The sequence below is a fragment of the Mesorhizobium sp. M0904 genome, assembly GCF_040319475.1.
Lineage (GTDB): Bacteria > Pseudomonadota > Alphaproteobacteria > Rhizobiales > Rhizobiaceae > Mesorhizobium.
Map to the genome: position 1 here is coordinate 1 of NZ_JAMYOC010000005.1, position 57,671 is coordinate 57,671.

The following is a 57,671-nucleotide window of genomic DNA, read 5'->3' on the forward strand; positions in this document are numbered from 1 at the left end:
ATACGACCGATGTGCTCACACCTTCCTGTCGGCGATCGCCTTCGCTGCAGCCTTCATCTTCTGGATCAATGAGTCCTGACCCTAGCCAAAGTTTCGTGCGGCGGCTCTTGACTGGGAGCGCGGGCGGAATACGGTGAGGACAAATACCGGCTCTGGCCGCCGGGCGGCAAGAATGCCTCGTATGCCTCGCCTTGCGGCGGTGGCTGCGGGGCATTGTCATTTTGAGGCTTTGCTTGAAACGGCATATCGAGATCGGCATTCTCTATTCGCGGTCCGGCAACTACCGGCTGGTGTCCGAATCCTGCCGCGCGGGCGCGGTGAACGCCATCGCGGACGTCAATGCCGATCCCGCTGTCCCCTTCGAATTCGTCCCGGTCGAGCGCGACCCGCAGGGCAACATCGATCGGTATGCAAGCGGCTGCGCCGACATTCTCGCCAACAGTGGCGCGCGTCACATCATTGGCTGCGTCACCTCGTGGAGCCGCAAGGAGGTCATTCCAATCCTGGAAAGGGCAGGCGGCACGCTGTGGTACGCCTGCCCGTACGAAGGCTTCGAAGCCAACGAGCACGTCGTCTATACGCACGCCTGCCCCAATCAGCATCTCGTGCCGCTGCTTGCCTATGTCGTGCCTCGTTTCGGCGCCGACGGCTTCCTGCTCGGTTCCAACTACATCTGGGGTTGGGAGACCAACCGTGTGGCGCGCGACCTGATTGCGGACGCCGGCGGCAAGGTGCTGGGCGAACGCTATCTGCCGCTCGGCGAGGTCGACGTTGCGCGGCTGATCGCGGAGGTACAGGCGACGAGACCTGATTTCATTCTGAACAATCTCATCGGCCCTTCGTCCTATGCCTTTATCGCCGCCTATGCCGAGCTTGGCCGGCGCGACCCGCATTTCAGGCCGGAGCGTTGCCCGATCCTGTCCTGCAATCTCACGGAATGCGAATTGCCGGCGCTCAACGGGGCAGGCGATGGCCATCTTTCCGTTGGGCCCTATTTTCACGACATCTCGGGTGCGGATCGCGGAGCGGCTTCAGTGTCTTCCGTTATGCCTGCCTCATCCTTCGAGGCGGCGGCTTATGCCTCGGTGCGCACGCTCGCAGAGATACTCACCCGCAACCCCGGTGCACAATGGATGGACCTTCCCAAGGTCTTTGCCGGAACATCATTTCGAACGCCGCTGGGCGACATCGCCATCGACCCGCAAACCCAGCATGCTACGTTGCCGGTGCAGATCGGACGTATCGATGGAACATCGTTCAAAACGGTCACGCTGGCGAAGGGCGTGGCACCCGATCCCTACCTTTCCCGATATGACCGGACGGAGACGTTCGGGCGGCCACGCCTGCGGGTGGTATCATGAGCAAGATGGCGCGTATCCCGAACCTTGGAGGCGCCAGGGCTTTTGTCCTGCATCGTCCACATCCGACCGTGCAGGCGATCACAAGGCAATTGTCGGCCATCGGGCTTGAGGCGATTGGCTTCTGGCCGGAACTGCCGGCCGAAGCCTTGGCGGCGGACTTCGTCTTCTTCGACGTCGACCTCGGCTTTGACGAGCAATTTCCGTGGAAGCCGGGCGAGGCCCCGATGCCGCTTATAGCGCTGATCGGCTCCGAGGCGCCGGGGCGTGTCGAATGGGCACTGTCGCACAAGGCCGATGCCCAATTGCTGAAACCGGTCGGCAATGCCGGCGTCTATAGCGCGCTTTTGATCGCAAGGCAGAGTTTCGAGGCGCGCAAGCTTCTGGCCGGCGAGATCGCCTCGCTTCGTCAGCGGGTCGCGGAGCGCCAGACCATCGTACGCGCGGTGGAGGCCTTGTCGAAGGGTGCCGAGGACGGCCGTGCCTATGCGCAGCTCCGCTCGCTGGCGATGAGCTGGCAAATCAGCGTTGAGGAAGCCGCGCGCAGGATCGTGGCGATGACACAAGAAGAAGGCGACGATGACCAATCCGATCGCGCCTGAGCTTTCAGCCGCCGGGCGTATGCCAGCCAAGCCTCGCGCCGGCCTCTGGCGACGTCTGCTAAAACGGCCTCTCGCTTTGCTCGGCCTCGGGATTATTGCCCTTGTCTTGGCCGGCGCCATTCTTGCACCGTGGCTGACAGGCTACGATCCGAACGAGCAGATGTTCGACGGGCTCACGCTTGAAGGCGCGCCACTGCCGCCGGGAGCCCAGTTCTGGCTAGGCACCGACCTGCTTGGCCGCGACCTGCTGACCCGTCTCCTATTCGGCGCGCGCACGTCGCTGATCATCGGCATCGTCGCCAATGGCGTGGCGCTTCTGATCGGCACGCTGGTCGGCATCACCGCCGGCTATTTCCGCGGCTGGATCGGAAGCGCGCTTATGCGCTTCACTGATTTGATGATGGCTTTCCCGGCGCTGCTGCTCGCCATCTGCCTGGCGGCGGTGCTCCAGCCGAGCCTGTGGATCGTCGCCATGGTGATCGCATTGGTGAACTGGGTGCAGACCGCCCGCGTCATCTATACCGAGACAAGTTCGCTCTCCGAGCGCGAGTTCATCGATGCCGAGCGCACCATCGGCGCAAGCGCTCCACGTATCCTGTTTCGCCATATCCTGCCCCACCTTTTGCCGACGATCATCGTCTGGGGCACGCTCGGCATCTCGACGACGGTGCTTCTGGAAGCGACGCTCAGCTATCTCGGCATCGGCGTGCAACCGCCGACTGCTTCCTGGGGCAACATCATCTTCGAAAATCAAACCTATTTTCAGGCAGCGCCCTGGCTGGTTTTCTTTCCGGGTGCGGCGATCCTGGCGCTGGCGCTAGCCTTTAACCTGGTCGGCGATGCGCTGCGCGACATCCTCGATCCGACGCAAAGGGGGCGGGCATGATCGCCTATCTCGGCCGCCGCGTTGTCCAGTCGGTTCTCATCTTGCTCGGCGTCTCCCTGATCACCTTTGCGCTGCTCTATCTGCTGCCCGCCGATCCTGTCCGCCAGATCGCTGGCCGCAGCGCAACGCCCGAGACGGTCGAGAGCATCCGCCGGCAGCTCGGTCTCGACCAGCCCTTTGTCGTCCAGTACTGGCACTACCTGACCAGCCTTCTCAGCGGTGATCTGGGGCGCTCCTACATTCAGCGCTCGGAGGTCACGGAGCTTATCGTCTCGCGGCTGCCGGCAAGCCTGCTGCTGATGGTTGGTGCCATTGCTTGCGAAGTCATGATCGGGCTGACGATGGGCCTCATCGCCGCCATCAAGCGTGGCACCGCCACCGACCAGTCGCTGATGGTCGCCTCCTTCGTCGGCGTCTCGGCACCGCAGTTCGTCGTCGGCCTGCTGCTGCTTTATGTATTCGCGGTGCGGCTCGGCTGGTTCCCGATCGGCGGTTACGGCACCTGGCGTCATCTGGTGCTGCCGTCGCTGACCATGGGAATTCTTGGCGCCGGATGGTACGCCCGCATGATGCGCTCGTCGATGATCGACGTGCTGCGCCAGGATTACGTGCGTACCGCGCGTGCCAAGGGTCTTGCACGCAGCGCCATTATCTTCCGGCACGCGCTGCCCAACGCCATCCTGCCGGTCATCGCCATGATCGGCATCGACATCGGCATCTTCATGGGCGGCATCGTGGTTGTCGAAAGCGTGTTCGGCTGGCCAGGCATCGGCCAGCTAGCCTGGCAGGCCATTCAGCGCATCGACATTCCGATCATCATGGGAGTCACCCTGGTTTCGGCCTTTGCCATCGTGCTCGGCAATCTCCTGGCCGACACTGTCGCACCGTTCATCGATCCGCGCATCAAGCTCAGATGAAAACCAAAAAATCAGAGAAAGGGAACATGACATGAGAAAATATCTGATATCCACCGTGGCAGCATCGGCGCTTGCGCTGGTGCTTGGCATGACGAGCGTACGCGCCGAAGACATTGTCGATCCGAATGCCAAGCAGGGCGGCGCGATCACCATCACCTACAAGGACGACGTCGCCACGCTCGATCCGGCCATCGGCTATGACTGGCAGAACTGGTCGATGATCAAGAGCCTGTTCGACGGGCTGATGGACTACGAGCCGGGCACCACCAACCTGCGGCCCGACCTTGCCGAGAGCTACGAGATTGCGCCTGATGGCAAGACCTTCGCCTTCAAGCTGCGCCATGGAGTGAAATTCCACAACGGCCGCGAGATGACCGCCGACGACGTGAAATATTCGCTCGACCGGGTCACCAATCCAAAGACACAGAGCCCGGGTGCCGGCTTCTTCGGCTCGATCAAAGGCTATGACGATGTCGCTGCCGGCAAGGCGGAAAGCCTGGCCGGCATAACCGTCGTCGATCCCTACACGATCAAGTTCGAGCTGACCCGGCCCGACGCCACCTTCCTGCATGTCATGGCGATCAACTTCTCGCACGTCGTGCCGAAGGAAGAGGTCGAAAAATACGGCGCGGATTTCGGCAAGCATCCGGTCGGAACCGGCGCCTTCAAGCTCGCCGAATGGACGCTCGGCCAGCGCGTGGTCTTCGAGCGCAACCCGGATTACTGGCACAAGGGTGTGCCGCATCTCGACAAGATCACCTTTGAGATCGGCCAGGAGCCGATCGTGGCGCTGCTGCGGCTGCAGAAAGGCGAGATCGACGTTCCCGGCGACGGCATTCCCCCGGCGAAATTCCAGGAGGTGATGGCCGATCCCGAGCAGAAGGCCCGTGTCGTCGAGGGCGGCCAGTTGCACACCGGCTATATCACCATGAATACCACCATGGCGCCCTTCGACAATGTGAAGGTACGGCAGGCGGTCAACATGGCGATCAACAAGGACCGCATCGTCCAGCTGATCAACAACCGTGCGGTGCCGGCCAATCAGCCGTTGCCGCCGTCGATGCCTGGCTACGACAAGGAATTCAAGGGCTATCCCTATGACGTGAGCAAGGCCAAGGCTTTGCTTGCCGAGGCCGGGCATCCCGACGGATTTGACACGCAGTTGTTTGCCATGAACACCGATCCCAACCCGCGCATCGCGCAGGCCATTCAGCAGGATCTGGCGGCGGTCGGCATCAAGGCCAGTATCCAGTCGCTCGCGCAGGCCAACGTCATCGCCGCCGGCGGCGACAAGGCCGGTGCGCCGATGATCTGGTCCGGCGGCATGGCCTGGATCGCCGACTTCCCCGATCCGTCGAACTTCTACGGACCGATCCTCGGCTGCGCTGGTGCCGTCCCGGGCGGCTGGAACTGGTCGTGGTATTGCAACAAGGAGCTCGACGCCAAAGCAGCCGAAGCCGACTCCATCGTTGACCCGGCCAAGGCTGGCGAGCGCGCCAAGATGTGGAGTGAGATCTACGGCAAGATCATGGAAGACGCGCCTTGGGCACCGGTGTTCAACGAGCAGCGTTTCACCATGAAATCAGCCCGCATGGGTGGCGCCGACAACCTCTATGTCGACCCGGTCCACATCCCGATCAACTACGACAATGTGTATGTGACCGATGTGCAATAACTGCGACTACACCATCCACGGGCGCCACCATCATTTCGGCTGGGACAATTCCTTTGTCCCGGCCGAACGAGTGGCGCCAGGGTCGACGATCGAGTTCCAGTGCCTGGACTCGTCCGGCGGGCAGCTGACGATGGAGAGCACCGTCGACGACGTTGCTGTGCTCGATTTTGCCAAGGTGAACCCGGTCACTGGGCCGATCTATGTCGACGGGGCGGAGCCGGGCGACGCCCTGAAAATCACTATCGAGGCGTTCAAGCCGTCCGGCTTCGGGTGGACGGCAAATATCCCGGGATTCGGTCTGTTGGCGGATGACTTCACTCAACCGGCACTGAATATCTGGAAGTACGACGCCGCCTCGCTCGAGCCGGCGCTGTTCGGCAAGAGCGGCCGGGTGCCGCTCAAGCCCTTCGCCGGCACCATCGGCAATGCCCCGGCTGAGCCGGGTCTGCATTCGGTGGTCCCGCCGCGGCGCGTGGGCGGCAATCTGGACATACGCGATCTCGCTGCCGGCACGGTGCTCTACCTGCCCGTAGAGGTCGCGGGAGCGTTGTTCTCGGTCGGCGACACGCACGCCGCGCAAGGCGACGGCGAGGTCTGCGGCACGGCAATCGAGAGCCCCATGAATGCCGTGCTGACGCTCGATCTGGTCAAGGATGCCCGGCTGCGGACGCCGCGTTTCACAACGCCCGGTCCGGTGTCGCGGCATCTCGACGCCAAGGGCTATGAGGTGACAACCGGTATCGGGCCGGATCTGATGGATGGCGCCAGGAGCGCCGTCTCCCACATGATCGACCTGCTCTCCGGCCGCTACGGCATGGATCCGGTAGATGCCTATATGCTCGTCTCGGTTTGCGGTGACCTGCGCATCAGCGAGATCGTCGACATGCCCAACTGGGTGGTTTCGTTCTACTTCCCCCGCTGCGTCTTTGAATGAACGTGGAGGACATCAAACGATCCGGGCAGGCCGCCGCAAAGAGTGGCTCCATTAGGCCGGTACTCAGCGTCTCAGGTCTGAGCGTCGCCGTGCGTGGCGAGGAGGGCGAGCGCGACGTCGTTTCCGACCTGACATTCGGCCTGATGCGCGGCGAAACGCTTTGCATCGCCGGCGAGTCCGGTTCCGGCAAGTCGATGACGGCGCTGGCCATCATGGGCTTGCTGCCGCAGCCGGCGGCACGCATCAGATCAGGCTCCATCCGGCTCGGCGATCAGGATCTCGCGGCTCTCAGCGAGAGCGGCATGCGCCGCATCCGCGGCAACCGTATTGCAATGATCTTTCAGGAACCGATGACATCGCTCAATCCGGTTCTGTCCATCGGCCGTCAGCTCACGGAGGCGATCGAGGCACACACCTCGCTGCCGCGCTCCGACTCGCGGCTGAGGGCGCTCGAGGCGCTGAAGGCAGTCCGAATTCCGGATGCCGGACGGCGGCTCGAGCACTATCCGCACGAACTCTCAGGCGGCATGCGTCAGCGCGTGATGATTGCCATGGCTCTGGCCCTGAACCCGGATGTGCTGATCGCCGATGAGCCGACGACCGCCCTCGACGTCACGGTTCAGGGCGAGGTGCTGGAGCTGCTGCGCGACCTGCAGCGCGAGCACGGCACCAGTGTTATCCTGATCACGCACGACATGGGCGTCGTCGCCGAGATGGCGGACCGCGTCATTGTCATGCGCGACGGCCGGATGGTCGAGCAGGGCAGGGCGGCTGACATCTACAATCGCCCGCAGGCCGACTATACGCGCGAGCTTCTGGCCGCCGTGCCGCGTATCGGCGGCGGACGGATGGCCGAAGACCGACAAGATGCCGCCAACATGCCGGCCGAGCTTGTACATGTCGGCGATCTTCACGTCCGCTTCGACCTGCGTGGCGGCTTCTTCGGCCGCGTTGACCGCAGGGTGCACGCGGTCGAAGGCGTCAGTTTCTCGATCGCGCCGCACGAAACCCTGTCGCTGGTCGGCGAATCGGGCTGCGGCAAGTCGACGACGGCCAAGGCGATCGCCGGGCTGGTGCCCTACATCGGCAGCATTTCAATCGGCGGCCAGGACTTGTCGGCACTCAGCCGAAAGGAGCGCAAGGCTGTCCGCCGCAATGTGCAGATGATCTTTCAGGATCCCTTCGCGTCCCTCGACCCGCGTATGCGAGTAGGCGATCTCGTCGCCGAGCCTCTGCTGATCCACGGCCTTGGCGACAGAGAGCAACGGCGTGCCCAGATCGCCGCCCTATTCGAACGCGTCGGCCTCTCCGCTGACCAGATGGAGCGCTATCCCCACGAATTCTCCGGCGGGCAGCGCCAGCGAATCTGTATTGCAAGGGCGCTGGCGCTGCGACCGAAGCTGATCATTGCCGACGAGAGCGTCTCTGCTCTCGACGTGTCGGTGCAAGCGCGCGTGTTAAGATTGCTGAAGGAACTGCAGCGCGAATTTGGCGTCGCATATCTCTTCATCTCGCACGACATGGCGGTGGTAGAAAACATCTCGGATCGCGTGGCGGTAATGTATCTGGGGCAGATCGTCGAGATGGGCACCCGCGACCAGATCTTCTCCAACCCGTGCCATCCTTACACAAAGCGGCTGATCGAAGCCGTTCCGGTTCCCGATCCAGGCCGCCGGCGCGCCCGGTTCGCCCGCTTGGACAGCGAAATTCCAAGCGCTGTGCGGCGCATCGGTGACGAGCCCCGGAAGCTCAAGCTTGAAGATGTTGGCGACGGCCACCTCGTCGCCACTTGAGCGAGCTTAGGCTACCTCGTCCAGCCAATCCGCAGAGGCTCGGGGACAGCAGCCTATGTGATGCTCAGACGCGGGAAATGATCGGCGATGGCGCTGCCGCGGCAGCGCCAGTCGGCGATGCCGATCGCCAGTTTACATCTGACATGTTAGTGTGCTAACACTACGTGCACATTGATTTCAACGGAGTTCGTATTGGCTTTCCGCTTTGGTCTTTCGGTTGCCCTAACCACACCCTTCGACCCGTCGGGGCAGATAGCGCTCGCGCCGATGATCGCGCATGCCCGAGCCTGCCTTGGCGCCGGCTGCAGCAGTGTGACGCTGTTCGGCACCACCGGCGAAGGTGCCTCGGTCGGCACCGACGAGCGGCGGATCGTGATCGAGGCCATGCTGGCGGCCGGTATTCCGGCACATCAGCTCGTTACCGGCGTGCTGGTCGATGCAGCCGAAGATGCCGCCGATCAGGCCCGGCACGCTTTGCAGCGCGGCGTTCGCAACATTCTGCTGGCTCCGCCGAGCTACTTCAAGAATGTCGGCGAGGACGGGCTGTTCGGATGGTTTTCCGCCGTCTTCGCCGCACTCGGTCCGCTGGCGCGCGACGTGCTCCTCTATAACATCCCCTCAGTCACCATGGTGCCGCTCCCGCTTGGGCTGATCGGCCGGCTGCGCACCGCTTTTCCCGCCGCGGTGGCCGGGGTGAAGGATTCCGGTGGGGACTGGAGCTACAGTGAGGCGCTGCTTGAAGCGCACGGCGATCTGGTGATCCTCATCGGCGACGAACGGCATCTGGCGAGAAGCGTGCGCCGCGGCGGACAGGGCGCGATTTCCGGCATGGCTAATTTTGTTACCGGCGAAATCCGGGCAATGGTCGAAAACGGGGGCGACGACCCACGCGTCGAAGACTTCGTGCTCGAATTGCTCAAATACCCGGTCACGCCGGCGGTGAAGGTCATGGTCGCGCGCAAGACCGGCGACGAGCGCTGGCTGGCGGTCCGCCCGCCCCTAGAGGCGATCGATCCGCAGGGACAGCGGCAGCTTGCCGCTGCCTACGACCGGCTGTTTGCGACAGAGGCGGCCTGACCGACAAGGCCGGGCTGACCGACAAGGAAGCGAGCTGAAGTGGAAGACGGCAGCGAACCGATCACTCTCCGGGAGAAGGCCTATGCCAGCTTCACGCGGCATTTGCTGGCCCGCGATCTGCGGCCGGGGCAGTTCGTGTCACAGCGCGAACTGGTCGCTTTCACCGGGCTGCCGCTGGGTGCCATTCGCGAGATCGTCCCGCGTCTCGAGGCCGAGGGACTGCTGACCACCATCCCGCAGCGCGGCATGCAGATCGCGCATATCGATATCAATCTGATCCGCGAGGCGTTTCAGTTTCGGTTGTTCATGGAACGCGAGGCAGTGGCGCTATTCACGACCAGCGCTTCTGATGCCGAACTTGCCCGCATGCGGCGCGAACATGAAGAGATGCTGGCTCAAGCTCTCGGGCAGGCGCCGACGCCGGAAATGGAAGGCAAGGCCCAGAACATCGACTGGGCGATGCACGACACCTTCATCAATGCGCTCGGCAACGAGATTATCGCCAAGGCCTATCTGGTCAACTCGGTGAAAATCCGGCTGATCCACCAGGAGCGTTTCCGCATCGACGGTCGTGTGGTGCCGGTGATGCGCGAACATTTGGCGGTCATCGAAGCCATGGAGAGCCGCAATCCGCAAAAAGCGGTTGAAGCGATCAGTCTGCATATCGACAATGCGCGCCGGCTGGCGCTCCAGATCTGAGGAAATATAGCCGCGCCGCGGTTCGCGGCGCATCCACAACGACAGTAACCGGGAGGAAGAAATGTCGTCCAATCTGTTCAACCCAACCAGGAGGCAACTCCTTGCCGGAACCGCGGCGCTAACCGCGGCCGGTCTTGTGGGGCTTCGCCCCGGCTTTGCCGCAGGCGTTGACTGGAAACGCTTTGCCGGGACGACGCTTGACGTCAATCTGGTGAAAAGCCCGCGCAGCGACACCATCCTGAAATATCTCGCCGAGTTCGAGGAACTGACCGGCATCAAGGTCAATGCCGAGGCAACGCCCGAGCAGCAGCAGCGCCAGAAGACGGTGATCGAGTTGAGCTCGGGCAAGCCGAGCTTCGACGTCGTGCATCTGAGCTACCACGTGCAGAAGCGCCAGTTCGAGAAGGGTGGCTGGCTGGCCGATATCGCCGGCTATCTCGCCGATCCGTCGCTCACCGACCCGGCGCTGGTCGAAAGCGACTTCGCCGAAGCCGGCATGCTGTTTGCCAAGGACGGCCAGGGCGTGCTGCGCTCGCTACCGTTCTCGGTGGACTACTGGATCCTGTATTGGAACAAGGAGCTGTTCGAGGCCAAGGGCCTCAAATACCCAGAGACCTTCGAGCAACTGGTGGCAGCCGCCGAAGCGCTGACCGACCCCTCGACCAATACATACGGCTTCGTCGCCCGCGGGCTCAAGAACGCAAACACGCCGGTGTGGACGTCGCTGATGCTCGGCTACGACATGACGCCGCTAGATGACAAGGGCAAGCTGCGCACCGAGGCTCCCGAGGCGATCGAGGCTGCCGCGCTCTATCAAAGATTGATGACCAAGTCCGCCCCTCCGGGCGTTACCGGGTTCAACTGGGCCGAAGCACAGTCGGCCTTCCTGCAGGGCAAGATCGGCATGTGGCTCGACGGCGTGGGTTTTGCCCCGCCGATGGAAAATCCGGAAAAATCGAGGGTGGTCGGCAAGGTCGGTTATGGCGTGATGCCCAAGGGTCCCAAGGCGCATGCCTCGGGCACCTTCGGCGACGGGATTGGCGTTGCCGCCGCCAGCGAGAAGAAGGAGGCTGCCTATCTGTTCTGCCAGTGGGCGGTATCGCCAACCATGGGTGCACGGCTGTTGCAGGCCGGCGCCGGCGTTCCGTTCCGCAAATCCGTGCTGGAGGATCCCAAGGTGCGCGAAGGCGTTACCATGCCGGCAAGCTGGCTTGATGCCGTGGTCGGCTCGGGCAATATCAGTCGGCTGGCACTGCCGGTCATCATCCCGGTCACGGAATTCCGCGACATCTATGGCGTGGCGCTGACCAACATGATTGCCGGCGCCGATCCCGCCGCGGAGCTGAAGAAGGCCACCGAACAGTTCCAGCCGGTTCTCGACAGGAGCGAGCAGGGCTGATGTCGGCCGCCACCCCAGAACAGACCGGGGTGACGATGCCGGTTATCGACGGGAGCCAGACGATCCGGCTGGCTCCCAACTACTGGCCTTTCGTTGTCCCCGCACTTGTCGTCGTCGGCGCCGTCATCGTTTTCCCCTGGGCTTTCACCCTGTGGATGAGCGTCAATCGCTGGACGCTCGGCCAGTCGCGGAGCTTTGCCGGGATGGAAAACTATCTCCGCCTGGCCAGCGACCCACGTTTCTGGGAATCCCTTGTTCATACGTTGACCTACACCTTCCTCTCGGTTGCAGCGCCGATGCTGCTGGGCACTCTGGCCGCCCTGATCTTCGATGCCCGGTTTCCGCTGCGCGGCTTGCTGCGCGGCGTCTTCGTCATGCCGATGATGGCGACACCCGTTGCCGTCGCACTGGTTTGGACAATGATGTTCCATCCTCAGCTTGGCGTGCTCAACTACCTGCTGTCGCTGGTCGGCATCCCGGCTCAGGAATGGATATTCAACGCCAACACGGTCATCCCGTCGCTGGTTGCGGTCGAGACCTGGCAGTGGACGCCGCTGGTCATGCTGATCGTGCTTGGCGGGCTGGCCTCGGTGCCGCGCGAGCCCTTCGAAAGCGCCGAGATCGACGGCGCCAATGCCTGGCAGCAATTCCGCTATCTCACTCTGCCGATGATCGCGCCGTTCCTGATGATCGCGGTCATCATCCGCACCATCGATGCGCTGAAGAGCTTCGACATCATCTACGCGATGACCCAGGGCGGGCCGGGAACGGCGTCGGAGACCATCAACATCTATCTCTACAACACCGCCTTCTCCTACTACGATATCGGCTACGGCTCGGCCATGGCCGTGGTGTTCTTCATTGTCATCGTGGCCCTGTCGTTTGTCCTGCTGATGCTGCGCCAACGCTCGCAGTGGATCGATACGGAGGGCAAATAGATGAGTTCACGGCTGCTCAACCAGATCGGTCTGTTTTTCGCTGCCCTGGTTTTCGTCTCGCCGGCGATCCTGTTCTTCCTCTGGATGATCTCGCTGTCGCTGAAATTCGAGATCGACAACGGTGCCTATCCGCCGATCCTGATCCCCGAACGCTTCGCCTGGTCGAACTATGTAAAGGTGTTCGAGGAGAACAATTTCCTGCTCTATCTCTGGAATTCGGTTCTGGTGACCGGCACGGCGACCTTGCTGGCGCTGCTGATCGGCGTACCGGCCGGCTATGGCATCGCACGGCTCAAGGCTGAACGATCGGCGGTCGTCATCATGATCGCCCGCATGACGCCTGGGCTATCCTATCTCATCCCGCTGTTTCTGCTGTTCCAATGGATCGGGATACTCGGCACGCTGTGGCCGCAGATCATCATCCATCTGGTGGTGACGGTGCCGATCGTGGTGTGGGTGATGATCGGCTATTTCGAGACCACGCCGATGGAACTGGAAGAGGCGGCCAACATCGACGGCGCCAGCTCCTGGCAGGTTTTCCGGCTGGTTGCCCTGCCCATCGCCAAGCCGGGCATCGTCGTCGCCTTCATCCTGTCCGTGATCTTCTCGTGGAACAATTTCGTCTTCGGCGTGGTGCTCGCCAGCCGTGAGACGCGCACACTCCCGGTCGCCGTCTACAACATGCTGTCCTACGAGCAGGTCAGCTGGGGGCCGCTCGCCGCGGCGGCGCTGGTGGTGACGTTGCCGGTGCTGATCCTGACCATGTTCGCGCAAAGGCAGATCGTCGCGGGGCTGACCGCCGGCGCCGTCAAGGGTGGCTGAGGGGCGCCCAGACATCACTCTTTTTCCAGGAAATTTCCAATGGCATCGGTAACGATCAACAACGTGCAGAAGGCCTTCGGGGCCACCAAGATCATTCACGACGTCAGCGTCGATATCGCCGACGGCGAATTCGTCATCCTGGTCGGCCCGTCGGGATGCGGAAAATCGACGCTGCTGCGCATGATCGCAGGCCTTGAAACGATCTCCGGCGGGAAGATCGCCATCGGCGAGCGTATGGTCAACAATCTGCGGGCACGGGACAGGAACATCGCCATGGTGTTCCAGAATTATGCGCTCTATCCGCATATGACTGTGGCCGACAATATGGGCTTTGCCCTCAAGATCAAGAGAGCCGATCCGGCCGACACCGCTGGCCGGGTCCGGAAGGCAGCCGGCATTCTTGGCCTGGAAAAGTTGCTTGACCGCTATCCGCGCCAGCTTTCTGGCGGCCAGCGCCAGCGCGTCGCCATGGGCCGCGCGATCGTACGCGACCCACAGGTCTTCCTGTTCGACGAGCCGCTCTCCAACCTCGATGCCAAATTGCGCGTCCAGATGCGCGGCGAAATCAAGGCCCTGCACCAGCGGCTGGGTACCACGACGATCTATGTCACGCACGACCAGATCGAGGCCATGACGATGGCCGACAAGATCGTCGTGCTGCATGACGGCCTGGTCGAGCAGATCGGCGCGCCGCTGGACCTCTACGACCATCCGGCCAACCTCTTCGTTGCCGGTTTCATCGGCTCGCCCGCCATGAACTTCATCGCCGGCCGCATCGAGGAGGGCGTGTTCCGCAGCGCCGGCGGGTTGGTCCTGCCGTTGCCGGAAGGCGCCCAGCCGGCGGATGCCGCAGGACGCGAACTCGTCTACGGCATTCGTCCGGAACATATCCGGGCGACGGGGCAAGGCGTGCCGGGCACGATCACGCTTCTCGAGGCGACAGGCTCGGAAATCTTCACCAGGGTCGACTGCTCCGGTGAAGAAATCTCCTGCCTGTTCCGAGAAAGGCTTGCGCTCAAGCAAGGCGAAGGAGTGCGGATCGAGATTGACCGCGCATGTGCGCATCTGTTCGACGCAGCAACCGGTCGGCGCATCTGACCCGATGGTCTGGTGAATGCGTGGTCGGCCTTAGGTCGGCAACGCGAATTCACCGGCGAGTTCGATGGTGCGGCCTTCGCGGGCCGATCGCTGGGCGGCGAGACCCATGACGACGGCCCACCAACCGTCTTGCAAGGTCACTTCCACTTTGCCTTGTTCGCGCACCGCAGCGGTGAAGCGGGCGTGCTCGAAATAGGTCGAACCGTTATGGTCGCCTGCCTCGAGCAGCCGGGGGTCGACGGGAATCTCCAGCAGTCGTGGTCCAGGCGGATTGCGCGGACTAACGATCAACTGGGGCACTGGCGCAGGGCCAAGGTGGGTCGGCCAGAAACGGCCTGGTCCGGGCACCAGACATTCGATCTTTCCGTCGCCGCCGACAGCGCAGAGTTCCTCCTGGTAGCGGCTGCCCTCGGCAAACATGCACAGTTCCAGCATGGCGCGCGCGCCGCTCGCGAAATCAACCAGCACATAGCCATGGTCAAGGATATCCGGCCTCTCACCGCCATAGCGTTCGTCGAGATGGTTTACGGCCTGTCCAGCGCTCGCCATCACGCGGACGGGGTCCGATCCGAGGATCAGCCGCATCAGGTCGAAGAAGTGGCAGCACTTCTCGACGAACGTGCCGCCGGTGTTGCGGTTGAAGCGGTTCCAGTCGCCGACCTTGGCCAGAAACGGGAAGCGATGCTCGCGGATCGTCAGCATGCGGATGCCGCCGGTGGCGTGGCGCGCCTGCTCGACGAATACGGCGACGGGGGGCATATAGCGATATTCCATGGCCACCCAGACGAGCGGAAGCCGAGCTTTCAACGCCGCGATCCGCCCCTCGTCGGCGCCCTCGGTGAAGAGCGGCTTTTCCACCAGTACCGGCAGTGGTCGAAGTGCGGCGATCTGCTCCATCTGACCGAGGTGCTGGTGGTTGGGGCTGGCAATCAAGACGCAGTCCACCTCATCCATGGCCAGCAGTTCGGCGATCGATGCCGCCGATCGCGCGCCCGACGCCGTCGCCAGCGACGCCGCCAACATGCCGGGGTCCGGCTCGACGATCGCGGCCACATGCGCGTCGGGCAACAGAGTGATGTTGCGGATATGCTCGCGGCCCATCATGCCGCAGCCGATGATGCCGTAGCCGATCGATGATCTGGTCACGCTGCGTCTTCCTCCGGCCTATCTGAAACGCGTGACGTACCGCGCCGCGCCCGGATCGAACCAGCTGCGGGAATATTCCGCGCTGGCGCCGTCGCCAGCCCAGGCGATACGTTCTATGAACCCCACGACCGTCCCCGGCGGAGGCCTGAACTCGAGCGGGACCCAGTCCGGCGCAGGCGCGACGGCGACATGGTCTTCGGCGCGAACGATCGAAAAGCCGAGCGCGAGCCGGTAGTGGAGATAGAGGGATTCCGACAAATCCTCGCGCTTGAGCCGCTCGGCGCGGCTGACGTCCAGCCAGATCTCCTCGACCGCGGCCGGCTCGCCGTCGAGCCGCCGCAGCCGGCATATACGGTGGGCTTCGCCGGCGCTGCCGAATTGCGGCAGGTCGGCGGGCTTGGGCAGTCGCTCGACGGACAGCACGTCGGCGCTCGGCAGGCCGCCACCGCCGATGCGCTCCAGGCGAAAAAAGGCATAGACCCCGAGCAAGTCGCCGCGCGCCCGCACATAGTTACCCGAGCCCTGGATGCGGTCGAGAAGGCCCTTTTCGGTCAAATCTGCCAGCGCCCTCCTGAGCGTGCCGACGGCAATCCCAAGGCTCGCGGCCATCTCGCGCTCGGGCGGCAACCGCGCCCCGTCGGCCAGCCGTCCGGCCGCGATTTCGCGGATCAGCATTTCGCTGGTCTGCAAGTGCACAGGCAAGGGCCCACGCATCTGGCTGGATCGGTGGCCGGGGTCCGCCCTTGTCAAATGCATCCGGTGTCCAATCACATCCCGGTTTCGGGTTTGGCTCAAATTGATACAGTATTGATCTACACCAAAACGAATGCTACGCAAGCCCTATTCGCAGCTCCGGACCTCTTTGAAGAATGGCCCGGGCTTCTTTTTTGAAGAGTGGCAATGAGCATCGTCCCAATCACCTCGCCGGATCTCGATGCAGCCGAAGTCTCGTGGTTCGCCGCACTCTGCTCGGACGACCATCGCTATCTCGGTGTGCCGAACGGCGCGTTGCGCTCGAGCTGGGCGCATTGCTCCGAGATCGTGAAGACGTCCGAGGAACTAGGTTTCCGCAACATCTTGTGTCCGTCGTCCTATCAGGTCGGCCAGGACACGCTGAGCTTCGTAGCCGGCTGCGCGCCGATCACCTCGAAGATCAATCTGCTCGCCGCTGTGCGCTGCGGCGAGATGCAGCCGATTATGCTGGCGCGCACGATTGCGACGCTGGATCACATGCTGGAAGGCCGGCTGACGGTGAACATCATTTCGTCGGACTTTCCGGGCGAGACAGCCGACAGCGCCTACCGTTATCAGCGTTCGCGCGAGGTTGTGCAGATCCTGCGCCAGGCCTGGACCAGGGACAGCATCGATTTTGAGGGCGAGGTCTATCGCTATAAAGGACTCTCGACGGCGCCAGCGAAGCCCTATCAGCAAAATGGCGGCCCGCTGCTCTATTTCGGCGGTTATTCGCCCGACGCGCTCGAGCTTTGCGCCGAACAGTGCGATGTCTACCTGATGTGGCCGGAAACCAGGGAGGAACTTGCCGGCCGCATGAAGGCCGTCCACGAACGCGCCGAGCGCCATGGGCGGACGCTCGACTACGGCCTGCGCGTCCACATGATCGTGCGCGATACCGAGGCCGAGGCAAAGGAATATGCCCGGGAGCTGGTTTCGAAGCTGGACGACGAGCAGGGCAGGGCGATCCGCGAGCGCGCGCTCGACGCCCGATCGCTCGGCGTATCGCACCAAGCCAGGAACCGCCAGATCGCCGATGCCGAAGGCTATGTCGAGCCGCATCTGTGGACGGGCGTCGGGCGGGCGCGCTCTGGTTGCGGCGCGGCGCTCGTGGGCTCGGCCGATCAGGTTCTGTCGGAAATCGAAGCGTATATGAAGTTGGGGATCCGCGCCTTCATCTTTTCCGGCTACCCGCATCTCGACGAGGCGCGTCATTTCGGCACCAAGGTGCTGCCCCAGCTCAAGACATGCTCGCTCCCGCACGCCTATGGCCGGGTGCCGGAACGGATCCCGGCGACACCATTGGGAGCGGGGGAGCGCCGCTGATGGAGCATGTCGTGTGCGATCCACGCCTTTTGCGCAATGCCTTCGGGCGCTTCGCCACCGGCGTCACGGTCGTCACCACCGGCACGGCCGACGGCCCGGTCGCAATCACTGCCAACAGCTTCTCATCCGTGTCGCTCGATCCGCCGCTGGTGCTCTGGTCTATCGGCCGCCACTCGCGCCGGTTCGAAGCGTTCGCCAATTCCGCGCACTACGCCATTCACGTGCTGGCGGAAGATCAAATCGATCTGTGCTGGCGTTTTTCGAAGTCGGGGACGGACTTTGCCGATCTTGACCTGTCGTGGAGCGAGCACGGCGTGCCATTGCTGCCGCGCGCACTGGCGCGGTTCGAATGCAGCGTCGCCGACCGCTTTCCGGCTGGCGACCATATGATCCTGCTTGGACGTGTCCTTGAACTGGAGACGCAAGAGGGTTTGCCGTTGCTCTTTGCTGGCGGCAAGTCGCGCGCTCAAGAGACCAGTTGATGACCGCCGGCGCCGCTCCGGGCTGGTGCCGTCGACTGGCGCACCACGAGATTGCAGGCAAGCTCGACGCGGCGCGGCGGCGACCCCGAATGGGCCATGTCGTCGAGCAGCAGGCTAAGTGCTGCCGATCCGATCTCGCGCATGGGAATGTGCATCGCCGTCAGCGGCGGATTGCAGAAGGCAGCGAGCGGCAAGTCGTCCATACCGACCACGGACACATCGCCAGGCACCGAATATCCGGCCTCCTGGACACCGGCGATGGCACCAAACGCCAGGCTGTCGCCGGCCGTCAGCACGGCGGTGAAATCGAGGCCGCGGGCCGCGATGCGCTCGGTCACGGCTCTGCTCGCAAGTTCCGGCAGCCAGTCCTGCACCTCGACCACAAAGTCGTCGAAGCCGGCAATGCCGGCCGTGATCAGCGCGTCGCGCCAACCTTCATAGCGCCGCTCGATTGTGCGCCGGCCACGCCGCATCAGGAACAGGATGCGGCGGTGGCCAAGGCCGATCAGATGCTGCGCGGCAAGCATGGCGGCAGAGCGATTGCAGGGCGTCACGCTCGAATGGCGCATCGAGGGATCGTCACCGTTGACGAGCACGATCGGCTTGGCGAAGCCGGCTGTCAGCGTCAGCACATCGTCATCGTCCAGCGTCAGAAACAGGCAGCCGGCGACGCTGTCGTCGCGCTCGGATTCACGCAGCAGCGCGATTTCGTCCTCGGGCGCCGAAACCGGCCGGGTCACCAGTTCGACGCCCAGCAACCGGGCACGCTCGTTCAGTCCATCAAGGACATGGTAGGTGAACTGATTGCGGGCACTGTCCACCATTGCCACGCTGCTTGCGGCCAGGATGACCTTGCGCCCGGCAACCGAGGCGGGAATGGCGTAGTTCATCGACTTCGCTATTTCGATGATCCTGGTGCGAAGCTCATCCCTCACGCCGCCGACACCGCTCAGCGCACGGGAGGCGGTGCTGACCGACACGCCGCAACGCGCCGCGATCTCCTCAAGTCGAATGCGGCGGCTGGGGCGGCCACGCTTGCCCTGGATATTCATCCGTTCCGTCACCTCCGGCAAAGTCATCTGATTAATGCAAAAAATTTTCAGATTGCGCAAGAAAAATGGCTGTGAAACAGTTCTGATGAAGCGGAAGAAACGGGAGGAGTGATGCCGCTATCGGCCGAACGCCTGAATTCCAAACTTGCCAGCCTCGTGGCCGGCATGACCGGTTTGCGTCATGACGGGCGGTTCCATGAGCCTAATCTCGACGGCACGCCGGGCGACTATGTCAGCTTCGACAGCTGGGAATGGCCGCAAGGCGTCGGGCTCTACGGGCTGGTTCGGCTGTGGGCGCAGACCGGCGACGATCGGCTCCTGCAGACTATCGAGGCCTGGTACGATCGACGCATCGCTGCCGGTCTCCCGGCGATGAACGTCAACACCACCGGGCCTCTGCTGGCGCTAAGCGAATTGTGGCGACGGCGGCGCCAGCCGCGCTTCGAGCCGGTCCTGCGCGAATGGGCCGAGCAGGTAGTCATCGCCTTGCCGCGGACGCCCGAAGGCGGTTTCCAGCATGATGTTTCGGACCGGGTCAACGACGACGAATTGTGGGACGACACGCTGTTCATGGTGGCGCTGTTCCTCGCATGCTACGGCCAGGCTGCCGGCCAGCGCCGCTTCGTCGAGGAAGCGGAACGGCAATTCCTGGTTCACGCCCGTTATCTTGCCGATCCGGCATCAGGGCTGTGGTTCCACGGCTGGACGTTCGCGGGCCGGCACAATTTCGCCCGCGCGCTTTGGGCGAGAGGCAATGCCTGGATTACCGTCGGTATCCTCGACTTGGTGGAGTTCGCCGAAATTGCGCCTTCGGTTCGGGCCTATCTGCTCGGCGTGCTGGAGACGCAGATCAACGCCCTGCTCGAGGTGCAGGCGGGTTCGGGCGCCTGGCACACTCTGCTCGACGACCCGACGTCTTACGAGGAGATTTCCGCCACGGCCGGCTTCGGCTACGGCTTGATGAAAGCCGCGCGGCTCGGAATCGGCTCGACAGAGTGCCGTGCCGCCGGGCTCCGCGCCTTGGAAGCCGTGGTGGCGAACATCGATGACAAAGGTGTGGTTGCGAACGTGTCCTATGGCACACGCATGGGCGCCGACCTGCAGTTCTATCGCGATATACCCATCCATCCGACGGGCTACGGGCAGGCGCTGGCCATTCTGTGCCTGACCGAAGGCGCGCGGCATCTGCAGTCGAAGGTGGAGGCGGCATGATGCGGACGCTCTATGGCGTGTCGCCGGCCGATATTGCCGGCATGGACACGGACCGGCTGAGGGCCGAGTTCCTCGTCGACGGCTTGTTCCGGCCCGGCGCGATCGAATTCGTCTACACCCATGTCGACCGCATGATCGTCGGTGGCGCGGTGCCGCTGGCCAACCCGCTGGCATTCGGCAACGGGCCCGAAGTCGGCACCCCGCTCTTCTTTGACGCGCGCGAGATGGGTATCGCCAATCTCGGCGGCAATGGCGCGGTCGCGGTGGACGGCCGGCGCTTTCACGTCGCTAACCGCGACATCGTCTATGTCGGACGCGGAGCGCGTGAGGTGACGCTGGAGAGCGACGATCCGGAGAGGCCGGCACGCTTCTACATGAACTCGGTGCCAGCCGGCGCCGATATTGCGCATCGGCTTATCGTCAGCAGCGAAGCCAAGCCGCTTGTGCTCGGCGAGGAGGCCCGTGCGAACAGGCGCACGCTGCGTATGTACATCCATCCCGAAGTGGCCCCGTCCTGCCTCTTGTTGATGGGGATCACCGACCTCGCGCCGGGCAGTGTGTGGAACACCATGCCGCCGCATCTGCATGAGCGGCGCATGGAAGCTTATTGCTACTTCGACCTCGCCGAGGCCGACCGTGTGGTCCATCTGATGGGCCGGCCTGACGAGACGCGCCACCTGATGGTCGCTGACGGCGACGTCGTCCTGTCGCCCGCCTGGTCTATCCATATGGGCGCCGGCACCGGCCCCTATGCTTTCGTCTGGGGCATGACTGGCGAGAACCAGGCCTATACCGATGTCGATCCAGTTGCCGTGAAGGATTTGCGATGAGCGAGGCCGCGCAAGGCGTTCGGACGGATTTTACGCTGCGCCGGCCGCTCACGGCGGGGCAGCCTATCGTCTATTGGCGGCTCGGGTCCATCGCCGGGCAGCGCTACGACGTGGCCGACCAGCCCATGCAAGGCGAGATGGATCCCTTCTTCTTCCTGACCAAGCACAAGAATTTCATTCCGCATGAATATCCGTGCCGCACGCAGTTCGCAGCGGAACGCCGCGGCAAGCGACCACAGGTCAGCGCCGAATTCGGCGCCGAGCGCATCTGGCTGCCCTTCGCCTCACCGCGCATCGACCTGTCGGGCTTCTGGTTTCGGCCGACGGTGCTTGGTACCTGGGCCGAGACCACCATCGAGGCGGCCTCGACTGGCGAGGCGCTGGTGCGGCTGCGCACATGCGGCGGCGCCATACTCTTTGCCAACGGTGGGGAAGCCGGCTGGATGGCGCCCTACGGCCGCAATCTGGAAAGTGCTGAGCATTTCAAGATCGCGCTGAAGGCCGGCCGTAACGACATTCGCGTGTGGTTCGACGATCTCGTCGAGCGCGACGCCCGCTACTATTTCCAGCTCGACTATCTATCCGGTCCGGCTGCTTCGGTGGCACTGCCGATCGAAGTCGAGAGCGGCGTTGCCGATGCGATGGAAGCAGCCCTCGACGACATGCATTTCGAGCGTCCCGCCTATGATGGCGGCGAGGTGGCGCTCGTCACCGGCGTGGCCCTGCCGCGCGACGCGCAAATCGAGGTCGAGATCGAAGGCGATTTCATGTCGATCGAGGCGCCGGTGCGCTTCGCCTTCGATCTGCCGGCGGGCCAGGCGCGGCTGCCGATCGCCGATACCGAGCAGCTGCCGGCCGACTTTCGCCATTTCAAGGTGACACTGAAGGTCGCCGACCATGCCGTATCGCGTGTCTTCGGCGTCGAGATATGCCACGCGCGCCGTCAGGGCGATGCGCCGGAAACGCTTGCCGCGCGCATAGATGAAGCCCTGCGCGAGGTCGCCGGTCACGCCGAGGCCGACACCGTGCGCGCGCTGGCGCGCCTGGCGATCGGACAGCAGGGCGCCGAGACCGACGCCATGATCGCCGGCACGCTGCCGGCGATCGAGGATTGTCACGATTGCGCCGACTTCATCCTGGTACCGCTGCTGTGGTTCCGCACGGCCTATGGCGATCGGCTGGAAGCGAGCCTGCGTGCGCGCGTCGACAACGCCATCCTCGGCTACCGCTACTGGATGGACGAGCCCGGCAATGATGTACAGTGGTACTTCTCCGAGAACCACGCGCTGCTCTTCCACACCGCCGCCTATATTGCTGGGGGCGTGTTGCCTGATGTGCGGTTCGTGCGGTCGGACCGCCTTGGCCGCGAACAGTCCGCGGTTGGAGCCGCGCGTGTGCGCGCCTGGCTCGACCATTTCGAGGCATGGGAGATGGCCGAGTTCAACTCGGCGCCCTATTTCCCGATCGACCTCAAGGGCCTGTGCGCGCTCTACGCGCTGGCCCCGGACAAGGACATCGCCGAACGTGCCGGCAAGGCAATCATACGCCTGCTTGAAGTCGTCGCGCGCTCGGCGCATCGCGGCATCCTCACCGGGGCGCAGGGCCGCTCCTATGAGCACACGCTGCGCGCCGCGCGTTCCCTGGAATTATCCGGCATCTGCCGCATGCTTTGGGGCAAGGGCAATTACGGCATGCGCTTTCACGCGCTGCCGCAGCTGGCACTCTGTCTGCGGGATCACGATTTGAGCGTTCCCGACGGGTTGGCTGCAATTGCTTCCCTCACCGACGATACGGCGTGGGAATGGACTTTCGCGCAGGGACAAGACCGCTTCGCGCGGCTCTACCACTATAAGACGCGCAACCATGCGATGGGCAGCGCCGCTGGCTACCGCTGGAACCAATGGGGCTATCAGGAAACCGTCATTCACGCCCGGCTGGGCAAGAATCCGGATGCGCAGATCTGGATCAACCACCCCGGCGAAGTGCTGCAGTCGGGATATGGCAGACCATCATATTGGGGCGGCTCAGGCACTTTGCCCCGGCTTCACCAATACCGCGACCTCGCCATAGTCAGCTTCTCCTGCTCGGATGAACAGCCCGACTTTACACACGCCTGGTTCCCCGCAAGTGCCTTCGATGCCGTGCAAGTGGGTGGCGATTGGGCGTTCGCGCAATCTGGCGACGCCTTCGTTATGCTGAAGACGGATGTTCCGCTCACGCAGGTCGTGGCCGGCCCGACCGCCGGCAACGAGTTGCGGGCGGCGGGACGCAGCACGACATGGATCGTCCGCCTCGGTGATCGGAATGCCAATCTGCCGGCGCTCGACGCCTGGGCGGGCGCCTTTGCCGGCCTGTCGGTGCGGTCGGGTCCCGACGGCGAATTGATCGTCGACGACCCGGAGTACGGCACGGTGCATTTCGTCGCCGACGCAAGGATCGTGGCTGAGGGACGTACACTCGATCCGGCCAACTGGACCGTGCGCGGCGAGGCGATGCGCATGAAGCACAGAGAGTAGGGAGGAAATCGGCTGCGACGCTCAAGAGGAGAGGGCGTGGCGGCTTGAACCATCGGGGCGCCGCCCTGGTAAAGGAGGAGACGAAGCATGAATAAGACCCGCACTTTGCTGGCCGCGCTATCGGTCAGTCTGCTCGCATCGACCAGCGCGTTTGCCGGCGACGTGCGCATCATGTGGTATTCGGACGGTGTCGAAGGCGATGTCATCCAGGACATTCTGAACCGCTTCATGAAGGACAATCCCGACATCCACGTCACGCTCGACAACGTCGCCTACAAAGTGATCCAGGAGCAGCTGCCCATCCAGCTCGAGGCCGGCCAGGGGCCGGACATCGCCCGCGTCACGAACATCAAGGAGCTTGCCCAGCACTGGCTCGATCTCAGGCAACTGGTGGCCGATCCGAAATATTGGGAGGCCAATTTCGCTGACACGCTGGACTGGATGCGCCCTGATGGCTCCAACGCCATCCCGGGTTTCATGACCCAGCTCACGCTCACTGGCGGCTTCGCCAACAAGACGCTGTTCGAACAGGCCGGCGTGCCGCTGCCCGGTGACAAGGCGACCTGGGACGACTGGATCGCCGCCGCCGCCGAGGTGGCGAAGAGCCAGCAGCTTCCGGCTGCCTTCGCCATCGACCGTTCCGGTCACCGCATTTCGGGTCCGAATGTCTCCTTCGGAGCGAACTATATCGGCCCCGATGGCATGCCGGCGAAAGTGGACGACGGCACCAAGGCGTTCGTCGGCAAGCTCGTCGACTGGACCGCCAAGGGCCTCATGCTGAAGGATACCTGGGTGTCGGCGGCAGGCTCGACCTATCGCGCGGCCGCCGACGACTTCATCAACGCCCAGATCCCATTCTACTATTCGGGCAGCTGGCAGGTCGCCAATCTGTCGACCAAGATCGGCGATAGTTTCGACTGGGTGGCGACCGGCTCGCCCTGCGGTACCGCAGGATGTTCGGGCGTGAAGGGCGGCGCGGCGCTGGTCGCCATCAAATACACCAAGAATCCCAAGGACGTCGCCAAGGTCATGGATTATCTGGCCCGTGAAGACGTGGTGAAAGAATTCAGCGAGCGCACGCTGTTTCTGCCCGCGCACAAGGGCGTCGTAGACAAGGGCGGGCTGAAATGGGTCTCGGCCGACAAGAACGTCGGTCCGGCGCTCGACAAGTTCGTCAAGGCGGCGGGTGAAACCTTGCCGGCGGCCGATGCGCTGCCGCCGTGGAAGTGGGCCAACGCTTACTTCGCCGCGCTGGTGACGCGCGTCAGCCAAGTGATGGCCGGCGAACTCAGCCTCGACGATGCCTGGGGCAGGATCGACCAGGATATCGCCGACAAGGTTGCCGAGGCGAAGTGACCGCCGCCGCGACACTGAAGGCATGGACTGGCGCCGCGCTCGCGGCGCCGGTCGTCTGGCTGGCATCGATCGTCAACGTGCCGCTGAAGTTCTGTCAGCGCGCGACGGGCACCGGTGGCATGGCCGCGTTCTTCCTCGCCCCAAACATGGCGATCTTCGGCATTTTCGTCCTGGTGCCGATGATCATCAACTTCTTCTATTCGGCCACGTCGGGAACGGCCTACTTCCTGCAGGACCGAACCTATGTGGGGCTCGAGCAATACCAGCGCCTGCTCGATTGCGGCAACTACCTGGACACTGCCACTTGCCACGAGGATCTCTTCTGGAAGGCCGTGCACAATACGGGCCTGTTCGTCGTCGTGCAGGTGGCGCTGATGACGGTCGTGTCGATGGCGACAGCGCTGATTCTCAACCGCGAGATCGTCGGGCGCAGCTTCTGGCGCGCGGTGTTCTTCTTTCCAGTGCTGCTGTCGCCCGTCGTCACCGGCCTGATCTGGCGTTGGATCCTGCAGCGCCAGGGCCTGCTCAACCTGATCGTCCATGATCTGGGCGGCGAGCCGCACAACTGGCTGACGGACCGTTTCTGGGCCTTCACCGCCGCCGTCAGCGTTTCGGTCTGGGCACATATGGGCTTTTACACGCTCATCCTGCTTGCCGGATTGCAGGCGATCCCGCGCGACCTTTACGAAGCGGCCGAGATGGACGGCACGAAGCCGGCGCGGGTATTCTGGCGCATCACGCTGCCGCTGCTGATGCCGAATCTGCTTGTCGTCATCGTACTGACGCTGATCCGCGCCGTGCAGATCTTCGACGAAGTCTATGTGCTGACGGGTGGAGGGCCGGGAACCTCGACCCTCTATATCACGCAGTACATCTATGAGATCGGCTTCGCCTCCCTGTTGCGCAATCCGGGGCTGGCTTCGGCGGCTTCGATCCTGATGGGGTTGGTGCTGGTCGTGCTCACCTTGGTTCAGCTGCAGGTCGGACGCCGGGGTGAGCGGAAAGGAGCCCGCGAATGAGCCGGGTCGTGACATTCCTGACCCGCCGGCGCGGCGGTCGCGGCTGGCACTGGACGGATATCGTGAGCTGGCTGTGGCTGCTCGGCGGTGTTGTCATCATGTTCGGCCCGGCCGTCTGGCTGGTGGGTTCGTCATTCAAGACGCCGGCACAGCTCGCCGAGTTCCCCCCGACCATAATGCCTTATGTCAGCCAACAGGCGACGGTCGAAGGCTACGACAAGCCGCTGGCCCTCTACAGGGTGAAGCTGCCGGATGGTTCGAGCAAGGTGCTGGCCGAGGTGCGGCGCATCGGCATCATGGCGCAGATGGTGGACCCGCAGGCGCCGAAGGATGTCGTCAAGATCAACATCGCCGACCGGCAGCCGGTGCGCGAAATCGGCTTCGCGACGGAGAACTACACCGAGCCCTTCGTCCATTTCGACTTCCTGCGCTATCTGCGCAATTCGATTTTTGTGACGGCAATGGCGACGCTGATCACGCTGCTCACCAATTCGATGGCCGCATTCGCCTTGTCGAAATACAAGTTCCGCGGTCGCGATCTGACGATGCTTGTTATCGTCGGTACGCTGATGGTGCCGCTGTCGGTCATCCTGGTGCCGCTCTATTCGGTGGTGGGCGCCGTTGGGCTGCTCGATTCGCTGTGGGGCGTGATCTTGCCGACCGTGGCGACGCCAACCGGCGTCTTCCTGCTGCGCCAATACATGCTGACCATCCCCGACGAGCTGCTCGATGCGGCTCGCATGGACAATGCTTCCGAATGGCAGATTTACTGGCGCATCGTATTGCCGCTTGCAGCACCGGCGCTCGCCGTGCTGGCGATCTTCTCGGTCGTCTGGCGCTGGAACGACTTTCTGTGGCCGCTGGTGGTGCTGTCGCGCAAAGAACTCTACACACTCCAGGTCGGCCTCAATACCTATGCCGGCCAGCTAAACGTGCAGTGGCACTACATCCTGGCGATGACCGTGGTGACGATGATCCCCGTCGTCCTCGTCTTCGTCTTCCTGCAGCGTTACATCACTTCCGGCATTGCCGGCACCGGGCTGAAGTGAGGATGTCATGGGACGGATAACGCTGACCAACATCGATCGCGCTTACGGCAAGGTGAAGATCTTGCACGGCATCAACCTCGACGTCGGTGACGGCGAGATGCTGGTCCTCGTCGGCCCGTCGGGTTGCGGCAAGTCCACGCTGCTGCGGCTGATTGCCGGGCTCGATCGACCGACCGACGGCAAGATCGAGATCGACGGGGTCGACGTCACCAACGTTTCGGCCGCGCAGCGCGGTCTGGCAATGGTGTTTCAGTCTTACGCGCTCTACCCGCACATGAGCGTGCGCCAGAACCTCGCCTTTGGCCTCGAAAACATCCGTATGCCCAAAGCCGAGATCGACGCGCGGATCACGGAAGCGACGCGCATGCTGGAAATTGCTCCCTATCTAGACCGCCGGCCCGGTCAACTGTCGGGCGGCCAGAAGCAGCGCGTGGCAATCGGCCGTGCGGTGGTGCGCAATCCGACCGCCTTTCTACTCGATGAACCGCTGTCCAACCTCGATGCCGAACTGCGTATCACCATGCGCGCTGAACTGGCGGGCCTACACCGGCGGCTGGCAACCACGATGATCTACGTCACCCATGACCAGATCGAGGCGATGACGCTGGCGGACCGCATCGTGGTCATGCGCTCGGGGCGGATCGAACAGGTTGGCCGGCCGCTCGATCTCTACAACGCGCCGGCCAACCTGTTCGTCGCCGGCTTCATCGGCGCGCCGCGGATGAACCTGCTGCCGGTGAAGGTGCGTTCGGCAAGCGGCGCCGAGGTGCGTGTCGAAGGTCCAGGCGGGCTCTCAGCCTCGATCGCGGCCGATGGGGTCGCGCTGAAACCGGGAGACGGCGCGACGCTTGGCATCCGGCCACACGACATCCAACTTTCGAATGGCAGCAAGGGATCGGTGGAAGCGCGTGTAATGCTGGCCGAGGCGTTGGGACCGGAAACCGTTGTCCACGCCACCATTGCCGGCGACAGCAAACTGATCGCCGTTCTCAAGCAGCAGGGCGTTGAAACGCAAGGGCCGCCGATCAACCTCGCTCTGCCGCCGGAGCGCATGCATCTCTTCGATGCCGCCGGGCTGCGCGTTCCACAGCGTTAGCCTCACGCGAGGCCATCGTTAGGGGCCTCGTAGTGGCGATATCTCCGCGCAATACATGGATTTCCATGAGATGCAGCCGAGGCATGGCGGAACTAGATTTAGGCGGTGAGTTCGCCTGTCCAGATATTGAAAACAAGTGCTATATCAAGCGCTGACGGTCCCCAGGCTTTTTTGTCCGACAGGAGAAGCCAATGACACCAGCGTCCAACTCACTTGGCGAAATCGACCCCGAAGCAACGCTTGCGCTGCAAATCATCGAGAGCATGCCCGGCCACGCGTGGGCAGCCGATGCCGCCGGAAGATTCACCTATGTCAGCCCAAACACCCTGGCGTTCCTCGGCAACACGCATGAGGATCTCAACACTTCCGAAGACGACGATGAGTTCGGCTGGCGTCGAGCTGTCCATCCCGACGATTATGATCCTGTAGCCGCCAGATGGCGGCATTGCCTCGAAACCGGCGATCCCTATGATACCGAGCATCGTCTGCGGCGCGCCGATGGCGTCTATCGCTGGTTTCGAAGCTCAGGACGACCTTTTCGCGATAGCCAGGGGCGCATCATTCAATGGTACGGCACGACAATAGACATTGAGGATCAGAAGCGGGCCGAGTCAGCATTGCGCGACCGGGAGGGGGAACTCTCGCAGCTCGTGGATATGGTCCCGAGTCACATCTGGCGGCTCGATCCCGACGGCGAGCCGATCTTCTTCAATGGGCGCATGGTTGACTTTCTTGGCCTCGACGTAGCGGATCTGGACCGACCGGGCATGAGCCGGCTGGCGGCGATGATACAGGCCGCCGTTCATCCGGACGACGCGGCAGCATTCGGCGATGCACTCCGCGGTTGCTTCGCTACCGGTGCGAGCTTCGCCATGCGCTATCGCCTGCGCCGTGCCGATGGCGTCTATCGCTGGATGTCGAGCCGGGCGGAGCCGATGCGCGATGACGCCGGCCGCATCGTCCAGTGGTATGGCCTCTGTCACGATATAGACGATCAGATGCACGCCGAAGCGGCGTTGCGGCAGAGCGAGCAACAACTTCGGCACATGATCGACGCCGTGCCGGTCCGTATCTGGAGCGTGATGCCGACCGGCGGGCCGGTCTACTTCAACAAGCGATACCAGGACCATTTCCGCTCCGTTATCGCCAACTTTGACGCGCTCGGCGAGCCGGGAATCGAAACGTTGCTGTACGAGGTGATTCATCCCGAAGATGCTCCCGAGGTGCAGCGCACGTTGCTGAGTTGTTTCGAAACTGGCGGCGGCTCCGCGATGCGGTTTCGCTGGCGCGAAAAAGACGGCACCTATCGCTGGGCTGAGTGCAGGGTCGAGCCGCGGCGCGATGACGACGGAACGGTCGTGCAGTGGTACGGGGTTTCTCTCGACATCGACGATGAGGTGCGCGCGCAGGCGGCGTTGCGCAAAAGTGAGCGGCGCCTTCAGCAGCTTATCGACACCGTGCCCGCTTTGATCTGGAGTACGACACCGGAAGGGACGCCATCCTACGTCAACAAGCGGTTCACCGATGTAACCGGGGCCACGCTCCATGACATCACGGCCCCGGACGGCTCGCCGTCGCTGAGCGTCATCCACCCAGACGATATCGACACCGCACGGCAGGCGATCCGCCATTCATTCGCAACGGGCGTGCCTTACGTTCAGAGATATCGCCAACGGCGGGCCGACGGCGGCTATCGCTGGACCGAGACTCGCGCCGAGCCGCTGCGCGACGAAGATGGCAGCATTCTCCAATGGTACGGTGTGAGCGTCGACATCCATGACCTGGTGACCACGCAAGCGGCGTTGCACGACCGGGAACGAGAGCTCTCGCAACTCGTCAACATGGTTCCGAGCTACCTCTGGCGGCTGTCTCCCAACGGTGAGCCGACCTTCTTCAACAAGCGCCTGATAGATTTTCTCGGCCTGGACATAGCGGACGCGGAAAAACCGGACATGAGCCTGCTGGCGGCCTTCATTGCCACCGTCGTCCATCCCGACGATGCAGCCAGCCTGAAGGAAGCACTCGACAGCTGCTTTGCCACCGGCGAGCGCTTCTTCATGAGGTATCGCCTACGCCGTGCCGATGGCGTTTATCGTTGGATGGAGGGCCGCGCCGAGCCGCTGCGGGATCACGGCGGACGCATTGTCCAGTGGTACGGTCTTACGCACGACATCGACGATCAGCTGCGCGTCGAAGCGGCGCTGCGCGAGAGAGAACGCGCTCTCTGGCAGCTCGTTGAAACGCTGCCGGCAATGATCGATTGCGCCGCGCCAGATGGCGAACCGATATACCGCAGCCAGCAGCTCCGCGAATTCCTCGGATACAATCTTGAGGAATTGGACGAAGCGGGAAAGTCGCGGCTGGCTGGCACACTCGACGCCGGTGTTCATCCCGACGACCTGACAGGCGTCAAAGAAAGATATGCCCATTGTCTGTCCACAGGCGAGCCGTATGCGCGACGGCACCGTCTGCGGCGCTTCGATGGTGAATATCGCTGGGTCGAGACGCGTGCCGCGCCGATGCGCAATGCCGAAGGCGCCATAGTGCAATGGAACGTTATCTGCCTCGACATCGAAAATGAGGTGCGGACACAAGAGGAGCTTCGACTGGCACAAGAGAGACTTGCGCGTGCGAGTCAGGCGGCGAGCCTTGCCGAACTCTCCGCATCCATCGCTCATGAGGTGAACCAGCCGCTGGCCGCCATCGTCGCCAACTCGAACGCATGCCACCGTTGGCTGTCCGCCGAGCCCCCGAACGTCGAGCGCGCGAAGATCACGGCCGAGCGCATCATCCGCGACGCCAATTCGGCGGCGGATGTCGTCAGCCGCATCCGTGCCTTGTTCAGACCTTCGCTTGAAATGAGAACCAGTACGCCGATCCCCAGCGTCGTTGCGGAAGCCCGTGACCTTATGGCCGAGGAAGCCATGCGGCGTCGCGTTCGCATGGACATCGACGTCGAAAGCAACCTTCCGCTGGTTGCGTTCGATCGCGTCCAGATCCAGCAGGTCCTGGTCAACCTCATTCGCAACGGCATGGAGGCGATGGACACCACCGCGGGCGACAAGGTTCTTGGGATGCGCGTGCACCGGATAGAGGACACGATCCAGACCGAGGTCAGCGACCGAGGCCCGGGTATCGAACGTCCTAACAAGATATTCGAGCCGTTCTTTACAACGAAAGGGAACGGGATGGGCATGGGGCTCGCGATCTCCCGTTCGATCATTGAGTCTCACGGCGGACGCCTTTGGGTGGAAAATAGCGTGCCGCGTGGGGCGACATTCATCTTCACTCTCCCGGTTGAAGCGAAAGCTGCGCAATAAGTCGGGCGACACCTCGGCCACCGGCGGCGCTCAGTAAGCGCTTGGTTTTTCGGCTCTCGGTGAAGGGGCGCCGCCGCCCCGTGCAATGCATGGATTTCCATGAGGTGCGGTTGGGGCGTGGCGGGATTAGGGTGGCGACGTGAGTCCGTCAGCCCAGTCCAGCTATCAAGAACAAGTGCTACACGAAGCGCCGACAATCTCCAGATTTTGTTTGTCCGTCAGGGGCACCCGATGACGATAGCGCCCAACTCACTTGGCGAGACCGATTCCAACGCAACGCTCGCGTTAACGCATGAGTTGGACCGATCCGGACCGGGAAGTGGCCGACCTTTCGCGACGAATGAACCGGGCCTGATTCGCGGCAACATGATCAGCGATCTTGAAAGAGGCAGGTTGTCGCGCGTCTGGTCGCACCGTCCTCAATTCTTGCATCTGGGGCTTTTTATTACGGCCTATGTCCTGGGCTGCGGCTTCGCCCAGTCGCTCGCAATCATACCTGGAACAGGGATTTCCATTTGGCCTCCGAGCGGGCTTTTCATCGCTACGCTTGTCTTCGCCTCCAGGTATAGCTGGCCGTGGTGGGTGCTGGGGGCCTGTGTGGCAGAACTGTTCAGCAACTTCTTGTGGTTCCACACTCCGCTGCCCGCGGCCTTCCTGATCTTTGCCGGCAACGCTCTTGAAGCGGTGACCGGCGCATGGCTTGTGAACCAGACCTGCAAGCGCCCAGTTCGGCTGGAAACGTTGCGGGACGTCCTCGCATTCGTCGTACTGGCCGCTGGAGTTGCGCCGGTTGCAAGCGCCACGGTCGGAAGTGCGGCGCTTGCGTGGTTTGGCATACAATCGCAAAGCTTTGCGACGGCTTGGCCGCTGTGGTGGATCGGAGACGCGACAGGAGTCCTGATCGTAGCGCCACTGGCGCTGGTCGTGTTCCAGAACTGGCGCGGCAAGGCGCAGCTCTCGGCAGCGCGGTGGATGGAAGCTTGCGTCCTAGGGCTGATCTTTCTTGGGATCGCCGCCCTTTCCTTGAGCGGCTATCTGCCGTTCGCCTACATCATCATGCCGCCTCTTCTTTGGGCCGCGGTGCGCTTTGAGTTCCGAGGCGCCGCCGTAGCATTGACCGTTCTCGCTCTGATCACGGCAGTATTCACGATATCCGGCGCCAGCCAATTTGCCGGCGATCCCGAGTCCCAGAAGCACAACCAGATCATGCTGCAGCTTTTTCTGGGCATCTCTGCATTTTCGGCGCTCGTCGTGGCCGCCATTTCCAGGCAGCATCAGGCGGCGGTGCTCACTTTGCGCCAAAGTGTGGAGACCTTGCGGGAGCGGGAGCGAGAACTCTCGTTGCTGGTCGAAATGATCCCCGCTCACATTGCCCGCATGGCGCCCAACGGCGAACCAACCTTCTTCAGCAAGCGCACGACAGACTATATCGGCCTCAACGACATCGCGGGCTGGGACAAGCCGGGCACGAGCCGCCTGGCGACCGTAGTCGCGGCAGCCGTCCATCCCGACGATGGACCCAGGATGAGAGAATGGCTCAGCCGCTCACTCGCCACCGGCGAACCCTATCCCATACGGTATCGCCTGCGTCGCGCTGACGGTGTCTACCGCTGGAGGGAGGGCCGCGCCGAGCCGCTGCGGAACCAGAGTGGAGCGATCGTCCAATGGTACACGGCCAGCATCGACATCGACGATGAGGTGCGCGCGCAGGAGGCATTGCGCGACCGGGAGCGGGAGCTCTCGCAGCTTGTCGACATGGTTCCGAGCCACGTTTGGCGCCTGACGCCGGACGGCGAGCCGACCTTTTTCAACAAGCGAATGGTCGACTTTCTCGGCCTTGACGTAACGGATTTGGACAAACAGGGCATCGGCCGGCTGGCGGCGATGATAGCGGCCACCGTCCATCCGGACGACGCAGCAGCATTCGGCGACACGCTCAGTCACTGCCTTGCTACCGGCGAGCGCTTCTCCATGAGGTATCGCCTGCGCCGCGCCGATGGCGTCTATCACTGGATGTCGAGCCGGGCAGAGCCGATGCGCGATCACGCTGGCCTGATCGTGCAGTGGTACGGCCTCTGTCACGACATAGACGATCAGATGCAAGCCGAAGAGGCGCTGCGGCGGAGCGAATTGCAGCTTCAGCAGATGATCGACGCTGTGCCGGTCCGCATTTGGAGCGCGGTGCCGACCGGCGGGCCGGTCTACTTCAACAAGCGATACCAAGACCATTTCCGCGCCGTCATCGCCAATGTCGAAACACTCGGAGAGCCGCGCATCGAGGAATTGCTGCAAGAACTGGTTCATCCCGAAGATGCTCCCGAGGTGCTGCGCACGTTGCTGACTTGTTTCGAAACAGGCGGCGGTTCCGCGATGCGGTTTCGTTGGCGCGAAACAGACGGCTATCGCTGGGCGGAGTGCAGGGTCGAGCCGCGGCGTGATGAAGACGGGGCGGTTGTGCAATGGTACGGGGTTTCCCTCGACATCGACGAAGAGGTGCGCGCGCGGGAAGCGCTGCGACAAGCCTCCGACAAACTCGCGCAAGCCACTCAGGCTGCAAGTCTCGCCGAGCTTTCCGCTTCGATCGCGCACGAGGTGAATCAGCCGCTGGCCGCGATCGTCGCCAATTCCCATGCATGCCACCGTTGGCTGGGCGCCGTCCCGCCGAACGTCGAACGCGCGAAGATTACGGCCGAGCGCATTATCCGGGACGCCAATTCGGCGGCGGACGTCGTCGGCCGCATCCGCGCGCTGTTCAAGCAATCCACCGAGACGAGGACCAATGCCGCGCTCAGCAGTGTCATCGCAGAGGCACGCGACCTCGTGACCGAGGAAGCGATGCGGCGGGGCGTTCGCATCAGCGTTGATGTCGAAAGCGACGTTCCGCTAGTCGCGCTCGATCGCGTCCAGATCCAGCAGGTTCTGGTCAATCTCATTCGCAACGGCATCGAGGCGATGGACTCTGGTGCGGATGACGGAGTTATCAGCATCCGCGTGCGCCATATCGGGGATGTTGTCCAGGCCGAAGTCAGAGATCGCGGCCGGGGCGTCGAGTTTCCCGACCGGATATTCGAACCGTTCTTTACCACGAAAGAGCAAGGGATGGGCATGGGACTGGCGATCTGCCGTTCGATCATCGAGTCGCACAGCGGGCGTCTATGGGTCGAGAAGAACGAACCACGTGGAGCGACGTTTATCTTCACGTTGCCGGTTGAAATGGAAGCGGCGTCATGACGACGGACGGCCAAATTGTCTTTATCGTAGATGACGATGAACGCATCCGGGAGGCGCTTAGTGAACTGCTGGCCGCACATGGCCTGCGTGCCACAGCGTTCGGATCGGCGGGCGATTATATCCGCGCTGACAAGCCGGACGTCCCTGCCTGCCTCATCCTCGATATCGAGTTGCCGGATATTAACGGCCTCGATCTGCAGCGACAGATTGCCGAGGGCGATCATCCGCCGATCGTTTTCCTGACAGGACATGGCGATATCCCGTCCTCGGTGCGTGCGATCAAGCACGGCGCCGTGGATTTCCTGACCAAGCCCTTCAGCGATGCAGACCTCATGGCCGCAATCCATGCGGCGATTGCCCAGGATCGGGTACAGCGATCGGAGCGCGCCGAGCTGGGCGTGTTGAAGCAACGTTATCTTGAGTTGACGCCGCGCGAACGTGAGGTGCTGCCGCTGGTGGTCAGCGGCCTGCTCAACAAGCAGGCCGCCGCTGAACTAGGGATCAGCGAAGTTACGCTGGAAATTCATAGAAGGAACGTCATGCAGAAGATGATCGCGGCGTCGCTCGCCGACCTAGTGCGCATCGCCGAGCGATTGGGAATACCGATCACGCACTCGCGCCGGGCAGGGGGGAGCTGAGGGTGAGCAAGCGGAGGCCTGTCGTTGCGATTGTCGACGATGACCCAAGACTGCTCGAGTCGCTGGAGGACCTCTTGGAGTCCGCCGGCTATGTGGCCCGCAGCTTCTCGTCGCCGGGGGCATTGCTGGTCAGCGGCCTGTCTGGATTGGACATGCTCATCACCGACATCGGGATGCCCGGCATGGACGGCTTTGAACTTCGTGACCTGGTCAAGAAGGCGCGTCCGGACCTGCCTGTGTTCCTGATCACCGGTCGCCACGAGATAGTGGATCAGCACCGCGCCAAGGGCATTGGCGGGCTTTTCTGCAAGCCCTTCGATGGCCAGGCCCTGCTTGCGGCGATCGGCGATGCTTTACGCAACCCAAAAACGGAGCCTAAACATGACAGTTGACCAATTGCCATTACGGAGATCGACGCCGTCATCACAGCAGCGGAGGGCTGAAGCCGAGCAGCCGCTGGTCATTATTGTTGATGATGATGCCTCTGTTCGGGAGGCGCTGTCGGAATTGATCCTGTCGGCGGGTTTCCTGCCGGTCAGCTTTACCTCGACCCGCGAATTGCTTGACGCCGATGTGTTGGAAGGTCCCGGCTGCTTGATCCTCGACGTGCGCATGCCAGGGACGAGCGGTCTCGATCTGCAGCATCATCTTGCGAAAAACGGCAACCCCAAACCCATCATCTTCCTGACCGGACATGGCGATATCCCGATGACTGTCCAAGCGATGAAGGCCGGCGCCGTGGACTTTCTCACCAAGCCGGTGCGGGATCAGACCCTGCTTGACGCGGTGATCACGGGCATTGCGGTGGACGCCAAGCGGCGGGCGGATGCGGTGATCGTCAAGCGCAATGTAGAGCGGGTCGAGACGCTGACGCCGCGCGAGCGCGAGGTTCTGCGAGAAGTGGCGCGCGGACGCCTCAACAAGCAGATCGCCTTCGACCTCGGCATCAGTGAAGTGACGGTCAAGCTGCATCGCGGCAATGTCATGCGCAAGATGGAGGCCGCTTCCATCGGTGAGCTGATCAGGACATGGGAAACGCTGCCCGCGCCGATGCGCCAGGCCTAGAATTTGGCACAAGCCCATCCATGCCCCATCCAATAGGATCGCCCGGCGCGCCCGGCTGCTTCAGGCTGCGGGAAATTGCTACCTCTGCGCGCCCAGGCCTTCCTGCTGTCGGTACGCTCGTGCTGGTGCGGGTGATCCTGATGTACATCGGTGGTCCTGTTGGGTGTTTCGCGGCAAGGCCCGCGCCAACATCGGTTACCATTGAGCGGCGCTCCTTGGCGGCCCAGCCTGACCGACAAACTCGCAACATTCCATGCAACAACAACTGACGCCGGCCATGCCGCGGCGGTCCCCGCGCCGCTACCCAAGCCTAAATTGACGTGTGTCTATAAGAGCTTGCCTTGGCCCGCCCCTATCCTCGGCGTGCCTGCCCTGCACCTCGGCATCGTATGACAGATGCTTCGGTAGAATAGGTTCGCGGCCCGGATCGGTGCATCCTGTTCCTCGCAAGCCATCACGACCGTCGCGTTTCTACCGCTCCTCGCTCGCTCCTCCCCGAACGCGACCGCACAGGCCGACTCGACGGTCGTGATGGTGAGCATGATGTTCAAAGCACATGGATGGACATGATGAACAAAGACGGACTTTTCTCCGTCGGCGGATCTCGCCGCGATGTCTTGTTGGCAGGCCTGATCTCTACGGTAGCCGCCGGACTGCCCCGCGCTGCTTCGGCAACGAGCCGAAAACAAAAGCTTTCCTCTTCCCCCTCCATCAAAGGAACCAAGACGATGAGCACCATCACGACCAAGGACGGCACCGAAATCTACTACAAGGATTGGGGCAAGGGTCCTGTCGTCACATTTTCGCACGGCTGGCCGCTGAATTCCGACGCCTGGGACGGCCAGATGCTGTTTCTTGCCCATAACGGCTTTCGCGTCGTTGCGCATGACCGGCGCGGCCATGGCCGATCGAGCCAGGCGACTTCCGGCAACGATATGAACGGCTATGCGGACGATCTTGCAGCCGTGATCGAGGCGCTGGATCTCCGGGACGCCACGCTGGTCGGCCATTCCACCGGAGGAGGCGAGGTTGCTCGCTATATCGGACGGCACGGGAAGAAACGGGTGGCCAAGGCAGTTCTTATCGCCGCTGTTCCGCCGATCATGGTGAAGACGCCGGCCAATCCGGAAGGCCTGCCGATCGAGGTATTCGACGGCATAAGAGCTGGCCTCGTCAAGGATCGTTCGCAGTACTACCGGGACCTCGCACCGTTGTTTTATGGCGCGAACAGGCCGGGCGCTAAGGTTTCCCAGGGGACTCTGGATCAGTTCTGGCTCTGGAGCATGCAGGCGGGTCTCGTCAACGCGTACGAAAGCGTCAAGGCGTTCTCCGAGACCGATTTTACCGAGGACCTCAAAAAGTTCGACGTACCAACCCTGGTCCTGCATGGCGAGGACGACCAGATCGTCCCCGTCAAGGACTCGGCAGTCAAGTCGGCCCGACTGATCAAAGGCGCAAAGGATATCTACTACCCCGGCGCGCCCCACGGGATCACGGCCACGCACCAGGATCAGGTCAATGCTGACCTGCTCGCCTTCATCAAAGGATAGTACGCCCTCAGACACGACCACATGTTGTCCGCACTTCCTTGGAGCCGCCGATGACCACCTTTGGCAATATTTCGCGCGCCCTGAACAGCATTTCAGGTGGCGCGCCAGGTCAACCTTGTGCGCTCGCATAGCCGAGCGGTGCCTGAATGCCGGTTCTGTCGGCTCATGTCCCGGATTGTGGAACCGAACCACTGCGCCATCGAGTTGGAGCGCTGGCAAAGGCGGCAAACATATGCTGCGACAGGGCTGCCATTCGGGCAACTGCGCCTGTGCAGCGCGGAGGCGATCGCCGGGGTTTGACACTACGTCGCACTGTCGGGGGTCGCCGCCGCGCCTTGAAGGCCAAAGCGCTCTCGAGGTCGTCAAACTGGCTAATCGCCGGGAGTTTATCAATCGGTAGCCGTTTGCGATTGCCGCTCATTTTGGCGGTCTCAATTCGGCGTGAAATTTTCTTGGCCAGCAGTTGCGACCATCGCAGCAGCACCGGCACAATTTTTCGAAGGCAGGAACGACATGGGCGCACTCTCAGGCAAGATCGCGGTGGTCACCGGCGGAAACAGCGGGATCGGACTATCGGCTGCAAAAATCTTTGCGGCCGAGGGCGCGCAAGTCGTCATTACCGGCCGCCGGCGGCAGGCGGTCGAGGAAGCGGTCGCACAGATCGGGGCAGGCGCGCTGGGCATTCAGGGAAATGTGGCCGACGTGTCGCACCATGACGAGGTAGCGCAGCAGATCCGCCAGAGGTTCGGGGCGCTCGACATCTATATGGCGAACGCCGGCATAAACACCATCACGCACTCGGCCGATGTCTCCGAGGCAGAATATGATGCGCAATTTGCCGTTAACACGCGAGGCGTCTTCTTCGGCGTCCAGAAGCTGATTCCGATCATGCGGAACGGCGGCGCAATCATCCTCACAGGCTCGCTCGCCAGCGAGAAGGTCCTGGACGGTCATGCTGTATACGCGGGCTCGAAGGCGGCCATAAATGCCTTTGCGCGCGCTTGGGCGATCGAACTGAAGTCTCGCGGCATCCGGGTCAACGTGCTCAGCCCAGGTCCGGTGGATACGGCTATTCTCGATAAGCTAGGCATACCGTTTGAGCAGCGCGGGCTGTTTGAAAAGGCGATGGCGGAGGCAATACCCCTGGGCCGGATGGGGCAGCCGGAAGAGCTGGCAAAAGCTGCTCTGTTCCTTGCCTCGGACGCGAGCAGTTTCGTCACGGGCATCAATCTGCGGGTGGATGGCGGGATGGCAGTGCTCTGAGCCATGACTGCGAGATCGCGCCAATAGACTGCCGGTTATTGGCTGAGCAATCGGTCTTCCTCACGAAAATTTTTTGGGAAGCTGCCGCACGAGTCGCGCCAAATAGGTCGGAGGCGACACGTTTTGTCGACGTGGCGCAAATTGAGCCACGTAAATAGCAAGTCGCATTGCAGGGATCGACGCGCAAGAGAAGTCGGATCGCCAGGTCTCGCCACGGCGGCAGCGGCGTCTTGCAAACACAGCTCTCCGGCCGCGCGCCCTCAGTGTCTGTTCCGGCGTCCGCCGACAATGCACACCCGGCATAGATACCTCAATTATGCTGCAGGGCACCTGATCTCCCCGGTGACCTACCCTGCACCTTGGCATTGTATGACAGACCCTTCCGCACAATAGGTTGGCGGGCAGCGTCGGCGCATTCTCTTGAGCATTGGTCACCACAGGCCACACGGGAGAAAGCAAATGCGAAACATAACTCGAGCCCTGGCGCTCACCGCAGCGCTGGCCGCGTCGGGCGGCGGGATGGCGCAGGCCGCCAATTCTCAGCCCAAGCCGACGATCGTACTGGTGCACGGCGCCTTCGCGGAATCGTCGAGCTGGGACGCAGTCATCACCAAGCTCAGCAAAGACGGTTATGTAGCGATAGCCGCAGCTAATCCGCTCCGCGGCGTTGCCAGCGATGCGAAAGCAGTCTCAGCCATCGTCCGGTCGGTTTCCGGGCCGGTCGTGCTGGTGGGGCATTCCTACGGCGGGCCTGTCATCACCGAGGCCGCCAATGGCAATCCCAATGTAAAGGCGTTGGTCTACGTGGCGGGCTTCGCGCCGGATACCGGCGAATCGAGCCTTACGTTGTCCAGCATGTTTCCCGGCAGCACCTTGGGGAGCGCGCTTGCTCCGGTAGCGTTGCCGGACGGCGGGCAAGACCTCTTCATCGAGCCGGCCAAGTTCCGCGCCCAGTTCGCCGCCGACGTTCCGCAAGAGCAGACTTTGCTGATGGCTGCCACTCAACGTCCTGTTGCTCAGGCGGCTCTGACTGAAACCTCGGGCGTCGCCTCATGGAAGACGCTGCCGTCCTACATGATCTACGGCTCGGATGACCGCAACATCCCGGCAGCCGTCATGAGCTTCATGGCCAAGCGTGCGCACGCGGTAAAGACCGTCGTCATCGAGGGTGCGTCCCACGCGCTCATGGTTTCGCACCCCGACGAGGTCACGTCACTCATCGAGGATGCTGCTGCATCGGTCAGTCAATAGCAGGCTGGAAGCGCCTGCATCCGATCGAGCAACGAAAATAGACACGCAACACCAGGAGACCAGACATGAAGATCGTCGTCATCGGCGGAACCGGGCTGATCGGTTCAAAGACCGTGGAGAGGCTGCGAAACAAAGGACACGACGTGCTGGCGGCGTCGCCGAATTCGGGCGTCAACACCGTTACGGGAGAGGGTCTGGCGTCCGCGCTTGCCGGTGCGCAGGTCGTCGTCGACCTGGCGAACTCGCCGTCGTTCGAGGAAAAGGCTGCCCTGGAGTTCTTCGGGGCATCCGGGCGTAATCTTTTTGCCGCCGAAACGGCCGCCGGCGTCCGTCATCACGTGGCGCTGTCCGTCGTCGGTACCGACCGGCTGCAGGGCATGGGCTATTTCCGCGGCAAGTTGCTTCAGGAAAAGCTGATCAGGGAGTCCGGAATTCCCTACACCATCGTTCACGCCACTCAGTTCTTCGAATTCACAGCCGCCATCGCAAACACGGATGCCGTCGGAGATACCATTCATATGTCGCCGGCCTACTTCCAACCCATGGCGGCTGATAATGTTGCCGATGCGATGGCGGACGTCGCGCTTGCCGCGCCGTTGAACGGCATGATCGAAATTGCCGGCCCGGAGCGTGTTCGCATGAGCGAACTTGTCGAGCGCTTCCTGAAGGCCACCAACGACCCGCGCAAAGTCGTCCCGGATCCCGGCGCGCTCTACTACGGCCAAGTGGCAATCGACGACCGAACGCTGGTGCCCGGCGAGAATGCGCGCATCGGCGCCGTGCGTTTCGATGATTGGCTCAGCCGATACACGCCACCGAAATAAGCAATCACCGGATAGGCCATTCTCACAATAAGGAGACCAGACATGATCAGAACACTTCTCTGCGCCGCGCTCACCGCCGCTTCCGTCACCGCAGCAATGGCCAATGACGCCGCCAGCGTGAAGCTTGTCTACGACCAGGCCCTTCCAAACGTGCCCGGCAAGAGCATGAAGGCCGTGCTCGTCGAGTACGCGCCGGGGGGTACGTCGCCGGCCCATACCCATCCCAAATCCGCGTTCATCTATGCCACGGTTCTGGAGGGGGCGATCCGAAGCCAGGTCAACGATGGGCCGGTGAAGACTTATCGCGCCGGCGAGAGTTTCTCCGAATTCCCGGGCGACCGTCATGCCGTCAGCGAAAACGCCAGCAAGACGGAAGGCGCTCGTCTGCTTGCTATTTTCGTCGTCGACACCAGCGAGACGGAACTGACGACGAACGCGAAATGAAATCGTGGCCCCCGGACCATCGTATGCGAAAGGACGGTCAGTGACATGAATTCGATCGCCAGCCGCACACTTGCAGGGATTTCGGTCCCCGATACACCGCTTGTTGGCCGAGCGATCGAACATGCCCGCCAGCGATGTGAGCCCTACCTGTTCAACCACGTTGTCCGATCCTGGCTTTTCGCGGCCCGGATCGGACAGATTCAGAATATCCAGCACGACGCGGAGGTTGTTGCCGTTGCAACCCTGTTGCATGACGTCACGCTCAATGAGGACTTCGCCGGGCCGCGCCGTTTCGAAGTGGAAGGCGCCGATCTTGCCCGCACCTTCGTTCGGGAAGGCGGCTTCGACGAGCGGCGCGCCCAATTGATCTGGGACAGCGTCGCCCTCAACTCGACGCCGTCGATCGGCCTCTACAAGGAGGCTGAGGTGGCGCTGTGCACAGCCGGCATCTGCCTCGATGTCGTCGGCTTGCAATACAGCCTCGTTTCGTCAGCCGAGATTGCAAAGATCGTTGGCGAATTTCCGCGCCTCGGGATGAAGCGGCGGATGACGCGATGCTTTTGCCATATCGCCGAGGTCAGGCCGGAAACCACCTACGACAACTTTGCCCGGGACTTCGGCGAGCGCTTTGTTTCAGGCTACAAGGCGACTTCGGCAGTTGATCTTGTGATGAACGCTCCCTTCGAAGAGTGAACGCAGTTTCGATCCAGGTTCAATCGACACCGGTCGGTTCAGCCTCGCCCTTCAAGTGACCCAAACGCTGTGCGCCTGTCGCATGCCTGCGCCAAAGCGAATTGCCGAGGGGCGCGGTCAGGTGCCAATTTCCACCTCCTATACTTCGGTTTAGGCGCCCCGACCTAATGAATGGCAGTACATATCATCGGGCACGATAGCAACAATTTGGCTCGCCGGTCATCCTTACGCGGCAATGGATTGCAAACACCTCAAGGAGATAAAGTAATGAATATTGCAGCGTCACCGGTCGCTCCGAAGGGAAAAGCCGCCGCCCAACGCGCGAGTTATGCCGAGCAGTCGCCCGAACTTCTGAAGAAATTTATCGAATTTCTTGGAGCGACGCGAGAGGGGTCGATCGAAGAGCCAATCCGCGACCTTGTTGCCGTCCGGGCCGCGCAGCTGAACGGGTGCACCTTCTGCCTCGATATGCACGTCAAACAGGCGAAGATTCATGGCGAGCGCGAACTGCGCCTTTACCATCTGGCAGCCTGGCGGGATTCGACCTTGTTCGTTCCTCGCGAGCGTGCAGCCTTGGCATGGACGGAAGTCTTGACGAAGTTGCCCGAGCAGGGTGTCCCGGACGAGATCTACGATCGGGTCAGGTCGCAGCTTTCCGAGAAGGAAATCTCCGATCTGACCTTCGTTGTCATGGCGGTCAACTCTTGGAACCGTCTGAACATCGGCTTCAAACCCGTCCCGGGCTCGGGCGATGCGAAGTTTGGCCTGAGCAAAGCAGCGCTGAGCTAATCTTTGGAATGGGTCAGAATGGCGCTTGTTTGTGCGCCATTCTGAGCCGCCGGGCAAAGTCGCCGAGCTCGGCGACCAACACTGGAACCGATCTCAGCCTCCCGGCCGCGGCCGCGAGGCGCTCTCAGGAGGGCGTCATGCGCATTGACAGTCTGCATCCAGTAATATCGGCCCGTCTTATGGTGGTCGATGTCGACGCTCCACTCCGCAGTGCGGCACTCTCACTTTCCAGGCCCGCAATAGGCCTGGTCGTGGTGTGCCACGGCAGTGGGGAGGCGGCAGGCGTGCTGAGCAAGTCCGACCTTGTCCGCCATCTGGCCAATTCAGGGCCAACAGAAGCGCCGATTGCGGCATTGATGAGCCGGTCCATCGTGTCCTGTGGTCCCGATGATGATCTTCATTCAGTCTGGCAGACCATGGCCGCGCAAGGCCTGCAGAATGTGCCGGTGCTCGGGGCTGACTCGAAACCGCTAGGCGTCCTAGATATCCGTGATGCGATGAAGGCGCTCTTTAAACAAGAGGAACTGCAGGAACGGCTGCTTGCCAACTACATCAGCGGGATCGGCTACCAATAGAGCATGGTCTCGCGATTGAATATACGGAAGTATGCATCGGCGTCTTCTTAGATATAGTAGAAAATAAAGGTCGCAATTTATAGCGTATTGAAGCAAATAGGTGACGACTTAGCCAGCGGGGAATGAAATGTTTCGTCCGGACATAAAAGAAGATGTCTTCGACGGCCCGCCCGATGGCCCTGGAAGTGGTATGTCCGTGCAAATGTCGACGACCGGCATCGTCCATGACCTGGGCAATCTCATTCAGGTCGCCTCGTCGGCGTTGAACCACCTGGCCCGCGATCCGAGCATCCAAGCGGCTCCGGCGCTCGGGCCTGTAATAGCCGGCGCCAAAACGGCTTTGGAACGGGCCGGGGGCCTTGTCCGGCAAACCATCAGCCTCGCCCGAGAGAGCCACGCGGAAATCGAATACACAAACGTAGGTGCTTGCCTGGCTGAGATCGAGACCCTCGTACGGAGCGCCTTGGACGCCAATTTCGGTCTTGAGCTTCGGGTCGGGTCCGACCTGCCTTTGGTGCGATGCGATCGCTTTGGATTGCAAAATGCGGTTCTGAATCTTCTGTTCAACGCGCGCGATGCAATGCCTGACGGCGGTTTCATCTCGATCGATGCCGGCTTGGCCTCTGAAAACTCCGCCGCCAGTCAGGTAGATATCCGTGTCGCGGACAACGGTATCGGGATGACCAGCGAGACGATGGTCTGCGCCTTCGATCCGTTCTTCACCACCAAACGCGAAGGCCTCGGCGGCGTCGGATTGCCGATGGTGAAGCACTTTGCCGAGCAATCAGGCGGAAGCATCGATATTCAGAGCACACTTGGGGTAGGCACGACCGTCACTCTGCGGTTGCCTGCGATGCGATAGCGGCCCGCCAATCTGCCTCTGGTGATAAACGTGACATACAGTCGAGAGATAAAGATGGATGCACAAGTCGTCGAAAACGTCCAACAGCACCGTTTCGAGCTGCCGATCGCCGGCGATATGTTTGCGGCGGCCTATTATCGGCTCGAGGGCGGGAAGGTTGCGCTGATACACACCGAAGTCCCGTCGGAATTTTCCGGACAGGGGATCGCGTCGCAATTGGCCCAAGGGACCTTCGAACTGCTCCGCAAAACCGGCCGTAAAGCGATCTTGAAATGTCCCTTCATGAGCCGCTTTTTCGCCAAGCACCCGGACTATGCAGATGTCGTCTGCGGCTAGTCATGGGGACGAATGTTGAGGGTTTCCCAAGGATCTATCCAAATGCCTGACGAGTATGATCTGCAGAGGTTCGTCAGCGCACAGGATCCGGTCTACGACGACGCGCTGGCCATTCTACGTCGAGGGATGATGTGCACTCCCTACATGGAGTTCATCTTCCCAAGGTTGGCCATAAGGCGAACTGGTGCAGCGCCTGAGCCATATGCAATCACATCGCTCGACGAAGCCAGCGCCTATCTCTCATTTCCGATCCTCGGAGGCCGTTATCGGGAATGCGTTGGTACCCTGCAACGGCTCTCGGGCCTGAGCGCTCGCGCTGTCTTCGGTGACGTTGATGCGAAGAAGTTGCACGCGTCCCTCACGCTGTTTTCCGAAGCAAGCAACGAGGAGTTCCTGCTCGAGACAATCTTCGACGTCTGGTTCGACGGTTTGCTCGATGAGGAAACGATGAACGATCTCTACTTGATGTCGTAGTGGTCTGCTCGTGCCAGCGGCGTAAAGCCGTCGCGGCGCAGAGGTCACCATCCGCTGCCTTATCATGCGGTGCCATTTCGAAACCGTGACCTGCGTCGAATATAGCGGGGCCGAAATGGTCGAACAGGACGAAGGGCCCGATCATGAGGCGATTCGAGGAGGGCAATACGCGCCCTACCTTCAGTCCGTCCGCAAAATCAAGGATAGCCGGCTGGATCGATGCCTGTGATATCGCTTTGGCGGATGGTCATGGATCTCTGTCCTTCTGCATGCTTTGTCAGCCAGGTGCTCGAACGCGCTTGAACGGAGCGGCTCGAAAGACCGTCTGAATGGCTTTGAGGAGGGCGAATTTGGAGCTCATGTGATGCTCTCCCGCGATGCCGCTTTCATTAGAAGCCGACACCCTCATCGACAGGACCGCGGCAAGATCTTCGGCCATTTCGGGCCGGTCGTGCAGCAGCGGTGCAAAGCTTTCCTGGTCTATCTCGTAAACCGTGACAGGGGTCATTGCCCGCAAACTCGACATCTCGCCAATGCCGGCGAGCAGGCCGGTCTCGCCGAAGAAATCGCCAGGTGCAAGCCGGCCGATCTCCTGCAGTTGATCGTCGTCCTCGCCAATTTGCCGGACGATGACGCCCGTCCGTACGATCATGAGCGACGGCAGCATCTCTCCCTGTCGTGCGATGATCTCGCCCTTATGGTAGGTGTGAACCGAGGCCGCTTTGGCGAGCGACTCCTGCTCGGTACCCGTCAGTGCCGAGAATACCGGTATGGAATTGATAAGCTCGATCGGGGTGAAGCCTTGCGAGGCTGCCGTCTCGTCGCTCGGCCGGTCGGTCATGGCAATCGAGCCCGAAAGTGGCTGCGCCAGCAGCAGGCCGGTCGACTTTGAATGGCGATAAATGAGATCGAAGATGTCGTTCCGAGCGGCACTTCGCTGGTCAATACTTGCGACGCGAAACGACAACTCGATCTCGATAGCTGCAGCATCCAGGCTTCTGATGGTAACCGAAGGCGAAGGGTCCTGGAGGATTGAATTGCAGCTCAGCAAGACAGTGCGCATGAGATCTACGATGATCGCCGGCGTCTTCGTTGGCGCCACCTTGACGGTGACGGCAAGTCCATGGCTCTCGTCCGGACCGCTTAAATTTGTTACCCCGATCTTGGCGAGAAGGCTGTTTGGCAGCGCGACGACATTGTGGGTCGGGGTAAGGAGTTGAGTCGACCGCCAGTTGGTCTCGACAACGCGGCCTTCGGTTCCGTCGCCCAGAATGATCCAGTTTCCAAGCACGTAAGGGCGGCCGAGGTTAAGCGCGATCCCAGAAAATACGTCACCAAGCGTATTCTGGAGCGCCAGTCCCAGCATGACGGCAAACACGCCCGACGTGGCAATGAGCGTTCCGACCGGCACTGCAAAGACGAACGCCAGGATCGACAGGAACATTCCAGCATAGACGATTCCGACCACGACGTCCTGCAGGAGACGTGCCTCGCGCGGCTTTCGCTCAAAGACGAGATAGATGCGGACAAATCCGATCAGCGCCCAGGCAAGGTGAACCCACCAGAGCAGCTTGACCGAGCCGATGAGGATCGCTCCCCCGGTTGTTTCGTTGTTCCCTGCGGCCTCGTACGGCACGACGCGCAGGTGGAGAACCATGGCCGACATCGCGAGGAAAAAGCCAAGTTGGACGACCAGCTTCGCATTGGCGAAGCGTCTGGCGATGAGAGACCAAACGACGATCCCGGCGAGGCCGAGCAACACGATGTAGACCAGAGGAGAGTTCCACCAGTTCATGAACGATCACCGCAATGCCCAGTTCAATGTTTGGTCTCCGGCCCGGCGATCGGGCCTCTGCCGCTGGCCTTGTCTTTTTCGAGCACTGCTTCGGTGATCGAATTCGGCAGCCGTCGCGGCTTTTCGATCAGCCCGAGCACCGGCATGGCGATGATGAAGAACGCGAAATAGTAAAGCGTCGCCAGTTGGGACATGACGACGTATGCGCCTTCCGCCGGCCGGGAGCCGAGCCAGCCGAGAAAGAGGGCATTGGCAACGAATAGCCAGAAGAGCACCCTGTACCAGGGGCGATAGACCGCCGAGCGCACTTTCGAGGTGTCGAGCCACGGCACAAGGAACAGCACCGCGATCGAGCCGAACATCGCGAGCACGCCGCCGAGCTTGGAATCGATCGGCCCGATATTGAACGTGATGGCCCGGAGGATCGCGTAGAACGGCAGGAAGTACCATTCCGGCACGATGTGGGCCGGCGTCTTCAGCGGATTGGCGATGCTGTTGTTGTCTGGATGGCCGAGATAGTTCGGCAAGTAGAAGACGAAGTAGGCGAAGAAGAACAGGAACACGAGGATGCCGAAGGCATCTTTGACGGTCGCATAGGGCGTGAAGTCCACGACATCGGTTTTCGATTTGACCTCGATGCCGGTCGGATTGTTCTGGCCGACGACGTGAAGCGCCCAGATATGCAAGGTCACCACGCCCGCAAGCACAAATGGCAGCAGGTAATGCAGCGCAAAGAAGCGGTTCAGCGTCGGATTATCGACCGCGAAGCCGCCGAGCAAAAGCTGCTGGAGCCAGTCGCCGATCAGTGGGACGGCCGTGAAGAAGTTGGTGATGACAGTAGCGCCCCAGAACGACATCTGTCCCCAAGGCAGGACGTAGCCCATGAAGGCCGTCGCCATCATCAGCAGGAGGTTGGTGCAACCGAGCACCCACAGCAGCTCACGCGGCGCCTTGTACGAACCATAGTAGAGCCCGCGGCAGATATGGATGTAGACGGCAATGAAGAAGAACGACGCGCCGTTGGAATGGAGATAGCGCAGCAGCCAGCCCGAATTCACGTCGCGCATGATCTTCTCGACCGAATTGAAGGCCAGCCCCGTATCAGGAGCGTAATGCATCGCCAGCACGATGCCGGTCAGGATCTGTGAAACCAGCATGATCGTGAGAATGCCGCCGAACGTATAGGCGTAGTTCAGGTTGCGCGGGACGGGATAGACGATGAAGCTGTCATAGACCAGCCGCGGCAGCGGCAGGCGGGCGTCGAGCCAACGTTCGATTCTGGTTTTGGGCGTATAGGTCGAGTATTTGTCGCCGCTCATCGAAAGCCCTCTGCCTCAGCCGATACGGATCTTGGTGTCGGAGACGAATTGGAACACCGGTACCGCCATGTTCTCCGGCGCCGGCCCCTTCCGGATGCGGCCGGCGGTGTCGTATTGCGAACCATGGCATGGGCAGAACCAGCCGTCGAAATCGCCTTCCTGATCATGCGGGATGCATCCGAGATGGGTGCAGACCTGGACCATCACCAGCCATGCCTCCTTGCCCGCAATAGTCCGGTTGGCCTCGGTTGCCGGCGCGTCGGCCGGCAGGTTGGCGTTGCGGGCAATTGGATCCTTGAGCTCGGGGAGACTGACCGCCTGGCCGTCCTTCCTCTCTTTTTCGGTGCGGTTGCGTACGACCACCGGCTTGCCATGCCAGTCGACGATCAGCGACGTTCCCGGCGTCAGCGATGAGACGTCGACCTCGATCGCGGCGGGCGCTTCGACGCGCAATGTGTGCTCGGCTGTGGAGGTTTCGGAAAGGTCGGCCATGGTGGCGACTCCTATTGCTGGAAGCTGCGTCATCGCGTTGGTGGCAATCGAGCAAAAGCAGGCCATGGCTTTCGCCTTTCCAGTCTGCTCATATCGCCCAAATATGCCGGCCGTGGCCGGGTGTGAGCCATCGTGCCAACGGCACGTGCGTCCAATACTTTCGTTTAGGATTTCCTGAGCGAAGGACTGGCCGGGCTGGCGATGATGCCATCATGGAAGGTCGTGGATTCCTCCAGACAACCGTTGGTCACTGAGCTGGGATATGCCCCGGCATTGCGCACGGCGATCCCAAACTTCAGCCCGACCATACCTCGGCATAGGCACGTCTAGCTGTCGGTGTCGTAGTCGTGGTCTCCGCCAGATGCGAGTTTCTGGAGCGGTTGTCTCGCGCGGCAGGTTTTCCGCCCGGCGAGGACCAATTGCGCAATTCAATCGGGTTCAGAAAAGGGAAAAGCGGTGAAACTCTACTACAGCCCTCTCGCCTGCAGCCTGGCCGACCACATCGCGCTGGAGGAGGCTGGTGCATCCTTCGAGCGCGAAACCGTCAATCTCAAAACCAAGCGGACGGCCTCCGGGGATGATTTCACCACCGTGACGCGCAAGGGGTATGTTCCAGCCCTCGTGCTGGATAGCGGCGAAACGCTGACGGAAAACATCGCCGTCCTCGATTGGCTCGCGTCGCGATACCCGGCACTGGGAGTGGAAGGGCCTTTGGGCCGTACGCGCGTTCTCGAAGTGCTGACCTACGTCTCGACTGAAATACATCGAAGCTTCAAGCCGATGTGGCACCAAAGCAGCGATGCTGAAAAGGCCAAGGCGAGCGCGACGATTACGAGCCAATTCGAGTTCTTCGCTGACGGGCTCAAGACCGACTATCTGTTCGGCGACAAACCCAGCGTCGCGGATTTTTATCTTTTCGTGATGCTGCTTTGGGCGGCCCGCTTCCACGTCCCCGTTCCCGCGCCTTTGCAAGCCCTCCGCGCCCGAATGGCTGCTCGACCGGCCGTGCGCATCGCAATGGATCGTGAGGGCCTCGTCTGAAGCCGAGGGTGGCCGCGAGCGTAAGATCAGACGCAACATATTCTCTCGCCCCAACAGAAGATCAGGAGTCATTCTCATGCTGCCGTTTCTGCGGATGCTACATCCAGCCGCTTCCAAGCGCGGGGACGGCCTACATCTCGAATTTGTCCGAAGGGAAATCGAGGAAACGCTTGACCTTACTGACATTCCGTCAGAGCTCGCCGCACTGCCCCCTGGCCGAGTGGTTGCGAATACCGGATTCGCCGCAGTCACCGTCGAAATAAGCGCAATATTTCCTGTCGGCCGATGAGGCGGGCGGGTCTCGTCGTTCCCGCTTGTTGGTCATCATAGAGCTTCATCATGAATGCGAGTAAGGCTCCCGACACGGTCGATCATCGCCGCCGGCGCATTGTCGGTGCGACAGCAATGACGTTCGCCGCCACGATCAGGCAAGCTGAGTGAGCTGCCGATACCTGCGCTGGATGGGCGGCGAGGACATGATGTTTGCGAGCTGAACATCGAGGTGCGGCCCTGGTCCCACATCGACGTTGCGCTTGACTGGTCCATATTATTGGTAATAAATCATACATATTGCCTTCAAAAAAGACGGCAGGACTGGGAGGACCGATGAAAATCACGGCCATCAAGGCGCGCGTCTGCAATGCGGAAATGCGCAACTGGGTCTTCGTTCGGGTCGAAACCGACGAGCCCGGGCTGTTTGGCTGGGGTGAGGCGACGCTGGAATGGAAGACCCGAGCCGTCGTTGGGGCGCTTCAGGATCTTGAGGCCCTGCTCGTCGGGCAAGATCCGCGCAACGTGGAGCAGTGCTACCAGATACTTACGCGCCACGGCTTTTGGCGTCTTGGCGTCGAGGGAATGTCTGCCGTCAGCGGGATCGAGATTGCGCTCTGGGACATCCTGGGCAAGTCGTTGGGCGTCCCCGTCTGGCGCCTTCTGGGCGGTCAGGTCCGCGATTATCTGCGCACCTACACGCATCTCGGCCTCGGGGACATGAAGGCGGTCTATGAGACCGGATCCGCGGATGCCATCGTGGAACGCGGACGCATCGTGACGCAAGCAGGCTACGATGCGGTCAAGGTCGTCTGCGTTCCCTACACCCACTACGTATCGCCCGCCAAGGCAGTCGATTCCGTTGCCAACATGGTTGGCTCACTTCGCGAGGCGGTAGGCCCGGATATCGACATCATGGTCGATTTCCACGGACGCCCTGCATCGGTTAACGCGGCGATGGACTACCTCAAGGCAATCGAGCCGGCCCGCATCATGTTCGCGGAAGAACCCGTTCCACCCGAAGATGTTGCCGGACTGGCGCATATCACGGCGCGATCGGCCGTGCCGATCGCTTCCGGCGAGCGGCTGATCGGGCGCCGCGAATTTACGCACTCGATCGCAGCCCGCGCCTTCAACATTGCCCAGCCTGATATTTGCCACACTGGCGGTCTGCTCGAGACGAAGAAGATCGCGGCCATGGCGGAAACCGCAGGCATCGGCCTTGCGCCGCACAACCCGCTTGGCCCGATCGCCGGCGTGGCTGCTCTTCATTTCGGCATATCGACGCCGAACGTTGTCATTCAGGAAGAGATGTCCGGTGCCGTCGCCTGGTACGACGACGTCGTCACCTGGCCAATTCAGCGTAAACCCGGCCGCTGGGATCTGCCCGAACTGCCGGGCCTTGGCGTCACCGTCAATGAGGACGTGATCGCGCGCCACCCCTTCAAGCAGGAAGTGCTGCATGCCCGTAACGCCGTCATGCCGGACGGCACCGTGGTCGACTGGTGAATGCGATGGCAGGCCGGCTGCAAGGAAAGATCGCAATCGTCACGGGAGCGGGCCAGGGCATTGGTGCCGCCACGGCCCGCGCCTTTGCGATGCATGGGGCAAAGACCGTTATTGCCGAACTGAATGCGGCAAGCGGGAAAGCGATCGCCGACGAACTGCTGGCACAAGGCGCGGACGCTCTGTTCGTCGAGACTGACGTCACCGACGCATCCGCAGTCGCGGACATGGTCGCGCGGACGATCACGGCCTATGGCGGCGTCGACATTCTGGTCAACAATGCCGGTGCCAACGTCTTCTACGAACCATTGATGATGCCGGATGAGGAATGGGAGCGCTGCCTCAAGCTCGACCTCCAGGCCGCGTGGTTCTGCGCCAAGGCGGTTTTGCCGACGATGTTGGCGAAGGGCTCGGGGTCCATCGTCAACATAGCGAGCTGTCACGCCTTCCAGATCATTCCCCATACGTTCCCGTACCCGGTCGCCAAGCATGCACTTTTGGGCCTGACCCGTTCGCTCGCCATCGAATACGCCGCACGCGGTATCCGGGTGAACGCGATCGCGCCCGGCTATATCGAGACGCCAATCGCGGAAGCCTACTGGAACACGTTCCCGAACCCCGCCGAGGAGAAGCGGCGAGCCTACGACCTCCATCCGCCCAAGCGTATTGGCCGGCCGGACGAGGTTGCAATGACGGCGGTTTTCCTCGCTTCGGACGAAGCGCCGTTCATAAATGCCGAGACGATCACCATCGATGGTGGGCGCTCGGTTCTCTACCACGACTAGCAACCACCAAAGAGCTCAGGGAGGATCTTCATGAAAACCACAACAAAGGCTTTGGCGACATTTGCAGTACTGGCTGCCGGACTGATGAGTGGCGCAGCAAGCGCAGACGAAATCAAGATCGGCTACATCAACAAGATGGGTGACCATCCATGGTTTGTCGCCGAAGTTGGTGGCGCCAGGAAAGCGGCTGAGGCGGCAGGGGCCGCGTTCGTGTCGCAGGACGTCCAGTTCGACGCCAATTTGACGATCACGACCTTCGATACGATGGTCGGCGATGGTGTGAAAGGCATCGCCATCGTCGTCCCCGACAAGGCGCTGGGACCGGTCATCGCGGAGAAAGCAAAGGCCGCAAAAATTCCCTTGGTGGCGGTCGACGACGATATCTACTACCAGGATGGCACACAGGTCCCCTATGTCGGCATGAATGCCTACAATATCGGTGCGCGGGTGGGCGAAGAGCTCGCCAAGCTCTACAAGGCCGACGGCTGGGCGGGCAAAGAGGTGCGCATCGCCTCGATCGAGGACCGCAAGGCCGACACCTGCATGCAGCGCAATAAGGGCGCGGAAGAAGCGTTCCTGAAGGCGGTGCCCGATTTCAAGCCCGGGAATATCGTGCGCGTCCCCTACGACAACACGATGGTCAACGCCATCGACGTGATGACCACCACATTGACGGCCAATCCCAGCGTCACGAACTGGATATTCTACTCATGCAACGATGATGGCGTACTGGGTGGTGCGCGAGCACTGGAGAATGCCGGCTACACCGCAGACCAGGGCATGGGGATAGGCATCGACGGGAGCCGCGCCTGCGACGCCTTCGGATCAGGAAAGCCCTCGGCATTCCGTGGCACGATGTGGCTCAATTCGGAAAATCACGGCGCGCTTGCGGTGAAGATTCTCTTGGCCTCGATCAAGGATGGAACGAAGCTGCCGGTTCAATCCTTCACCGACCCGGAATACATCACCGCCGACAATTTTGCGTCGGACTACAAAGCCAAGCTCTGCCACTGAGCCGGCTACGCGTCATGCGCCGCAGGGCGCGTGACGCTCTTTGGGCCGGCAGGTTGTCAGCGCGCACACGCCACCGACACGGGATCGATCCTCGGGAGTGAGCTTTGATGCAATCGGATTTCTTCTCGCTCGATAGGATATCCAAACGCTTCGGCGTCGTGCAGGCGCTCGACAACGTCTCGATTGCCTTTCGGCCGGGAGAGGTGCTCGCCCTGGTTGGCGAGAATGGGGCCGGCAAATCGACGATGATGCGAATTCTCGAGGGCGTGTTCGAGCCCGACAGCGGCACTGTGCGGCACGGTTCCACGCCGATCGTTTTCAGCGAACCGCGCGACAGCCACAGAGCCGGAATACGCGTCATCCATCAGGAGCCGGAGATCGTTCCGAACCTGACCGTGGCCGAGAACATTTTCGTTGGGGAACTGCCGCGGCTGGCGGGCGTCCTGCTCGACTGGCACAGGCTGGAGGAGCAGACCGACCGGGTGCTTGCGACCTTCGGCATGCAACAGGATATGCGGCCGCGGCAACTCTGCAGCACGCTCGGTCCGGCACAGCGTCAGATGATCGAAATCATGCGCGCAATACGTGCCGGCGGCCAGTTGATCGCGTTCGACGAGCCGACCTCGTCACTGACCGACGACGAAGCGCGCCGTCTGTTTTCAGTAATCCGCCGGCTGCGCGAAGAGGGCACTTCGATCGTCTACATCTCTCACCGGCTGAACGAGATCATCGACCTAGCAGACCGCATTGTCGTTTTGCGGGATGGCCGGCTGGTCGATGACTCCCCCGCTGCCGGTGCCAGCGAGCAGACCATAGCCAAGCTCATGGTGGGCCGCGACATCGCCGATCTGTTTACGCGCGAGACGTGGCAATCGGGAAAACCGTTGCTGGAGGTGACGGGCCTGACCACCGACCGCGTCACCGATGTGAGCCTCAAGGTTCGCCGTGGTGAGGTGCTCGGCATCGCCGGCCTTATGGGGGCGGGCCGATCCGAACTGGCGAAGGCGATCGTCGGCTATGATCGGCGGCTCGGCGGAACCATAACGATGAATGGCGTGCCCGTTGGCTCTAACAGCCCGCATGCAGCGATCGTGGCGGGCATCGGCTTCGCCCCGGAAGACCGCAAGCACGAAGCCCTGCTGCTGTTCCGCAGCATTCTTGACAACGCTTCGCTTTGCGTGCCCGACAGGACGTCGACCTTCGGCTTCTTCAACCGGCGCAAGGCGCAGGAGATTGTCTCACCGCTCGCAGCAAAGATGTCGATCAAGGCGCCTAACCTCGACGAACAGGTTTCGAAACTGTCGGGCGGCAATCAACAGAAGGTCGTTCTCGCGCGCTGGCTTGCGCGGCAGCCGATGCTTCTCATCCTCGACGAACCGACCCGCGGCATCGACATCGGCGCCAAGGCGGAAATCTATCGCCTGATCGACGAACTCGCCGCCAGCGGCATCGGCATAATCCTGATTTCCTCGGAAATGCCGGAACTGATCGGGCTGGCCGACAGGGTGCTTGTCATGGCTGGAGGCCGGATCACGGCCGAACTTTCCCGCCCTGACATCGACGAGGCCACGATCCTGAAACACGCCATGCCTCAATCCGTAGCATTGCTTGGAGGACAAATTCAGTGAACAGCCTTGAGCTCCGGACAGCAACAGCACAAACCGACAAAAGGCGCGCGTCCTTGCGCATCGCGGAGCGCATCGGCATTCACAACATAAGCCTTCTGGTTGCTCTCGCCATCCTCGTGCTCATCTTCGGCACGATCAGAGGCGATGTGTTCTTCTCCAGCCGAAACCTGCTGAACATCGGCCTCGGCATCACCATCCTGGGCGTTCTGGCGATGAGCCAGACGGTGGTCATTGTCGCGGGCGGACTTGATATTGCCGTTGGCGCAATTGTTGGTCTGACCACTGTATCGACGGCAATGGCCATCCAGTCGACGGGCTCGCCCGCGGTGGGCATTGTTGCCGGCCTGGTCCTGGGCGGTCTTGCCGGTCTTGTGAACGGCATCATCATCACCTATGGGCGGGTCAACGCAGTCATCGCGACTCTTGGTACGATGGCGATCTTCCGCGGCATCGCATTCATCATGTCCGATGGGCAATCGATCGCGATCTTCAGCGACACGTTCCGCTTCATCGGGATCGGGCGAATCTTCGGCCTGCCTCTGCTGATCTGGATTCTCTTGCTGACCGCGATCGTGTTCCATCTCTTCCTTGCCCGGTCGATCGTTGGGCGTAACATCTATGCCCTGGGCGGCAATCCCGTTGTAGCGCGCTTCTCCGGCATCAACATCAACCGCTACCGCGTCGGCATCTACATCATGAGTGGAGTGACTGCCGGATTGGCCGGGATTCTGTTGGCTGCCCGTACCGGCTCGGGGCAGCCCGTATCCGGATCCCAAGGTCTGGAACTCGAGGCCATCACAGCGGCCGTGCTGGGTGGCTGCGCCTTGCAGGGCGGGAAGGGTACGATCATCGGCGCGCTGCTGGGCGTCGCCATCATTGGCGTCCTCAACAACGGGATGATACTGACGTCCGTGCCAACCTTCTATCAGTTGCTTGCCAAGGGCTCGCTGCTGATACTTGCTGTGGTAATTGCCGAGTACCACTTGAACAGGACATGACGATGGACGCGGCGATCGCTTCGACTGGCCAGGGCAAGCAGGACATTCCTGCCGCAGATGGCACCACGTCATCGCTCAAGGATCGCATCGCACGCGATCTAGGACAGCGCATCCTCGCCGGTTCCTACGCGCAGCATTCCGTGCTGCCAACGGAATCCGAACTTTGCGTCATCTACGGGGCGAGCCGCACTGCACTTCGCGATGCTCTTCTGACGCTTTCGGCGAAAGGATTGATCGAGGCACGCAAGCGGGCCGGGACGCGTGTGCGCGCGTCGAGCGAATGGAACAGGCTGGATGCACAGGTTCTGGAATGGATGCGCGATATCGAGCCCGATCTCGATTTCGTCCGCGGATTGATCGAGGCGCGACTGGTCATTGAACCCGCTGCCGCCCAACTTGCGGCCAAGATGGCGACGTCAGGCGATCTCGCAGTCATCGAAGCGGCCTATGAAGCCATGCGCATTGCTCCGCAGGACGATCTCGCTGCGTGTCTCGATGCCGACGTCAGGTTTCATACCGCCATTCTTCGTGCCAGCCGCAACCCGGTGTTCGCCAATCTCGGCAATATGCTTGCGGCCGCTCTCAGCTTCTCCTTCCGCTTGACCACATCGGCCACCGCCAATTACCAGCAGACGCTCAGCGCGCATGGCGACGTGCTGGAGGCAATTAGGATGCGCAGGGCCGACGACGCTCACGATCAGATGAAGGCGCTCATCGGGATCGCGTCGAACGACCTTCTTGCAGTGGCTCGCAAAGGCCGCCGTCAACAGCCGATCGCCGCTGCCAAGGCCGATACCGTCTGAAGCGGATGGTCGGGACGATCAAGATCAGAAGCGGAGACCTGTCCGCTGAAATCGTCCCATCGCTTGGGGCAGGTCTTGCGAGACTGGACCACGGGCGCGTGCCGCTCTTCAGGCCTTGGCCAAACGGCGGGAGCAGCAAACCGTTCGACCTTGCCTGCAACCTGCTTTTGCCATGGTCAAATCGCATCTCAGGCGGCGGGTTCACATTCGACTCCAAATTCCACGAACTGCCTGCCAATGTTGCAGGCGAGCCATTTCCCATCCACGGCAATGGATTTTCCAGCGAGTGGGACGTCGATAGCGTAGCGCAGGACAACGCGAAGCTGTCCCTCATCAGCAACGGGCCCGGCCCATACCGATATCGCGCCGAGGTGAGCTACGCGCTGTTCGGACAGGGGCTCGAGTTGAAGCTTCGCATCGTCAATCAGGCATCGATCAGATTGCCGTTCGGGCTTGGCATCCATCCATGGTTCCCGAGAACGGCACGAACCGCGCTTCATGCGCCGGCCTCGCAGGTTTGTCTCGAACTGCCCAACCATCTCCCCGAACGATTTGTGGATGTCAAAACCCATCCCGATTGGAATTTCGGCGCCCCAGTCGTATTGCCGAGTAGATGGATAAACAATCTGTTTGCCGGTTGGAGCGGCGTCGCCACCATATCGTGGCCGGAACACAGTTGCAGCCTGCGGAT

Annotated in this window: 52 protein-coding genes (1 of these 52 running past the window's edge); 46 read left to right on the top strand and 6 right to left on the bottom strand. The window is 61.9% G+C overall.

From position 1 onward, the window contains the following. Positions 1 to 233: 233 nt before the first annotated feature. From NKH80_RS06995 to NKH80_RS07055, 13 genes are all read left to right on the top strand, one after another. Positions 234 to 1,361, top strand: a complete 1,128-nt coding sequence (locus NKH80_RS06995; RefSeq protein ID WP_352990474.1) for a transporter substrate-binding protein — start codon at positions 234 to 236, stop codon at positions 1,359 to 1,361. Next, positions 1,358 to 1,960, top strand: coding sequence for an ANTAR domain-containing response regulator (locus NKH80_RS07000; protein ID WP_352476692.1), 603 nt, complete (start codon positions 1,358 to 1,360; stop codon positions 1,958 to 1,960). Before NKH80_RS06995 ends, NKH80_RS07000 begins: the two co-directional genes overlap by 4 nt. A 19-nt stretch (positions 1,961 to 1,979) precedes the next feature. After that, positions 1,980 to 2,846, top strand: coding sequence for an ABC transporter permease (locus tag NKH80_RS07005; RefSeq protein WP_352476783.1), 867 nt, complete (start codon positions 1,980 to 1,982; stop codon positions 2,844 to 2,846). Then, entirely contained in the window at positions 2,843 to 3,763 is a 921-nt protein-coding gene (locus NKH80_RS07010; RefSeq protein ID WP_352688931.1) for an ABC transporter permease, read from the top strand. The genes NKH80_RS07005 and NKH80_RS07010 overlap by 4 nt, the downstream gene beginning before the upstream one ends. A 31-nt stretch (positions 3,764 to 3,794) precedes the next feature. Next, positions 3,795 to 5,438 (top strand): ABC transporter substrate-binding protein, encoded by a 1,644-nt coding sequence (locus tag NKH80_RS07015; protein WP_352990477.1) that lies wholly within the window; start codon positions 3,795 to 3,797, stop codon positions 5,436 to 5,438. Next, on the top strand, positions 5,428 to 6,372 hold the full coding sequence (locus NKH80_RS07020) for an acetamidase/formamidase family protein (RefSeq protein WP_352990480.1): 945 nt from the start codon (positions 5,428 to 5,430) through the stop codon (positions 6,370 to 6,372). The genes NKH80_RS07015 and NKH80_RS07020 overlap by 11 nt, the downstream gene beginning before the upstream one ends. Then, positions 6,369 to 8,165 (top strand): ABC transporter ATP-binding protein, encoded by a 1,797-nt coding sequence (locus NKH80_RS07025; protein WP_352990482.1) that lies wholly within the window; start codon positions 6,369 to 6,371, stop codon positions 8,163 to 8,165. The genes NKH80_RS07020 and NKH80_RS07025 overlap by 4 nt, the downstream gene beginning before the upstream one ends. 192 nt (positions 8,166 to 8,357) lie before the next feature. After that, positions 8,358 to 9,242: a dihydrodipicolinate synthase family protein gene (locus NKH80_RS07030; RefSeq protein WP_352990485.1), complete on the top strand. Its 885-nt coding sequence runs from the start codon at positions 8,358 to 8,360 to the stop codon at positions 9,240 to 9,242. Between the two features lie 39 nt (positions 9,243 to 9,281). Continuing rightward, positions 9,282 to 9,941, top strand: a complete 660-nt coding sequence (locus tag NKH80_RS07035; protein ID WP_352990488.1) for a GntR family transcriptional regulator — start codon at positions 9,282 to 9,284, stop codon at positions 9,939 to 9,941. Between the two features lie 61 nt (positions 9,942 to 10,002). Further along, the gene (locus NKH80_RS07040) at positions 10,003 to 11,340 is read left to right on the top strand and encodes an ABC transporter substrate-binding protein (protein WP_352990491.1); all 1,338 of its coding nucleotides are present in this window, start codon (positions 10,003 to 10,005) and stop codon (positions 11,338 to 11,340) included. A 35-nt stretch (positions 11,341 to 11,375) separates the two neighbouring features. Beyond that, positions 11,376 to 12,278, top strand: a complete 903-nt coding sequence (locus NKH80_RS07045) for a carbohydrate ABC transporter permease (RefSeq protein WP_245274609.1) — start codon at positions 11,376 to 11,378, stop codon at positions 12,276 to 12,278. After that, entirely contained in the window at positions 12,279 to 13,100 is an 822-nt protein-coding gene (locus NKH80_RS07050; RefSeq protein WP_023674179.1) for a carbohydrate ABC transporter permease, read from the top strand. 39 nt (positions 13,101 to 13,139) lie between these two features. Further along, complete coding sequence (locus NKH80_RS07055) at positions 13,140 to 14,198, top strand: ABC transporter ATP-binding protein (RefSeq protein ID WP_352990494.1); 1,059 nt, start codon at positions 13,140 to 13,142, stop codon at positions 14,196 to 14,198. 30 nt (positions 14,199 to 14,228) lie between these two features. Here the strand turns inward: NKH80_RS07055 and NKH80_RS07060 are convergent, their stop codons facing one another. Together NKH80_RS07060 and NKH80_RS07065 are read right to left on the bottom strand one after the other, a co-directional pair. Next, positions 14,229 to 15,302 carry a Gfo/Idh/MocA family protein gene (locus tag NKH80_RS07060; RefSeq protein ID WP_502900918.1) on the bottom strand — a complete coding sequence of 358 codons (1,074 nt, stop codon included), beginning with the start codon at positions 15,300 to 15,302 and terminating at the stop codon, positions 14,229 to 14,231. A 60-nt stretch (positions 15,303 to 15,362) separates the two neighbouring features. After that, the gene (locus NKH80_RS07065; RefSeq protein ID WP_352990500.1) at positions 15,363 to 16,019 is read right to left on the bottom strand and encodes a GntR family transcriptional regulator; all 657 of its coding nucleotides are present in this window, start codon (positions 16,017 to 16,019) and stop codon (positions 15,363 to 15,365) included. A gap of 225 nt (positions 16,020 to 16,244) precedes the next feature. On the opposite strand from NKH80_RS07065, the gene NKH80_RS07070 reads away from it, so the two are divergent. After that, complete coding sequence (locus tag NKH80_RS07070) at positions 16,245 to 17,402, top strand: LLM class flavin-dependent oxidoreductase (RefSeq protein ID WP_352990503.1); 1,158 nt, start codon at positions 16,245 to 16,247, stop codon at positions 17,400 to 17,402. Further along, entirely contained in the window at positions 17,402 to 17,884 is a 483-nt protein-coding gene (locus tag NKH80_RS07075) for a flavin reductase family protein (protein ID WP_352990506.1), read from the top strand. The genes NKH80_RS07070 and NKH80_RS07075 overlap by 1 nt, the downstream gene beginning before the upstream one ends. Here the strand turns inward: NKH80_RS07075 and NKH80_RS07080 are convergent. Continuing rightward, positions 17,869 to 18,936, bottom strand: a complete 1,068-nt coding sequence (locus tag NKH80_RS07080) for a LacI family DNA-binding transcriptional regulator (protein WP_352990509.1) — start codon at positions 18,934 to 18,936, stop codon at positions 17,869 to 17,871. The genes NKH80_RS07075 and NKH80_RS07080 overlap by 16 nt on opposite strands. Before the next feature lie 111 nt (positions 18,937 to 19,047). Here NKH80_RS07080 and bglB point away from each other — a divergent pair, with 111 nt between their 5' ends. The 23 genes from bglB (at position 19,048) to NKH80_RS07195 (ending at position 45,329) form a co-directional block, all read left to right on the top strand. Continuing rightward, positions 19,048 to 20,148, top strand: coding sequence for a beta-galactosidase BglB (bglB, locus tag NKH80_RS07085; RefSeq protein WP_352990512.1), 1,101 nt, complete (start codon positions 19,048 to 19,050; stop codon positions 20,146 to 20,148). Beyond that, positions 20,145 to 20,978, top strand: a complete 834-nt coding sequence (gene kduI / locus NKH80_RS07090) for a 5-dehydro-4-deoxy-D-glucuronate isomerase (protein WP_352990515.1) — start codon at positions 20,145 to 20,147, stop codon at positions 20,976 to 20,978. Before bglB ends, kduI begins: the two co-directional genes overlap by 4 nt. Beyond that, positions 20,975 to 23,494 carry a hypothetical protein gene (locus tag NKH80_RS07095; RefSeq protein ID WP_352990518.1) on the top strand — a complete coding sequence of 840 codons (2,520 nt, stop codon included), beginning with the start codon at positions 20,975 to 20,977 and terminating at the stop codon, positions 23,492 to 23,494. Before kduI ends, NKH80_RS07095 begins: the two co-directional genes overlap by 4 nt. 87 nt (positions 23,495 to 23,581) lie before the next feature. Then, complete coding sequence (locus NKH80_RS07100) at positions 23,582 to 24,850, top strand: ABC transporter substrate-binding protein (protein WP_352990521.1); 1,269 nt, start codon at positions 23,582 to 23,584, stop codon at positions 24,848 to 24,850. Further along, a complete protein-coding gene (locus NKH80_RS07105) occupies positions 24,847 to 25,869 on the top strand; it encodes a carbohydrate ABC transporter permease (RefSeq protein ID WP_502900919.1) in 1,023 nt (340 codons plus the stop codon). Before NKH80_RS07100 ends, NKH80_RS07105 begins: the two co-directional genes overlap by 4 nt. Further along, a complete protein-coding gene (locus tag NKH80_RS07110) occupies positions 25,866 to 26,918 on the top strand; it encodes a carbohydrate ABC transporter permease (protein ID WP_352777248.1) in 1,053 nt (350 codons plus the stop codon). Before NKH80_RS07105 ends, NKH80_RS07110 begins: the two co-directional genes overlap by 4 nt. A gap of 7 nt (positions 26,919 to 26,925) precedes the next feature. Beyond that, complete coding sequence (locus NKH80_RS07115; protein WP_352990524.1) at positions 26,926 to 28,014, top strand: ABC transporter ATP-binding protein; 1,089 nt, start codon at positions 26,926 to 26,928, stop codon at positions 28,012 to 28,014. Between the two features lie 191 nt (positions 28,015 to 28,205). Beyond that, entirely contained in the window at positions 28,206 to 31,334 is a 3,129-nt protein-coding gene (locus NKH80_RS07120; protein WP_352737039.1) for a PAS domain-containing protein, read from the top strand. Between the two features lie 366 nt (positions 31,335 to 31,700). After that, positions 31,701 to 34,565 carry a sensor histidine kinase gene (locus NKH80_RS07125; protein WP_502899796.1) on the top strand — a complete coding sequence of 955 codons (2,865 nt, stop codon included), beginning with the start codon at positions 31,701 to 31,703 and terminating at the stop codon, positions 34,563 to 34,565. After that, positions 34,562 to 35,203 carry a response regulator transcription factor gene (locus NKH80_RS07130; RefSeq protein WP_352505175.1) on the top strand — a complete coding sequence of 214 codons (642 nt, stop codon included), beginning with the start codon at positions 34,562 to 34,564 and terminating at the stop codon, positions 35,201 to 35,203. The genes NKH80_RS07125 and NKH80_RS07130 overlap by 4 nt, the downstream gene beginning before the upstream one ends. A gap of 2 nt (positions 35,204 to 35,205) precedes the next feature. Continuing rightward, complete coding sequence (locus tag NKH80_RS07135; RefSeq protein WP_254818501.1) at positions 35,206 to 35,595, top strand: response regulator; 390 nt, start codon at positions 35,206 to 35,208, stop codon at positions 35,593 to 35,595. Beyond that, entirely contained in the window at positions 35,585 to 36,268 is a 684-nt protein-coding gene (locus NKH80_RS07140) for a response regulator transcription factor (protein WP_352505448.1), read from the top strand. The genes NKH80_RS07135 and NKH80_RS07140 overlap by 11 nt, the downstream gene beginning before the upstream one ends. A gap of 569 nt (positions 36,269 to 36,837) precedes the next feature. Continuing rightward, complete coding sequence (locus tag NKH80_RS07145; RefSeq protein ID WP_502900925.1) at positions 36,838 to 37,818, top strand: alpha/beta fold hydrolase; 981 nt, start codon at positions 36,838 to 36,840, stop codon at positions 37,816 to 37,818. A gap of 513 nt (positions 37,819 to 38,331) precedes the next feature. Beyond that, positions 38,332 to 39,081 carry a glucose 1-dehydrogenase gene (locus NKH80_RS07150; RefSeq protein WP_352505173.1) on the top strand — a complete coding sequence of 250 codons (750 nt, stop codon included), beginning with the start codon at positions 38,332 to 38,334 and terminating at the stop codon, positions 39,079 to 39,081. A gap of 459 nt (positions 39,082 to 39,540) precedes the next feature. Next, positions 39,541 to 40,332, top strand: coding sequence for an alpha/beta fold hydrolase (locus tag NKH80_RS07155; protein WP_352505172.1), 792 nt, complete (start codon positions 39,541 to 39,543; stop codon positions 40,330 to 40,332). Positions 40,333 to 40,397: 65 nt separating this feature from the next. Further along, positions 40,398 to 41,156 (top strand): SDR family oxidoreductase, encoded by a 759-nt coding sequence (locus tag NKH80_RS07160; RefSeq protein WP_352990533.1) that lies wholly within the window; start codon positions 40,398 to 40,400, stop codon positions 41,154 to 41,156. Between the two features lie 42 nt (positions 41,157 to 41,198). Continuing rightward, positions 41,199 to 41,600 (top strand): cupin domain-containing protein, encoded by a 402-nt coding sequence (locus NKH80_RS07165; RefSeq protein WP_352646006.1) that lies wholly within the window; start codon positions 41,199 to 41,201, stop codon positions 41,598 to 41,600. Positions 41,601 to 41,645: 45 nt separating this feature from the next. Then, complete coding sequence (locus NKH80_RS07170; RefSeq protein ID WP_352990535.1) at positions 41,646 to 42,293, top strand: HD domain-containing protein; 648 nt, start codon at positions 41,646 to 41,648, stop codon at positions 42,291 to 42,293. A gap of 267 nt (positions 42,294 to 42,560) precedes the next feature. Continuing rightward, the gene (locus NKH80_RS07175; RefSeq protein ID WP_254818507.1) at positions 42,561 to 43,082 is read left to right on the top strand and encodes a carboxymuconolactone decarboxylase family protein; all 522 of its coding nucleotides are present in this window, start codon (positions 42,561 to 42,563) and stop codon (positions 43,080 to 43,082) included. 137 nt (positions 43,083 to 43,219) lie between these two features. Beyond that, positions 43,220 to 43,657, top strand: coding sequence for a CBS domain-containing protein (locus NKH80_RS07180; RefSeq protein WP_352455793.1), 438 nt, complete (start codon positions 43,220 to 43,222; stop codon positions 43,655 to 43,657). Between the two features lie 127 nt (positions 43,658 to 43,784). Further along, positions 43,785 to 44,519, top strand: coding sequence for a sensor histidine kinase (locus tag NKH80_RS07185; protein WP_352701568.1), 735 nt, complete (start codon positions 43,785 to 43,787; stop codon positions 44,517 to 44,519). A 54-nt stretch (positions 44,520 to 44,573) separates the two neighbouring features. Beyond that, the gene (locus NKH80_RS07190) at positions 44,574 to 44,855 is read left to right on the top strand and encodes a GNAT family N-acetyltransferase (protein WP_254818510.1); all 282 of its coding nucleotides are present in this window, start codon (positions 44,574 to 44,576) and stop codon (positions 44,853 to 44,855) included. Between the two features lie 42 nt (positions 44,856 to 44,897). Further along, complete coding sequence (locus NKH80_RS07195; RefSeq protein WP_352804477.1) at positions 44,898 to 45,329, top strand: DUF1810 domain-containing protein; 432 nt, start codon at positions 44,898 to 44,900, stop codon at positions 45,327 to 45,329. Positions 45,330 to 45,606: 277 nt separating this feature from the next. Here the strand turns inward: NKH80_RS07195 and NKH80_RS07200 are convergent, their stop codons facing one another. The 3 genes from NKH80_RS07200 to petA are packed head-to-tail and all read right to left on the bottom strand — an operon-like array spanning position 45,607 to position 49,001. Beyond that, positions 45,607 to 47,124 (bottom strand): mechanosensitive ion channel family protein, encoded by a 1,518-nt coding sequence (locus NKH80_RS07200; protein WP_352990541.1) that lies wholly within the window; start codon positions 47,122 to 47,124, stop codon positions 45,607 to 45,609. 23 nt (positions 47,125 to 47,147) lie between these two features. Then, the gene (locus tag NKH80_RS07205; protein ID WP_254818513.1) at positions 47,148 to 48,443 is read right to left on the bottom strand and encodes a cytochrome b; all 1,296 of its coding nucleotides are present in this window, start codon (positions 48,441 to 48,443) and stop codon (positions 47,148 to 47,150) included. A 15-nt stretch (positions 48,444 to 48,458) separates the two neighbouring features. After that, positions 48,459 to 49,001, bottom strand: coding sequence for a ubiquinol-cytochrome c reductase iron-sulfur subunit (gene petA, locus NKH80_RS07210; protein ID WP_352990544.1), 543 nt, complete (start codon positions 48,999 to 49,001; stop codon positions 48,459 to 48,461). Positions 49,002 to 49,391: 390 nt separating this feature from the next. Between petA and NKH80_RS07215 the strand changes: the two genes are divergently transcribed. The 8 genes from NKH80_RS07215 to NKH80_RS07250 all read left to right on the top strand — a co-directional run. After that, positions 49,392 to 49,976, top strand: coding sequence for a glutathione binding-like protein (locus tag NKH80_RS07215; protein WP_352990547.1), 585 nt, complete (start codon positions 49,392 to 49,394; stop codon positions 49,974 to 49,976). Positions 49,977 to 50,582: 606 nt separating this feature from the next. Beyond that, on the top strand, positions 50,583 to 51,755 hold the full coding sequence (gene dgoD, locus NKH80_RS07220) for a galactonate dehydratase (protein ID WP_352505161.1): 1,173 nt from the start codon (positions 50,583 to 50,585) through the stop codon (positions 51,753 to 51,755). Positions 51,756 to 51,760: 5 nt separating this feature from the next. Continuing rightward, entirely contained in the window at positions 51,761 to 52,537 is a 777-nt protein-coding gene (locus NKH80_RS07225) for an SDR family oxidoreductase (RefSeq protein ID WP_352476731.1), read from the top strand. A gap of 30 nt (positions 52,538 to 52,567) precedes the next feature. After that, entirely contained in the window at positions 52,568 to 53,551 is a 984-nt protein-coding gene (locus tag NKH80_RS07230; protein ID WP_254818518.1) for a substrate-binding domain-containing protein, read from the top strand. Positions 53,552 to 53,658: 107 nt separating this feature from the next. Further along, positions 53,659 to 55,179 (top strand): sugar ABC transporter ATP-binding protein, encoded by a 1,521-nt coding sequence (locus tag NKH80_RS07235; protein WP_352990551.1) that lies wholly within the window; start codon positions 53,659 to 53,661, stop codon positions 55,177 to 55,179. Further along, positions 55,176 to 56,177 (top strand): ABC transporter permease, encoded by a 1,002-nt coding sequence (locus tag NKH80_RS07240; protein WP_352990554.1) that lies wholly within the window; start codon positions 55,176 to 55,178, stop codon positions 56,175 to 56,177. The genes NKH80_RS07235 and NKH80_RS07240 overlap by 4 nt, the downstream gene beginning before the upstream one ends. A gap of 2 nt (positions 56,178 to 56,179) precedes the next feature. Beyond that, entirely contained in the window at positions 56,180 to 56,980 is an 801-nt protein-coding gene (locus tag NKH80_RS07245; RefSeq protein ID WP_352990556.1) for a FadR/GntR family transcriptional regulator, read from the top strand. A 5-nt stretch (positions 56,981 to 56,985) separates the two neighbouring features. After that, positions 56,986 to 57,671, top strand: the 5' portion of a protein-coding gene (locus tag NKH80_RS07250; protein ID WP_352990559.1) for an aldose 1-epimerase. It continues 190 nt past the right edge of the window; 686 of the gene's 876 nt are visible here — the first part of the coding sequence; its start codon is at positions 56,986 to 56,988; its stop codon lies off the right edge, out of view.

What these genes read in the sequence shown, in the direction of transcription:
- NKH80_RS07000 (WP_352476692.1), top strand. Translation starts at nt 1,358, where the DNA reads ATGAGCAAGATGGCGCGTATCCCGAACCTTGGAGGCGCCAGGGCTTTT.
- NKH80_RS07005 (WP_352476783.1), top strand. Translation starts at nt 1,980, where the DNA reads ATGCCAGCCAAGCCTCGCGCCGGCCTCTGGCGACGTCTGCTAAAACGG.
- NKH80_RS07010 (WP_352688931.1), top strand. Translation starts at nt 2,843, where the DNA reads ATGATCGCCTATCTCGGCCGCCGCGTTGTCCAGTCGGTTCTCATCTTG.
- NKH80_RS07015 (WP_352990477.1), top strand. Translation starts at nt 3,795, where the DNA reads ATGAGAAAATATCTGATATCCACCGTGGCAGCATCGGCGCTTGCGCTG.
- NKH80_RS07020 (WP_352990480.1), top strand. Translation starts at nt 5,428, where the DNA reads ATGTGCAATAACTGCGACTACACCATCCACGGGCGCCACCATCATTTC.
- NKH80_RS07025 (WP_352990482.1), top strand. Translation starts at nt 6,369, where the DNA reads ATGAACGTGGAGGACATCAAACGATCCGGGCAGGCCGCCGCAAAGAGT.
- NKH80_RS07040 (WP_352990491.1), top strand. Translation starts at nt 10,003, where the DNA reads ATGTCGTCCAATCTGTTCAACCCAACCAGGAGGCAACTCCTTGCCGGA.
- NKH80_RS07045 (WP_245274609.1), top strand. Translation starts at nt 11,376, where the DNA reads ATGCCGGTTATCGACGGGAGCCAGACGATCCGGCTGGCTCCCAACTAC.
- NKH80_RS07050 (WP_023674179.1), top strand. Translation starts at nt 12,279, where the DNA reads ATGAGTTCACGGCTGCTCAACCAGATCGGTCTGTTTTTCGCTGCCCTG.
- NKH80_RS07055 (WP_352990494.1), top strand. Translation starts at nt 13,140, where the DNA reads ATGGCATCGGTAACGATCAACAACGTGCAGAAGGCCTTCGGGGCCACC.
- NKH80_RS07060 (WP_502900918.1), bottom strand. Translation starts at nt 15,302, where the DNA reads ATGATGGGCCGCGAGCATATCCGCAACATCACTCTGTTGCCCGACGCG.
- NKH80_RS07065 (WP_352990500.1), bottom strand. Translation starts at nt 16,019, where the DNA reads ATGCTGATCCGCGAAATCGCGGCCGGACGGCTGGCCGACGGGGCGCGG.
- NKH80_RS07070 (WP_352990503.1), top strand. Translation starts at nt 16,245, where the DNA reads ATGAGCATCGTCCCAATCACCTCGCCGGATCTCGATGCAGCCGAAGTC.
- NKH80_RS07075 (WP_352990506.1), top strand. Translation starts at nt 17,402, where the DNA reads ATGGAGCATGTCGTGTGCGATCCACGCCTTTTGCGCAATGCCTTCGGG.
- NKH80_RS07080 (WP_352990509.1), bottom strand. Translation starts at nt 18,936, where the DNA reads ATGAATATCCAGGGCAAGCGTGGCCGCCCCAGCCGCCGCATTCGACTT.
- bglB (WP_352990512.1), top strand. Translation starts at nt 19,048, where the DNA reads ATGCCGCTATCGGCCGAACGCCTGAATTCCAAACTTGCCAGCCTCGTG.
- kduI (WP_352990515.1), top strand. Translation starts at nt 20,145, where the DNA reads ATGATGCGGACGCTCTATGGCGTGTCGCCGGCCGATATTGCCGGCATG.
- NKH80_RS07095 (WP_352990518.1), top strand. Translation starts at nt 20,975, where the DNA reads ATGAGCGAGGCCGCGCAAGGCGTTCGGACGGATTTTACGCTGCGCCGG.
- NKH80_RS07100 (WP_352990521.1), top strand. Translation starts at nt 23,582, where the DNA reads ATGAATAAGACCCGCACTTTGCTGGCCGCGCTATCGGTCAGTCTGCTC.
- NKH80_RS07110 (WP_352777248.1), top strand. Translation starts at nt 25,866, where the DNA reads ATGAGCCGGGTCGTGACATTCCTGACCCGCCGGCGCGGCGGTCGCGGC.
- NKH80_RS07115 (WP_352990524.1), top strand. Translation starts at nt 26,926, where the DNA reads ATGGGACGGATAACGCTGACCAACATCGATCGCGCTTACGGCAAGGTG.
- NKH80_RS07120 (WP_352737039.1), top strand. Translation starts at nt 28,206, where the DNA reads ATGACACCAGCGTCCAACTCACTTGGCGAAATCGACCCCGAAGCAACG.
- NKH80_RS07125 (WP_502899796.1), top strand. Translation starts at nt 31,701, where the DNA reads ATGATCAGCGATCTTGAAAGAGGCAGGTTGTCGCGCGTCTGGTCGCAC.
- NKH80_RS07130 (WP_352505175.1), top strand. Translation starts at nt 34,562, where the DNA reads ATGACGACGGACGGCCAAATTGTCTTTATCGTAGATGACGATGAACGC.
- NKH80_RS07140 (WP_352505448.1), top strand. Translation starts at nt 35,585, where the DNA reads ATGACAGTTGACCAATTGCCATTACGGAGATCGACGCCGTCATCACAG.
- NKH80_RS07145 (WP_502900925.1), top strand. Translation starts at nt 36,838, where the DNA reads ATGAACAAAGACGGACTTTTCTCCGTCGGCGGATCTCGCCGCGATGTC.
- NKH80_RS07150 (WP_352505173.1), top strand. Translation starts at nt 38,332, where the DNA reads ATGGGCGCACTCTCAGGCAAGATCGCGGTGGTCACCGGCGGAAACAGC.
- NKH80_RS07155 (WP_352505172.1), top strand. Translation starts at nt 39,541, where the DNA reads ATGCGAAACATAACTCGAGCCCTGGCGCTCACCGCAGCGCTGGCCGCG.
- NKH80_RS07160 (WP_352990533.1), top strand. Translation starts at nt 40,398, where the DNA reads ATGAAGATCGTCGTCATCGGCGGAACCGGGCTGATCGGTTCAAAGACC.
- NKH80_RS07165 (WP_352646006.1), top strand. Translation starts at nt 41,199, where the DNA reads ATGATCAGAACACTTCTCTGCGCCGCGCTCACCGCCGCTTCCGTCACC.
- NKH80_RS07170 (WP_352990535.1), top strand. Translation starts at nt 41,646, where the DNA reads ATGAATTCGATCGCCAGCCGCACACTTGCAGGGATTTCGGTCCCCGAT.
- NKH80_RS07175 (WP_254818507.1), top strand. Translation starts at nt 42,561, where the DNA reads ATGAATATTGCAGCGTCACCGGTCGCTCCGAAGGGAAAAGCCGCCGCC.
- NKH80_RS07180 (WP_352455793.1), top strand. Translation starts at nt 43,220, where the DNA reads ATGCGCATTGACAGTCTGCATCCAGTAATATCGGCCCGTCTTATGGTG.
- NKH80_RS07185 (WP_352701568.1), top strand. Translation starts at nt 43,785, where the DNA reads ATGTTTCGTCCGGACATAAAAGAAGATGTCTTCGACGGCCCGCCCGAT.
- NKH80_RS07190 (WP_254818510.1), top strand. Translation starts at nt 44,574, where the DNA reads ATGGATGCACAAGTCGTCGAAAACGTCCAACAGCACCGTTTCGAGCTG.
- NKH80_RS07195 (WP_352804477.1), top strand. Translation starts at nt 44,898, where the DNA reads ATGCCTGACGAGTATGATCTGCAGAGGTTCGTCAGCGCACAGGATCCG.
- NKH80_RS07200 (WP_352990541.1), bottom strand. Translation starts at nt 47,124, where the DNA reads ATGAACTGGTGGAACTCTCCTCTGGTCTACATCGTGTTGCTCGGCCTC.
- NKH80_RS07205 (WP_254818513.1), bottom strand. Translation starts at nt 48,443, where the DNA reads ATGAGCGGCGACAAATACTCGACCTATACGCCCAAAACCAGAATCGAA.
- petA (WP_352990544.1), bottom strand. Translation starts at nt 49,001, where the DNA reads ATGGCCTGCTTTTGCTCGATTGCCACCAACGCGATGACGCAGCTTCCA.
- dgoD (WP_352505161.1), top strand. Translation starts at nt 50,583, where the DNA reads ATGAAAATCACGGCCATCAAGGCGCGCGTCTGCAATGCGGAAATGCGC.
- NKH80_RS07225 (WP_352476731.1), top strand. Translation starts at nt 51,761, where the DNA reads ATGGCAGGCCGGCTGCAAGGAAAGATCGCAATCGTCACGGGAGCGGGC.
- NKH80_RS07230 (WP_254818518.1), top strand. Translation starts at nt 52,568, where the DNA reads ATGAAAACCACAACAAAGGCTTTGGCGACATTTGCAGTACTGGCTGCC.
- NKH80_RS07235 (WP_352990551.1), top strand. Translation starts at nt 53,659, where the DNA reads ATGCAATCGGATTTCTTCTCGCTCGATAGGATATCCAAACGCTTCGGC.
- NKH80_RS07245 (WP_352990556.1), top strand. Translation starts at nt 56,180, where the DNA reads ATGGACGCGGCGATCGCTTCGACTGGCCAGGGCAAGCAGGACATTCCT.